General features: G+C 67.3%; 41 protein-coding genes and 1 pseudogene. 25 read left to right on the plus strand and 17 right to left on the minus strand.

Annotated features, from left to right (window positions below):
* A partial coding sequence (locus QZ753_RS07770) for an aldo/keto reductase (RefSeq protein ID WP_294642511.1) occupies positions 1-432 on the minus strand: 432 nt, incomplete at its 3' end.
* Positions 433-471: 39 nt separating this feature from the next.
* The gene (locus QZ753_RS07775; RefSeq protein WP_294642588.1) at positions 472-1416 is read right to left on the minus strand and encodes an MBL fold metallo-hydrolase; all 945 of its coding nucleotides are present in this window, start codon (positions 1414-1416) and stop codon (positions 472-474) included.
* A gap of 173 nt (positions 1417-1589) precedes the next feature.
* Here QZ753_RS07775 and QZ753_RS07780 point away from each other — a divergent pair, with 173 nt between their 5' ends.
* On the plus strand, positions 1590-2483 hold the full coding sequence (locus QZ753_RS07780) for a LysR family transcriptional regulator (protein WP_294642513.1): 894 nt from the start codon (positions 1590-1592) through the stop codon (positions 2481-2483).
* Between the two features lie 73 nt (positions 2484-2556).
* Here QZ753_RS07780 and QZ753_RS07785 read toward each other — a convergent pair whose 3' ends face one another.
* From QZ753_RS07785 to QZ753_RS07820, 8 genes are all read right to left on the minus strand, one after another.
* Entirely contained in the window at positions 2557-3402 is an 846-nt protein-coding gene (locus QZ753_RS07785) for an SDR family oxidoreductase (RefSeq protein ID WP_294642515.1), read from the minus strand.
* 144 nt (positions 3403-3546) lie between these two features.
* Positions 3547-5076, minus strand: coding sequence for a class I SAM-dependent methyltransferase (locus tag QZ753_RS07790; protein WP_294642518.1), 1530 nt, complete (start codon positions 5074-5076; stop codon positions 3547-3549).
* Positions 5073-5576 (minus strand): class I SAM-dependent methyltransferase, encoded by a 504-nt coding sequence (locus QZ753_RS07795; protein ID WP_367171499.1) that lies wholly within the window; start codon positions 5574-5576, stop codon positions 5073-5075. The genes QZ753_RS07790 and QZ753_RS07795 overlap by 4 nt, the downstream gene beginning before the upstream one ends.
* A gap of 212 nt (positions 5577-5788) precedes the next feature.
* Positions 5789-6418 (minus strand): VTT domain-containing protein, encoded by a 630-nt coding sequence (locus tag QZ753_RS07800; protein WP_294642520.1) that lies wholly within the window; start codon positions 6416-6418, stop codon positions 5789-5791.
* A gap of 2 nt (positions 6419-6420) precedes the next feature.
* A complete protein-coding gene (locus tag QZ753_RS07805) occupies positions 6421-7392 on the minus strand; it encodes an SDR family oxidoreductase (RefSeq protein ID WP_294642522.1) in 972 nt (323 codons plus the stop codon).
* A gap of 97 nt (positions 7393-7489) precedes the next feature.
* A complete protein-coding gene (locus QZ753_RS07810) occupies positions 7490-8965 on the minus strand; it encodes a molybdopterin cofactor-binding domain-containing protein (RefSeq protein ID WP_294642524.1) in 1476 nt (491 codons plus the stop codon).
* On the minus strand, positions 8962-9816 hold the full coding sequence (locus QZ753_RS07815) for a molybdopterin cofactor-binding domain-containing protein (protein ID WP_294642526.1): 855 nt from the start codon (positions 9814-9816) through the stop codon (positions 8962-8964). The genes QZ753_RS07810 and QZ753_RS07815 overlap by 4 nt, the downstream gene beginning before the upstream one ends.
* A gap of 11 nt (positions 9817-9827) precedes the next feature.
* The gene (locus QZ753_RS07820) at positions 9828-10292 is read right to left on the minus strand and encodes a (2Fe-2S)-binding protein (protein WP_294642528.1); all 465 of its coding nucleotides are present in this window, start codon (positions 10290-10292) and stop codon (positions 9828-9830) included.
* Between the two features lie 908 nt (positions 10293-11200).
* On the opposite strand from QZ753_RS07820, the gene QZ753_RS07825 reads away from it, so the two are divergent.
* The 4 genes from QZ753_RS07825 to QZ753_RS07840 are packed head-to-tail and all read left to right on the plus strand — an operon-like array spanning position 11201 to position 14425.
* Complete coding sequence (locus QZ753_RS07825) at positions 11201-11932, plus strand: response regulator (RefSeq protein WP_294642530.1); 732 nt, start codon at positions 11201-11203, stop codon at positions 11930-11932.
* The gene (locus QZ753_RS07830; protein WP_294642532.1) at positions 11929-13347 is read left to right on the plus strand and encodes an ATP-binding protein; all 1419 of its coding nucleotides are present in this window, start codon (positions 11929-11931) and stop codon (positions 13345-13347) included. Before QZ753_RS07825 ends, QZ753_RS07830 begins: the two co-directional genes overlap by 4 nt.
* Positions 13348-13363: 16 nt before the next feature.
* Positions 13364-13753: a LysR family transcriptional regulator gene (locus tag QZ753_RS07835; protein WP_294642534.1), complete on the plus strand. Its 390-nt coding sequence runs from the start codon at positions 13364-13366 to the stop codon at positions 13751-13753.
* A gap of 3 nt (positions 13754-13756) precedes the next feature.
* A complete protein-coding gene (locus QZ753_RS07840) occupies positions 13757-14425 on the plus strand; it encodes a substrate binding domain-containing protein (protein WP_294642536.1) in 669 nt (222 codons plus the stop codon).
* Between the two features lie 12 nt (positions 14426-14437).
* Here the strand turns inward: QZ753_RS07840 and QZ753_RS07845 are convergent, their stop codons facing one another.
* Positions 14438-14827 carry a hypothetical protein gene (locus tag QZ753_RS07845; protein WP_294642538.1) on the minus strand — a complete coding sequence of 130 codons (390 nt, stop codon included), beginning with the start codon at positions 14825-14827 and terminating at the stop codon, positions 14438-14440.
* A 160-nt stretch (positions 14828-14987) separates the two neighbouring features.
* On the minus strand, positions 14988-15878 hold the full coding sequence (locus tag QZ753_RS07850; RefSeq protein WP_294642540.1) for an AraC family transcriptional regulator: 891 nt from the start codon (positions 15876-15878) through the stop codon (positions 14988-14990).
* A 97-nt stretch (positions 15879-15975) separates the two neighbouring features.
* Here QZ753_RS07850 and QZ753_RS07855 point away from each other — a divergent pair, with 97 nt between their 5' ends.
* Positions 15976-16713: an SDR family oxidoreductase gene (locus tag QZ753_RS07855; protein WP_294642542.1), complete on the plus strand. Its 738-nt coding sequence runs from the start codon at positions 15976-15978 to the stop codon at positions 16711-16713.
* A 146-nt stretch (positions 16714-16859) separates the two neighbouring features.
* Here QZ753_RS07855 and QZ753_RS07860 read toward each other — a convergent pair whose 3' ends face one another.
* Complete coding sequence (locus tag QZ753_RS07860) at positions 16860-18185, minus strand: PLP-dependent aminotransferase family protein (protein ID WP_294642544.1); 1326 nt, start codon at positions 18183-18185, stop codon at positions 16860-16862.
* 100 nt (positions 18186-18285) lie between these two features.
* Here QZ753_RS07860 and QZ753_RS07865 point away from each other — a divergent pair, with 100 nt between their 5' ends.
* From QZ753_RS07865 to QZ753_RS07900, 8 genes are all read left to right on the plus strand, one after another.
* Complete coding sequence (locus QZ753_RS07865) at positions 18286-19269, plus strand: nitrate ABC transporter substrate-binding protein (RefSeq protein ID WP_294642546.1); 984 nt, start codon at positions 18286-18288, stop codon at positions 19267-19269.
* Positions 19270-19347: 78 nt separating this feature from the next.
* Positions 19348-20238: an ABC transporter substrate-binding protein gene (locus QZ753_RS07870; RefSeq protein WP_294642548.1), complete on the plus strand. Its 891-nt coding sequence runs from the start codon at positions 19348-19350 to the stop codon at positions 20236-20238.
* Complete coding sequence (locus QZ753_RS07875) at positions 20235-21176, plus strand: amino acid ABC transporter permease (protein WP_294642549.1); 942 nt, start codon at positions 20235-20237, stop codon at positions 21174-21176. The genes QZ753_RS07870 and QZ753_RS07875 overlap by 4 nt, the downstream gene beginning before the upstream one ends.
* Complete coding sequence (locus QZ753_RS07880; protein WP_294642552.1) at positions 21173-21958, plus strand: amino acid ABC transporter ATP-binding protein; 786 nt, start codon at positions 21173-21175, stop codon at positions 21956-21958. The genes QZ753_RS07875 and QZ753_RS07880 overlap by 4 nt, the downstream gene beginning before the upstream one ends.
* A 49-nt stretch (positions 21959-22007) precedes the next feature.
* Positions 22008-23186, plus strand: a complete 1179-nt coding sequence (locus QZ753_RS07885; RefSeq protein ID WP_294642554.1) for a M20 aminoacylase family protein — start codon at positions 22008-22010, stop codon at positions 23184-23186.
* Positions 23187-23626: 440 nt separating this feature from the next.
* Complete coding sequence (locus QZ753_RS07890) at positions 23627-24601, plus strand: DMT family transporter (protein WP_294642556.1); 975 nt, start codon at positions 23627-23629, stop codon at positions 24599-24601.
* Positions 24602-24776: 175 nt separating this feature from the next.
* Entirely contained in the window at positions 24777-25550 is a 774-nt protein-coding gene (locus tag QZ753_RS07895; protein ID WP_294642558.1) for an AraC family transcriptional regulator, read from the plus strand.
* 59 nt (positions 25551-25609) lie between these two features.
* Positions 25610-26503, plus strand: a complete 894-nt coding sequence (locus QZ753_RS07900; protein ID WP_294642561.1) for a DMT family transporter — start codon at positions 25610-25612, stop codon at positions 26501-26503.
* Positions 26504-26752: 249 nt separating this feature from the next.
* Here the strand turns inward: QZ753_RS07900 and QZ753_RS07905 are convergent, their stop codons facing one another.
* Both QZ753_RS07905 and QZ753_RS07910 read right to left on the minus strand, forming a co-directional pair.
* Positions 26753-27043 (minus strand): diguanylate cyclase, encoded by a 291-nt coding sequence (locus QZ753_RS07905; RefSeq protein WP_294642563.1) that lies wholly within the window; start codon positions 27041-27043, stop codon positions 26753-26755.
* Positions 27031-27531, minus strand: a complete 501-nt coding sequence (locus tag QZ753_RS07910; protein ID WP_294642566.1) for a diguanylate cyclase — start codon at positions 27529-27531, stop codon at positions 27031-27033. Before QZ753_RS07910 ends, QZ753_RS07905 begins: the two co-directional genes overlap by 13 nt.
* Positions 27532-27603: 72 nt before the next feature.
* Between QZ753_RS07910 and QZ753_RS07915 the strand changes: the two genes are divergently transcribed.
* From QZ753_RS07915 to QZ753_RS07950, 8 genes are all read left to right on the plus strand, one after another.
* Positions 27604-28119 (plus strand): hypothetical protein, encoded by a 516-nt coding sequence (locus QZ753_RS07915; RefSeq protein ID WP_294642568.1) that lies wholly within the window; start codon positions 27604-27606, stop codon positions 28117-28119.
* Between the two features lie 150 nt (positions 28120-28269).
* Complete coding sequence (locus QZ753_RS07920) at positions 28270-29067, plus strand: TIGR04255 family protein (RefSeq protein ID WP_294642570.1); 798 nt, start codon at positions 28270-28272, stop codon at positions 29065-29067.
* A gap of 2 nt (positions 29068-29069) precedes the next feature.
* On the plus strand, positions 29070-29825 hold the full coding sequence (locus QZ753_RS07925) for a helix-turn-helix domain-containing protein (RefSeq protein WP_294642572.1): 756 nt from the start codon (positions 29070-29072) through the stop codon (positions 29823-29825).
* Between the two features lie 5 nt (positions 29826-29830).
* Positions 29831-30652 (plus strand): hypothetical protein, encoded by an 822-nt coding sequence (locus QZ753_RS07930; protein WP_294642574.1) that lies wholly within the window; start codon positions 29831-29833, stop codon positions 30650-30652.
* Positions 30653-30864: 212 nt separating this feature from the next.
* Positions 30865-32385, plus strand: coding sequence for a Wadjet anti-phage system protein JetA family protein (locus QZ753_RS07935; RefSeq protein ID WP_294642575.1), 1521 nt, complete (start codon positions 30865-30867; stop codon positions 32383-32385).
* Between the two features lies 1 nt (position 32386).
* A complete protein-coding gene (locus QZ753_RS07940) occupies positions 32387-33064 on the plus strand; it encodes a DUF4194 domain-containing protein (protein WP_294642576.1) in 678 nt (225 codons plus the stop codon).
* Complete coding sequence (locus QZ753_RS07945) at positions 33064-36516, plus strand: SbcC/MukB-like Walker B domain-containing protein (protein ID WP_294642577.1); 3453 nt, start codon at positions 33064-33066, stop codon at positions 36514-36516. Before QZ753_RS07940 ends, QZ753_RS07945 begins: the two co-directional genes overlap by 1 nt.
* Before the next feature lie 3 nt (positions 36517-36519).
* Positions 36520-37692, plus strand: a complete 1173-nt coding sequence (locus tag QZ753_RS07950; RefSeq protein ID WP_294642578.1) for a Wadjet anti-phage system protein JetD domain-containing protein — start codon at positions 36520-36522, stop codon at positions 37690-37692.
* Between the two features lie 584 nt (positions 37693-38276).
* Here QZ753_RS07950 and QZ753_RS07955 read toward each other — a convergent pair.
* A complete protein-coding gene (locus tag QZ753_RS07955; RefSeq protein ID WP_294642580.1) occupies positions 38277-39347 on the minus strand; it encodes an ATP-binding protein in 1071 nt (356 codons plus the stop codon).
* A 249-nt stretch (positions 39348-39596) separates the two neighbouring features.
* Here QZ753_RS07955 and QZ753_RS07960 point away from each other — a divergent pair, with 249 nt between their 5' ends.
* Both QZ753_RS07960 and QZ753_RS07965 read left to right on the plus strand, forming a co-directional pair.
* The gene (locus QZ753_RS07960; RefSeq protein WP_294642582.1) at positions 39597-40037 is read left to right on the plus strand and encodes a MarR family transcriptional regulator; all 441 of its coding nucleotides are present in this window, start codon (positions 39597-39599) and stop codon (positions 40035-40037) included.
* A gap of 64 nt (positions 40038-40101) precedes the next feature.
* Complete coding sequence (locus tag QZ753_RS07965) at positions 40102-41787, plus strand: FAD-dependent monooxygenase (protein ID WP_294642584.1); 1686 nt, start codon at positions 40102-40104, stop codon at positions 41785-41787.
* A 104-nt stretch (positions 41788-41891) separates the two neighbouring features.
* Here the strand turns inward: QZ753_RS07965 and QZ753_RS07970 are convergent.
* Positions 41892-42622: pseudogene (locus QZ753_RS07970) on the minus strand (SDR family NAD(P)-dependent oxidoreductase).
* A gap of 82 nt (positions 42623-42704) precedes the next feature.
* Here QZ753_RS07970 and QZ753_RS07975 point away from each other — a divergent pair.
* Entirely contained in the window at positions 42705-43097 is a 393-nt protein-coding gene (locus QZ753_RS07975; protein WP_294642586.1) for a helix-turn-helix domain-containing protein, read from the plus strand.
* The last annotated feature ends 352 nt before the right edge of the window (positions 43098-43449 follow it).

Genomic DNA, 43449 nt, shown 5'->3' on the forward strand with positions numbered 1-43449 from the left:
CAACCGCGAGCGCTCAAGACTTTCACTCGCGTGTCCGGTATCACCGAGATAGTCGCCGGTCGCCCAAATCTTGTTGGCGAGGAAGACGTTCGAGGCATCGGGCATTTCCGACAGGATCGCGCCGACCGTGGTTTCGGCCGAGCCGTAGAGCGGCGAGGTGTCGACGACGCCGCCACCGCCCGCGACGAGGCGCGCTACCACGTCGCGCAGGCGGTCGCGCGGGTCTCCCGGCAGGAGATCGAAGGTCAGGAACGTGCCAAGCCCCAAGGCGGTGAGCTCACGACCCGTTCGCCCGATCCGCCGTGTGATCACGGGTTCGGAGGTTGCCGGCGCCGGTGCCGGTGCCTGCGCCCCGGCCTGCCCCGCACCCGCCAGCGTGGCGCCCGCGGCCGCGGCTCCCGCGGCGGCGCCGAGGAAGCGTCTCCTGTCCATTCGCATCGCATCCTTCGTCATCGCGCGTCGCTCCCATTTTTAGAACTGCCAGCCGGAGGGGACCCAGGCGTAGCCCGAGTCCGTCCGCAGGATCCGGCCGAGACCGGGGAAGGGGTAGTGGAAGCCGAGGACCAGCATGCGATCGGAGGCTGCCCGGTCGAAGATGCGGCGGCGCGCGGCGGCCGCGGTCTCGCCGTCGCGGTCGGGACCCGGCCGCCAGGGCCGGTCGATGTTGACTACGGGGTGGTAGGCGAGGTCGGCCGTCAGGAGGAGCTCATCGTTCCCGGACTGGACGAGGAAAGCCGCCATGCCCGGCGTGTGACCGGTTGCCTCGATCGTGGACAGTCCCGGCACGACTTCCGTTCCCGCCTCGTAGAACTCGACGTGGCGCGCCACCGGCTCGACGCTGCGCTTGATGTTGGCAGCAAAGCGCCGCCGGAACTCCGTCGGGACCGGCATGTAGGACAGGTCCGGCTCGCTCTCGACGAAGAAGGCCCAGTCCGCGCGCGGCACCATAACCGTGGCGTTCGGGAAGGCCCGCTCGCCCGACGCGGTGCGCAGGTTGCCGACGTGGTCCGGATGGGTGTGCGAGACGACGACGAGATCGATGTCTGCGGCCGAGACGCCGGCGGCGTGCAGGTTGTCGAACAGCCTGCCACCATTCGGCCCCATCGTCGTACCGGCGCCGGCCTCGAGAAGGATGCGACGACGACTCGTTTCCAAAAGAAGCGTGTTGAGGTTCAGCGTCAGGAAGTCGGTCGGCAGGAAGGCCTGCCGAAGAACGGCTTCGAGTTCTTCCTCCTGGGCATCGCCGGCATAAACCTTCGGCGGCCCACCGATCACGCCGTCGCTGACGACGGTGGCGGTGATCTCTCCGATCCGGAAGCGGTAGAGACCTGCGTTTCCGGCCGGTGGCCTCAGTTCCTGCGCGAGCGCGGCCGGCATGAGGGTTGCCCCGGTCAGGGCGCCAGCGGTGCCAACCATTGCGCCCAGCATGATCCTGCGTCTGTTCATCGTGAGCATTCGTCGCTCCTGTCTACGAGATGATCGCGCTGCACTGACCGCTTCGGTCGGCGCGGTTAAAGCGCAGGGTGACGGACCGCTTCCGGTCCGATAAGCCGACCAAATGCGAGCAAGCTGATCGCGTGAGGTGAGCAATGGTTCCCGTCCGCCTTGACCATCTGGAAGTCTTCGCCGCCATCGTGCGCGCAGGAGGGTTCCGCGCAGCGGCGACGGAGCGCGGCGTCTCCTCGTCCGTCATCAGCCAGACTATGAATGCGCTCGAAGCGTCGCTCGGTCTTCGGCTCTTGAACCGGACTACGCGCAGCATCGCGCCGACGGAAGCCGGGGAACGCCTCCTTCAGCGCCTCCAGCCCGCGCTGGCGGACGTCCGCCATGCGCTGGTCGAGCTCGGGCAGCTACGCGACGTGCCCTCGGGCCAGATCCGCATCAACGCCCCTGGGCCGGCGGTGGACCATGTTCTGTGTCCGCTCGCCTTCGCGTTCATGGACCAGTATCGCGAGGTCAGCATCGAACTCGTCAGCGACGCGGCGATCGTCGACATCGTGGCGCAGGGGTTCGACGCCGGTGTACGGTTCGGCCGGCAACTGGCGCAAGACATGATCGCAGTGCCGCTTGGACCGCCGTTGCGTTACGCGATCGTCACCTCTCCGGACTACGTGAACCGGCGCGGTCGCCCTGCTGTGCCGTCGGATCTCGTCCTCCACGACTGCATCCGACGCCGCTACCCTGGCGGGACGCTCTCGACTTGGGCCTTCGAGAAAGACGGCGAGTCCCTCGAAATCGAGCCGCAGGGCCGACTGACGTTGAGTTCGGCGCAGCAAGAACTTCAGGCCGCCCTCGCTGGTCGGGGTATCGCCCACGTCTTCGAGGACTACGCCCGAGATGCGCTGACGGACGGTCGGCTTGTCGAACTCCTCGCCGATTGGAGCCCACGCCTACCGAGCTGGTTCCTCTACTATCCCAACCGTCGGCACAGCAGTGCCGCCATGCGTGCGTTCGTCGACTTCGTGCGTGAGCGCTCCCGTTGAGGAGCGGCCACGCCGACGAGAGTCGCAGATGGGGGGTGCGATCGACCTATGCAGCATCCCTCCTTCAGGGCCTCTATTGCAGGCCACCGTTGGCGAAGACGACCTGCCCGTTGATCCACTCGCCGGAGCTGGAGCACAGGGAGGCGATCACCTCGGCAATGTCCTCGGGCAGGCCCAGGCGGCCGTAGGGCGTCATCGCTGCAGCGGCCTGAAGCTGTTCCGGCGATCCCTTGCCTCGCAGAAGATCCGTATCGACCGCCCCCGGGGCGACGGCGTTCACCGAGATGCGGCGCCCCGCCAGTTCCTTCGCGAGCGCCGAGGCGAACATCTCCTGGGCCGACTTGCTTGCGGCGTAGGGGCCGCAAGCGGCGGGACATTGAAGAACGATGGTCGAGCCGAGGGTAACGATGCGGCCGCCGTCTCTCACCCGACGCGCGGCCTCGCGCAGCACGTTGAACGTGCCCTTCACGTTGGTCGCCATCATCCGGTCGAACGCCGCTTCGCTCATCGTGGCGAAGGGATCGGTATTCATGATGCCGGCGTTGCTGACGACGACATCCACGCCTCCGAACGCCTCGGCATTGACATCGAACAGGGCGCTGACCGCGGCCGGGTCGGCCACGTCCGCCTGATGGTGGATGGCGCGCCCCCCGGCGGCCTCGATGTCCCGAACCACCTGTGCCGCCAGATCGCGGTTGGTCAGGAAGTTCACCGTCACGCCGTAGCCGTCGCGAGCCAGGCGACGCGCAGTGGCCGCGCCGATGCCACGCGACGATCCCGTGATGATGGCGGCTCGTCCGGCGCCCGGAAGAGGGGCGGAACCGGACGGGGCGCTCTGCGCCCCTGCCGCGCCGGCCAGCAAAGTGGGTGTGGCCGCGACTGCGAGCGCGAGAAGGGTGCGTCGGGTCGTGTCTGTCATGGTCGAACTCCTGAAGTCGTTGGCAAGGATTGTTGGTTGGCTGGAGGTGCCGGCACGCCGGGATCGGAGGGCGGACCGGCGCGAGGGATATCCGATGAGGTGCGGAGAGGCTGCCGGGAGGTGATCGGCCCCGCCGCGCCGTCTTCAGATGACCCGCAAGCCCCTCAGGTGCGGCTGGTCGAATTTGAGGAACCGTTCGGCCGACGGCATCAGGGCCCGAAGGTTGTCGTCCTTGGCTTCGAGGCGGTTGCCGTCCTTGGTCAGCCGCTCGCCGACGCTTTCGAGAAAGCGCCAGACGTATTGCGCCAGGGCCTCGGCTCTGTCTTCGCCCTCGCCGTGGGCGAGCGCGAAGAGCTGGCCGACATGGGTTGCTCTCACGCCGCCCCCGGTCGCGGGCGAGGCCAGATGCTGTAGGTCCATGCTGACGCGCGCCCGGCCCAGGATGTAGGCGTTCAAGGCCGAGCATCTCGCCTCCTTCTCGACGGATAGGGGCCGGGCCGGAGAGACGAGACCGGCGCCCGCAAGGATCGTCAGGGCCTCCGCCACGTCCTCGGACCGTCGGTCGCTTAGCCCGGGCGTCGCCAAGAGTTCGTCGATGGTCTTGGCGCGGTAGCCGCCCCCCGCCAGCGCTTCTATCAGCGGGTCGTAACGCTGCGCATCCAGCTCGGCCTCACCCCTGGCGCAAGGTATGCGCTTGGGGACGTCGATGGCAGGGACCATGAGCACGAAGGCAAGTTCGTGCCAGGCTTCGCGCAGCTCGGGACCGGTGAGCCTGCGAGGGCCCTTGGCGAAGATGTCGGCGCGAAAGCGCCGGTTCACCAAATGGTCGCGCAACGTCTCGCGCATGACGGCGTCGTCGAAGCGTGCGATCAGCTTACGACCATCGACCCCGAGCTGGATGGCATCAACCGCGTCCAGAAGGCGGGCCGGACCGAGGAATGTGAGCTTGGCGTCCCGGAGGTCGCGGACGAGGGCCGAGACGTTCTCCAGGCGCCAGTCCGCATTCAGGTACTCGTGCGCGAGATAGGCGGGATCCTGCCGCCTCAGCGTTTCCAGGTGATGCAGCGCGAGGGGGTTGTCGCGGAAGCAGTCGGCCCCGGCACGGACGAGTTCGTTCAACAGCGCCCTCGCTTCCAGGATCGTCCCGTTCGCGCCCGATCGGCTCCGGTCCCGGCAGATCGCCATCATCTCCCGGATCGGGGCGATCGGCGCCCAGCCCGGCAGGCAGTTGTAGCTGACGTAGACGATGCCGCCGGGGCGTAGCCTTTGCCGGACGATGTCCTTCACGCTTGCTCGGCCGGCATCCGTGATCCAGCTCCAGACGCCGTGGAGCACGATCGCGTCGAAGTCGGGAAGGTCGGTCCGGGTGGCGAACTCCTCGAACGAGTCTTCCAGGAGGCGGATATCGGCGCCGGACACGCGTGCGAGCGTCCTTGCGCCTGCCACGTGCGCCGAGTTGAAGTCGGTCCCCCAGTACGAGCCGTCAGACCCTGCGGCGTGAAGGTTAATCGAGACGCCTTGGCCGAATCCCAGTTCGAGGTATCGCGGCTTGTCGCCCAACGGCGGCGCCACCCCGTGACACAAGCAGGCGAGGTCCAGCATGGCGGGGTTGAGTTCGGGGTAGTAACCGAACGTATAATCCACGTCGGTGACGTAGCCCTGCGACCAGGTCATTGCGGGCGCCCCGGTAGCGGCGCTGTCTCGAGCGCGTGCCGGCCCTCGAGGATGGATGCCGGCGCATCCTTTCTCATGATCCGGTAGACCGCGGCGGGCGGGACGTTGGCGAGCGTCCGGCCGGTGCGCTGGGCCCTGAGGCCGAGACGCTCGAGGATCTCCGGGCGGACCGGGCAGCACGGTCCGTAGGTGAACTGGTGGAACGCCCCGCCCGGTGCCATGCGACCGAACGATCCCTTCAGGATCGAGAGCACCTGGCGAGGCGGCATGGAGAGAACGGGCAGGCCGCTGACCACCGCGCCGACGGGGCGCTCGCCGAACGGCGCGTGCGTTCGCAGGCGCGCGGCGTCCATGCAGAGCGTGCGGGCGCCCGGGAAGCGAAGGCGCAGCGCTTCGGCGAAGTCCGCTCCCGCCTCCACCAGCACGAGGTCCTCCGGTCTGACGCCGCGTGCGAGGAGCGCTCGCGTGAAGGCACCCGTGCCCGGCCCCAGTTCGATCACGGCACCCGTCCGTTCGTTGATCCCCGCCGTGATGAGGCGAGCCAAAGCCTTGCCCGAGGGTGTGATCGCGGCTACCCGCAGCGGATCCCGGATCCATGCCCGGAAGAAGCCGACCGCATCCAAAAATGGGTGAGCCTGTGTTGAGCGCTCGCCGCTGGGTTCCGCAAGGAAGGGGTCGGTGGGTGCGGCATCGGACCGTCCGTTTGCGGGGTTCACCATGAGGCACCGTACGGTCTGCGCCGTCCAAGGGTCTTTCGAGCATGCAGGAACAACACGGCCTGCGCCGCCAGGAGACAGCCGAGAGCCGAAAGCGCCAGGAGCGTCGTGTTCGCGTCCTTGACGGAGTGGGACGCGAGGTATCCGGCGCCGATAAACAGGGCGTTCCAGACCGCGATGCCCGCGGCCGATGCCGCAAGGAACCCGAGCGGGCGGCCGGGAAGGAGACCGGCGAACGTCGGGGCCAGCAGACGGACGGTGGGCAGGAGCTGGAACGAGAAGGCCAGCGCCGTCCTGTTCCGGCGGTAGTCGGCGATACGACGCTCGACGCGCTCGCCGGGCATCCCGATGAACCGTCCCGCTCGCTCCAGGAAGCGGCGGGACCGCGCCTCGCCGACGACTCTCACGGCGTAGAAGCACGCGGCGCAGCCGAGGGCGCTGCCCAATGTCGTCGCGGCGAGGGCGATCGGTACCGTCCAGGCGCCTTCCTCGGAAGCAACGCCGACGGCCAGCAGCATGCCGTAGGACGGCAGGATCGGAACGAAGCGCTCGGCGAGGCCGACCGCGAAGAGACCGAACGCTCCGTAGAGCGTGACCCAGGCCATGAGGTTTGCGATCGGGTCCATCCTCAGCCCCCGTGCTGTGGGGCCGTGTGGAAACCAACGAAGGTTGCGACATCCGCCCCCCCGAAATGCAGCCCCGCGAGGTCTTCGGAAACGTCCCAGAGCCGCCGCGCCACATGCGCGGCGAGCGCCGCCTCGGGTGGCTTGGCCTCGCTTGGGTATCCGCGCGTTTCGGACAGCCGGTGCGGTCCGTAGTATCCACCCTTGCGGGCTTCGATCGCGGTGGCGGCGAAGAGGATCGGCAAGGCCCCCTGCTCGGCCGGCTGGAACAGGAAGGGCAGCAGCGAGCGCACGAGTCCCTGCGGACTGAAACGACCGGGCGCGTTGTGCAGGAGGTCGGTGCGCGACACGCCGGGATGGGCGGCGATGCTCGTGATGCCCCATCCGGCGTCGTCGCTGCGACGCTGGAGCTCGAAGGCGAACATCAGGCAGGCGAGCTTCGACTGCGCGTAGACGGGCATCGGCTTGTAGCCGCGCTCGGCCTGAAGGTCGGAGAAGTCGATGCGACCGCCGCGCGCGCCGACGCTCGACACGGATACGACGCGAGGATCGTTTCCTCTTCGCAGCAGCGGCAGGAGGTGTGCCGTCAGGGCGAAGTGTCCGAGATAGTTCGTCCCGAACTGAAGCTCGAAGCCGTCGCTCGTGGTCTGCCGGTGTGGCGGCGTCATGACGCCGGCGTTGTTGATCAGGATGTCGAGACTGCCGCGACTGTCGGAGAGGCGACGTACGAATCGCGCGACGGAGGCAAGGTCGCCGAGATCCACAGGCTCGAAGCTCACGCGCGCGTCGGGTGCGATCCGCAAGATGCGCGTGACGGCATCCGCCCCCTTCGTGGGATTGCGGCCTGCGACGATCACGTCCGCGCCGGCCCGCGCGAGCGCCAGTGCCGTTTCGAAGCCGAGCCCCCCGGTGCCGGTTACGACGGCGGTGGCGCCGCGCTGGGAGGGCATGTTTCGGGCGGTCCAATGTTCGGTCATCGGGTTTTTCCTTGAGTTGAGACTGTTTGAGGAGGCGCAAGGGGTCGACGGCCGACCGCGGCGGACCGCTTCCGGTGGACGAGGACGCATCGGGCGGTCAGGTCGCCGGGGCGGTGCCGGATAGGACGGAGCGGGTTCGCCGCACGCCAACCGTGTCTGTTCGGGCAAACGGCAGCGTGCGCAGGCGGCGGCCCGTCGCCGCGAAGATGGCGTTTCCGATCGCCGCGGCGACGGGAACCACACCGGGTTCGCCCGCCCCGCCGGGCGCAAGCGGGCTGTCGATGATCGCGACCGTCACCCGGGGCGCGTTCGCGATACGCTGGACCGGAAAGTCGTGGAAGTTCGACTCCACCACCGCCCCATCCTCGACGGTGATCGCGCTCATCAGGGCGGTCGTGGCGCCGAACACGATGCCGCCCTCCATCTGCGCGACCACGGCGTCGGGGTTGATCACCGTTCCGACGTCGACCGCGCAGTAGACATGGTCGATCCGCACCTCGCCGTCCGGTGCCACCGTGACCTCGGCGACCTGCGCCACGACGCTTTGGTAGCAGTCCTCGATCGCGATGCCCCGACCGCGCCTGGGAGCCATCGGGGTGCCCCAGCCAGCAAGCGTGGCGGCCCGCTCGAGAACGGCGAGGTGCCGGGGCCGGTCGCGCAGGAGCATGCGGCGGTAGCCGAGCGGATCAGCGCCGGCCGCCGCGGCGCATTCGTCGACGAAGCACTCGCTGAAGAAGGTGTTGAAGGCGTAGCCGTTCGAGCGCCAAAGCCCGATCGGCATGTGGCTCGCGACGTTTCGGCTGCGCACCCGGCGCGCGGGGATGGCGTAATGAGCCTTCTCCAACCCTTCGGTCGTCAGGCGGTCGCCGTCGGCACCGGGGTTCAGGGGCAGGTTCCGGGCGGCGACCGACTGGATCACCGATTGGGCGGCGACGCGCGCGTCGTAGGCAACCGGCAACCCGTCGGCATCGAGCGCTGCGCGCAGCCTGGCCGCCGCGTGGCTGCGGAAAAGACCCCTTGCGACGTCCTCCTCGCGCGACCAGATCAGCTTCACGGGCCGCCCGGGATGGCGAGCCGCAAGATACGCCGCCTCGGTCACGACGTCCTGATCGCTGCGGCGTCCGAACGCCCCGCCGTTCATGGTGACGTTGCAGGTGATGGCGCTCGGTTCGACACCGGCCCAGCCCATGCCCGTCCCGACGCCGACGCGGATGTTGATCGATCCCTGGGACGGGACCCAAGCCTCCGCCGTTCCGTCGTCGCGAAGGAGAACCGTGGCGTTGAGCGGCTCCATGCAGGCATGCGCCACGAACGGGACCTGGTATGCCGCCTCGACGATGGAGGCGGCGGGGTCGTCGAGGGCGGCATCCACGTCGCCCTCGACGAGGTGCTCGTAGGGATCGTCCGCCACCAGCGCGTCGAGAAGGCGCGTCGACAGCGCGGCGCTTGACGCCGCGTCGGCCTCGGTTCGCATCCATTTGACATCGAGTTGCCAGGCGGCTTGTTCTGCGCGCCACCAGGAGTCGGCGACGATGGCGACGTGTCGGCCGTTCAGGATCGCCAAGTCGATCACGCCGACTTGGTCCCGGACGGCCGCCTCGTTACGGATGCGCTCGACTTCGGCACCGAAGACCGGCGCGCGTGCCGGATCGCGGCGAAGAGCATCCCGGGCAGCCTCACGTCCATCCCGAAGACGGGCTCGCCGCGAACCTTGGCCGGCAGGTCGACGCGGGGCTGCGATCGACCGATCACCCGCCACTGGTCGGAAGGCTTGAGCATGATGTCGTCGGGCGGCGTCAGCACGGCGGCGTCACGCGCGAGCTCGCCATAGGACAGGCTGCGACCGGAAGAGGCCTGGCGCACGAAGCCGTCGCCGGTCGTCAGTTCGCCGATCGGAACCGCCAGACGGGTCGCGCCCGCCTGCATCAGCATGTGCCGCGCCGAGGCGCCGGCGACGCGCATCGGGTGCCACATCGCCATGGTCGAGCCCGAGGCGCCGGTGTTGATGAAGCCGAGCCGCCCGAGCACGCGTCGCGCCATCCAGACCACCGGACCGCTCGCCTCCTCGGGGCGCACCTGAAGGACGTTCGTCCAGGTCGAGTAGGCCGGGTGCGGTTCGGTCGGGAAGACCACGCTCACCCTGTTGTCCAGGGGAACGTCGAGTTCCTCCGCCACCAGCATGGCCAGTCCCGTGTGGATGCCCTGGCCCATCTCGGCACGCGGCACCTGCACCACGATCCGGCCGTCGTCGTGGATCACCAGGAAGGCGTTGAGGACGGCATGCTCACCATCCGCCCGTCCCGTCAGCCCGCCGACATCGACGGTGGAAAGGTAGCCGATGCCGCCGACGGCGGCGACAAGAGCGGTGCCGCCGACGGCAGCGCCGGTCAGAAGGAAGCTGCGGCGGGACAGAAGGTTTGGCATCTCGGGGGTCCTCACGCCTGCGCCCGCGCCGCGGCGGCGCGATGGATGGCGCGCCGGATGCGCGGGTAGGTTCCGCATCGGCAGATGTTGGTGATGGCCTCGTCGATCTCGGCGTCGGTCGGGTTCGGCACGCGGTCCAGAAGCGCGGTGACGGCGATCAGGAAGCCGGGCTGGCAGAAGCCGCACTGCGGTACCTGCTCGTCGATCCAAGCCTGTTGCACGGGCGAAAGGGGGCCATCGGGGCGGGACAGCCCCTCGACCGTGACCACGGACGCTGCCCCGACCTCGCCCAGCGTGATCGCGCAGGAGGGCGTCGACTCGCCATCGATCAGGACGCGGCAGGCCCCGCATTGCGACGCCCCGCAACCATATTTGGCGCCGGGAAGATCGAGATCCTCATGCAGCACCCACAGAAGGGGTTTCTCCGCCGAGGCGGTGACGTTTCGGAGCGTGCCGTTGACGGTGATCGAGGGCATGGGATCTCCAATGTGTATGAACATCACCTCCGCGTGCCGGCTGCACGGCCGGCGTTGCTCGAGGCATTGGGACCGTCGAATGCAGATCCCTCCGGCGGTCGCCTGCGGCGGACCAGTCGGGTAGACGCTTTGACGGGTTCGGGATCGGGATGCAAAAGAGCGGGTACCGCGGCTCGGCCAAGTGCGAACCGGATCCTGGCTCCGGTGGTGGCATGAGATCCCGGCCCCCATGGGGGGGCGTTGAACCCAAGCGAAGGCCGGGGGGAGCCGCCGCGGAAATCCGAGCTACTGACGAGAAGCCTATTTTAGCTATCTGCGGAGTTGGTCGGGCAGCGGGAGCGGATGCATGGGGAACGTGATCCGGTAGGGCAGAAGCTGGGCCGGCAACGCTCGCATCCTCAACTCAACAGTTGAAGCCGGTTGGCTGTTGTTCTTGCTCGGGGCAGATGCCTCGGCCACTTGCATTGCGGACCGGCCCTTCCGGGCCAGCGGAAATAGGAGAAGCAATGCCGCGCTGATCGGCAGGTCATCGATCGCGAAGGGGGCGTTCCGTGGTTTTTTCGAGCGTGTCATGGCGCGTTCGTCTCCGTGTCGATACGTGATGGGAAGCTCGAAGCCTCTCGGGCTGCGGCTTCGGATCGCTTTGCTTGACCTGCGGCAGGAGCCAAAGAATTGGCGATCCTGCGAAGGTGGCGGCGAGTTGCCTCGTCGCTTCGAGAGGCAAGTTAACCGTCGCTTGTCGTCTGGCTGTGTCGGCAACGTCCGCGATTGTCGCGGATTGTATCGCTTGGGCGTCGCAAAGCCCGCTGCCACCGTCCGGCTTGACACAGAACGCGACAGTTTTCTTCGGGCCTTCCTGCATAACCTCCAGTATGCATGGCCTCGGAAATCAGCAGTCGGGGCAGTCCATGGAGTCCGTTCCACACATAGCGGTCGTCGACGACCACCGGGAAATCCGCGACCTCGTCGGCAAATACCTGCAGCAGCAGGGCTATCGCGTCAGTCTCGCGGAAAGCGGCCCTTCCCTTCGCCGCCTGCTCAATCGCGGTGCCATCGATCTCATCGTGCTCGACATCATGATGCCGGGAGAGGACGGCCTGTCCGTCTGCCGCGAGCTGAGGGGCGGGTCGCGCACCGGTGTCGGCATCCCCATCATCTTCTTGACCGCGCGCCGCGACGAGACCGACCGCATCGTCGGACTGGAACTCGGGGCGGACGACTACCTCGTGAAGCCATTCTCTCCGCGCGAGCTTCTGGCGCGCATCAAGGCGGTCCTTCGCCGTGTGAGGGAGCTGCCGCCGCAACCGGCCGCCCGCAGCGCCGGGACGATGCGGTTCGACCGCTGGATCCTCAATCTGGCCCGGCGCGAACTGCAGGGCGAAGACGGGATCGGGGTTCCCCTCTCGACGGCGGAGTTCCGCCTGCTCAAGGTCCTGATCGAGCGCCCGGGCGTCGTCCTCAGCCGCGAGCAACTCCTCGATCTGACGGTCGGCCGCGAGGCCGACCCGTTCGACCGCGCGATCGACAACCAGATCAGCCGCCTCCGCCGCAAGGTGGAGTCCGACCCGAAGAACCCGGTGATCATCCAGACCCACCGCGGTGGCGGCTACAGCTTCATGCCGGAGGTCTCCGCGCCATGAACCGCGCCCTCCACTGGTGGCGCAGGAGCCTGAGCGTCCAGCTTCTCGGCTCGATGCTGATCGCGCTGTTCGCATCGCAGTCGATCGGGATCTGGATCTCGTGGGACAAGTTCCAGGCCGACATGCAGGCGGCGGCGCGCACCGAACTCGCCAGTCGCGCCGCCGCGGTCGCTCGGCTGATCGAGTCCTCCCCCGACCCGGTTCAGGCCAGCATCGCCAGGGTCAACGGGACCGAGTACACCCGCTTCTGGATCTCGCGCGAGCCCATCCCCGATCTTCAGAGCTGGGTGCACGAGGCGGCCGAGCGGTTCCAGATCCCGTTGCGCGTGCTCCTGAACGGCGCCCAATCCGAAGGCGCCGACGCGGTGGTGTCTCGACCGGCCGGGTGGGATGCGGAGCTCGCGACGATCGATGCCGTCTGGACCAAGGCATCCCCTCAGCAGACCGATCTACCGCCCCGGGCCGTGTATCTCGACTATGCCGAGCGCAACGGGGCGGGAGTCATCGTTCCACTCGGTGGTGGCAAGGCCCTGAACGCGGCCTTCTACAAGGAGTTCTTGCCCTCCATCTGGAAGACCCACCTTCCGCTCGCCCTGGCGCTGACGGCCATCCTCGTTTCGATGGTTGCCATGGTCATCCTGCATGGCGTCGCAGGTCCCCTGCGCCAGCTCACCAAGGCCGCCGACACCTTGGGGCGCGGCGAGGCGGTCCCGCCGCTGAAAGCCTGCGGAACGGACGACGTGCGACGGACCGCCGAAGCCTTCAACCGCATGCAGGAGCGCCTGCACCGTTTCGTCGAGGACAGGACCCGCATGCTGGCGGCGATCGGCCACGACTTGCGCACGCCAATCACGACGCTGCGCCTTCGTACCGAGTTCATCGAGGATGCCGAGTTGAAGGACCGGATGCTGTCGAGCATCGGAGAACTCGAGGAGATGACGGAAGCCACGCTCTCGCTCGCCCGCCAGGATACGACCAACGAGGCGACCCGGACGATCGACCTCTCGGCGCTGGTCGAGAGCGTGTGCGAGGACCTCGCCGAACTCGGCCAGTCCGTCCATTTCTCGCATGACGGGCGCGTGGCCTATCGCTGCCGCCCCGAGAACCTGAAGCGGATGGTTCGCAACATCGTGGAGAACGCGGTGCGCTACGCCGGGCATGCCGAGGTGCGCCTCGTCGCGACAGCGTCGGGCGTCGAGATCCTTGTTGAGGACGACGGGCCCGGCATTCCGATCGATCGGATCGAGGACGTCTTCACTCCCTTCGTCCGGCTGGAGGATTCGCGCTCGCGCGACACGGGCGGCGCAGGACTCGGGCTTGCGATCGCACGGGCGATCGCACGTCAGCATGGCGGCGACATCGTGCTGACGGCCCGCAGCCCCGGATTGCGGGCGACTGCCATGCTGCCGGCATGATGCGGAACGGGAGGGCATGCCGACTGCGGCGCGTCCGTTGTTCCCGCTGATGAACGGGCAGCTGCCCGCCATGGCAGGAACGCTGCAAGTCACGAGCCGGCGGTTGATGCCCGAGGCCGGACCCCAACGCGCTGAAATCGATCGAGAGATGCACCGACCTCCAGCCGATCCCTCGCTTCTCCAGTTGCGGTGCTTCCTGGCGATCGTCGAGGCGGGAAGCTTCGCCGAGGCGGGTCGGCGGCTGGGGCTTTCCGCGTCCGTGGTGTCCAAAACCATGGCGCGCCTCGAAGCCGCTCACGGCGTCAAGCTCCTGCACCGATCCACCCATGCGGTGTCCCCGACCGACGAGGGGCTGGCCTTGATCGAGCCTGCGCGTACGGCCGAGCGTGCGCTCGCCGAGGTCTAGCTGGTGCTTGAGCATTCGGGAGGGCGGACCGGCGGCACGGTGCGCCTGACCGCTCCCGTCGCCTTCATGCGCCACTGTCTGATTCCGTTGCTGCCGACGCTGCGCGGCCTGCACCCGGACATCCGCTTCGACCTGCGCGCGAGCAACGAACTGCTCGACCTTGCCGAGCACGGTGTCGACCTGGCCATCCGCACTGGGCCGCTCGCCAGCGTGCCGGGTCACGTCCAGACCCTTTGGTTCACCTGTCCCTGGGTGGTCTGCGCAGCGCCGACCTATCTGGAAGGCCGCGCCATGCTACGCGAACCGGCGGGCCTTGCGGAACACGACCTCATCGGCTTTCGTGCGAGCGAGGATGGCCTGGTGAGAGCCTGGACCTTTCGCGACCCCGAGAGGGCGGCCCGCGTTCGTACGGTGCCCGATCCGACCGCGGTCTTCGACGACGGCGAGACAGGCTGGCGAGCCGCGCTCGACGGGCTCGGGATCGCGCGTGCCCCCTTGTTCCTCGCGGCCGAAGCGTTGCGCGAGGGGCGCATGGTGGAACTCCTTCGACCCTGGCGTGACGACGACATGTCTGTCTCGATCCTGCGGCGGGAGACGCGGTTGACGCCTGCGCGGGTGGACAGCCTGATCGCCTTCCTCCGACGCCATCCGCCTCCGATGCGGATCGACTGACGCACGTGCTCCTCAGTCGGTCCGCGGCATTTCGGTCTGCGCGATCAGCCGCCACTCCTCGACCGCCGACAGGCGGTGCGGGAGCGCCTCGTCGCGATAGCGGTCGCTCTCCACGATGGCGCGGAAGGCCGCGAGCGACGGATAGCGCACGATCAGCACTGCGTCCCAGGCCTCGGCCTCGGGCGCCGCCACGAACCCCGCGACATCTCCCATCCAGATCGGGCGGATCCCCTCGATGCGCATGTCCGAAAGGATCGCGCGGAAGGCGCCGACATAGTCTTCGAAATAGGGTATCCGGCCGCCGGGCCGAAAGCGGAGCAGGTTGAGCATGGAAACCGGCATGTCTGCCGGAATGCGTTCGGCGAGCGCGTCGAGCGTGGCGGATCGGATCGGGTGGTTCATGGTCGGCCTCCGTTGATCCGGGAACCGTGCGCGAACGCGGCGGCCGACGGTAGGCGTTCGCGCGGCATCACAGAGTTTTCGGATCGACCGCATCGACGGCGGGAAAGGGTGCGGCCCGGGACGAGGGGCGCGCGCCGGCGTCGCCGATCGCACCCGCTCCTCAGTCGGCCTCGCGCGGCGTGCGTCCCATGGTTCGCTTGTAGGCCTGCGTGAAGGCGCTCTGGGACTCGTAACCGACGGCTGCCGCAACGGTGGCGACGCTCGACCCCGATGACAGCTTGCGCCGGGCGAGGACCATCCGCCAGAGCGTGAGGTAGTCCATCGGCGGTCGACCGACGCGCTGCGTGAAGCGCTGGGTGAAGGCGGAGCGGGACATGCCGATCTCGCGCGCCAGCATCGGTGCCGTCCAGCGGCGGGAGACATCGCCATGCATGAGGCCGATCGCCTTGGCCAGGCGTGGGTCGGAGAGCGCCGAGATCCAGCCGACGGCATTTCCGGCACCTGCCGCGACAAAGGCGCGAACGGCCTCGACGACGAGGATTTCCGCCAGCCGCTCCGCGACGAGCGAGCTGCCGACATCTGCGGTCCGGATCTCGGCCTGAAGCGACGTCAGGGTCCTTGCGATGGCCGCGGCGGCCGGCGCCGTCGGGTCGATGCGGAGAAACCGGGGCAGGGCGTCGAGAACGAAGGGGGCGCAGCCGCTCGCGAAGGCGCTGCCGCCTCCCACCATGGCCGTGTCGCGGCCATCGCCGAGACGAACGGCATCGTGACCGGGAGCCGCGTAGAGCTCCATGCCGTCGATCGGCTCGATGTGGGGATCGCTCGCCACCGAATACCGCGTGTCGCTGAGGAGGATGACGTCGCCTTCGACCATCGGTTCCGGCGCGCTGTCCGGGAGGACGAGCCAGCATCGTCCCCTCGTCACCGCGACGAACTTCAGTCGCGCCCGACCGTCGAAGGACAGCGCCCAGTCGCCGGAGGCTTCGAGGCTCGTGCCCCGGACGCTTCGTGTGCCCAGAAGCGAGACGATATCGGAGAAGGGATCGAGCATCGGTTCGGCGGATCGCGACAAGAATTTAGTCAATTGAACATAGAGACGCCTGCCACGTGGGCCTAGTCTGCAACCCTGACAATCTAGGAACCCCTGCATGACCATCGAAAACAAGATCATCGCCCTTACCGGAGCGGGACGCGGTATCGGTCGCGCCACGGCGCTGCATCTCGCTGCGCGCGGAGCCCACTTGGTTCTCGGGGCCCGCAGCGAGGCCGAGATCGCCGCTGTCGCCGGCGAGATCGAGGATGCCGGCGGGAACGCCGTCTATCGGACCGTCGACGTCGCTCGCCGCGCGGAACTCGAAGCTCTCGTCGCGCTCGCCCAGGATCGGTTCGGCCGCCTGGATGTGATCGTCAACAATGCCGGGATCGGCCCCATCTCGCGTTTCGATGCGCTGCGCGTCGCGGACTGGGACGCGATGATCGACGTGAACCTGAAGGGCGCGCTCTACGGCGTCGCGGCGGCATTGCCCTTGTTCGTCGCGCAGCGAAACGGACATCTGGTGAACGTCGTATCCACCGCTGGTCTCAAGATCGTCCCCACTATGGGCGTCTATGCTGCGACCAAGAACGCCCTACGCACGGCGACCGAGGCGCTGCGCCAGGAGTGCGTGCCCGGTCTGCGGGTGACCGAGGTCTCTCCCGGCTTCATCGACACCACGTTCGTCGACGCGTCGATCACGGACGCCGGCGTCCGGGAGGAGGTCGGCAGGCGGAAGCGGCAGCTCGCCATCTCGCCGGACGCGATCGCGCGTGCGATCGCCTTCGCGATCGATCAACCGGACGACGTCGAGATCGGCAGCATCGTGGTGCGTCCGACGGCCCAGGACTGACCGACCAGACACGGCGGCGAAGCGGCTCTCGGCCGCGACGGGAAAGGCCTCGAGCGAACGGGTTGGATCGCGAACAAGAGGGCGGGCCTCCCGTTCGGTCTCCTTCGACGATCAGCGGTCTTGGCCCTGCTCGTGGTTATGCCGCGTCATGGTCGAGCCGCAGCTGTCAGCGCCTCGATTACGTCGGCGTGCCGATCCGTGAGACATGCCGTCGAGACACGAACGTACGGCATCGGTCCGACCGAGAACTTCGAACCCGGGTGCACGGCAATCCCGTGGGCGGCCATGGTCACGAGGGCGAAGGCTTCGGACGCGACGGGGACCCAGGCGCACAGGCCGCTGCCGGGCTCGATCTGGAACCCGTTCCGCTTAAGACCGCCGACCAGCGCTTCGCGTCGCTCGCCGTAGATCGCCCGCGCCCGACGGATGAGCGGTGCGGTCTCCTGATCCCGCAGAAGCCACGCAACGGCGCCCTGAAGCAGCCGGCTCGTCCAGCCCGAGCTGAAGGAGCGATAGGACTGGATCTGCTCAACGATCGAGGCCGAGCTCGACAGGACAGCTAGCCGGAGATCGGGACCCAGCGTCTTGGAATAGGAGTGGATGTGGATCACCCGATCGGGAAACCGCGTTCCGAGCGTCCGCGGAGCGGAACTCGAAACGTCGCCGAGGCCGTCGTCCTCGATGATCAACGCGGCGCTTCCTTCCAGCACGTCAGCCAACGCCGAAAGCCTTGTGTCGCCAACCGTCCGTCCGGTGACCGAGTGGAGGCTGGGTTGGAACAGAAAGGCGGCGGGCTTGTGAGCCATGGCCTTCGCTAGCGAGGCCGGAACTGGTCCTTCCGCGTCGCAGTCAACCGGCAGGATGTCGACGCCCAGATCCTCGAGGATGTCGAGCAGGCGCATGGCGGTCGGATCCTCGATCGCGACGCTCGACCCCGGCCGCACCAGCGCATGCAACAGCGTGTAGACCGCGTTGTAGCCACCGTTCGTGACGAGGAAGGCGCCGGGATCGTAGGGCCAGGTCCGGCGAACGGCATCCTCGAGTTCGGGAAGGATACGGCTGCGCTCGTAACTGTTGAGATTCTGTGCCCGGGCTCCGTGCTCGAGCGCCGGTCCGAGCGGCGGGAGAAGGGCGACGTCAGGGCTGGCCAGGGAAAGATCGAGAACGTCGCGGCCGTAATGGCCGACGCTCGCGAGGCGCTCCGGCTTGGCGACGAAGCTGTTGCCGCTGACGAAGGTCCCGTTGCGACCGCGGCCGGTGATGACCTTCTGGCGGCGCAGATCGCTCCACGCTTCGGAGATTGTGGCGGGACTGACGCCGAGGACGAAAGCGAGTTCGCGGATTGGGGGAAGCTTCGTTCCAATTGGCAGCGTGCCGACGCGAATGAGCGACCGGGTCTCCTGCGCGATACCTTTGGTCGTTCGGTTGCCGATCTTTTCGGCAAACCAAGAGGCAGATGCCAAGTCGCTCATCAATCCGCCTTGTATTAATGTTCAGGTACTAAATTCGGTTTGAACGCCGTTATCTGAACATTTAGCGTCCGAAGCAAGATCAATTCGGAGCGAGCCGAACATGCCCGTTACCCTTCGTCTGGCCGTCCGAGACTGGGACTACCTGACGCCTCTCGCCCTCGGAGACGTGCGCTCCAGCCGCCTCGACCTGCATGTCGAGCGCGTGGGAACGCTGGTCTCGCATCTCGGACGCGCGCCGGACTACGACGCGGCCGAGATCTCGTTCAGCCGCTATGCGCAGCTGCGTTTCGAGGGCGACGACAGCGTCGTCGGATTGCCGAACTTCGTGATGCGCGGCTTCCGCCACCGCTGCGTCATCACGACCGCGGACAGTCCGCTGCATTCGTTGGCGGATCTCGCTGGACGGCGGATCGGCGTCACGGGCTGGCGCGACTCCGGCAACACATGGACGAGAGCGGCGTTGCGCCGCGAGGGGGTGGGCGTTGAGGACGCGCGGTGGTTCGCCGGGCGCCTGACCGAGGCCCATCCCGTGGTGGACCGGCTCGACGGCTTCGGTCGTCCCGGCCGCATCGAAGCGGCGCCGGGCGAGCGGCCGATGATGGAGCTCCTAGCCGAAGGCGAACTCGACGCCGTGTTCACCCCCTTCATGCCCGACGGCTTTTTCTCTCGCGACTCCGGCTTTCGGCAGGTGGTGACCGATTTCCGGGAGGCGGAACGGCGCTATTTCAAGGATGTCGGATACGTCCCCGGCATGCATCTCCTCGGCGTCAAGGCCGAGGTTCTGGCCGAGCATCCCTGGATCGCGGAGGAGCTCAGCGATCTGGTCGACGAGTCCCAGCGCGTCTGGCTTGCCAAGCGCCGGAAGTACGCGGACACGACGCCCTGGATCATCGATGAGCTTGGCCGCGTATCGCGCGACCTTCCGGCGGACTGGAACCGCAGCGGGCTTGCCGCCAACGAGACGATGATCGCCGATTTCGCCGCCGAGCTTCATGCTCAGGGCATCCTGCCCCGGCTTCTGTCGCCGTCCGAGCTGTTTCCGCTCGGCGATCGCCCCGCCGCGCACGGCATCCAGGCGGCGTAACCGCTGCCCGACGTCCATCACACCCGACGGCTCGCGGCCCTCAGCGCCATACCCGTCCCGCCAGAAGGAATTTCACGCATGACATGCAAGCTCGCCGCTTCGGCCGCCCTGTTGTCCGTCCTCTGGACCGGACACGCCGTCGCCGAAGGCACCGCCATTCCCAAGCCGGCGGTCAACGAGGAGCTACGGGCGCGCCTCCCGGAAGAGATCCGGCAGGCAGGCCGTATGATCTCCGTCAACAACGGCTCCTTCCCGCCTTACGAGATCGTCACCGGAACCGAGATGACCGGCGCCAGCGCCGATCTGACCGACGCGCTGGGCGCGCTGCTCGGCATCGAGATTGAGCACGCGACGGTGGGCGGACTTCCGGCGCTCCTCGCCGGCGTCAACTCCGGCCGCTACCAGTTCGCCTTCGGTCCGGTCGGCGACTACAAGACCCGCCAGGGCGCCAACGACTTCGTCGATTGGGTTCAGGAATACGTCGTCTTCGGGGTGCAGAAGGGCAATCCCAAGGGCATCGTCTCGCTCGACACCGCCTGCGGACAGCGTATCGCGGTCATGGCGGGCGGCTCGGCGGAACGCGTGATCCAGGCGCAGAGCCGGATCTGCGAAGAGGGCGGCAAGCCCGCGGTCGAGGTGCAGTCCTTCACGGACCAGCCCTCCTCGATCCTTGCGGTCCGCTCGAAGCGTTCGGATGCCTTCTTCTCGTCGCAGGCGCCGCTGACCTACTTCGTGGAACAGGCGAACGGCCAGTTGGAACTGGCTGGCGTCGGCGCTGCCAACGGGTTCGAGGACATCTACCAGGGCGCCGTGGTGCCGAAAGGATCGCCGCTGGGGCCCGTGCTGCTCGACGGCATCAAGGCGCTGATGGCCGACGGGACCTACAAGGCGATCATGACGAAGTGGGGCCTCCAGAACAACATGATCCGCGAGCCCGGGATCAACCTCGGAGGAGACCTGCCCAAATGAGCGTCTCCCCAGCCAAGCCGCCAAGCGATGCCGAACGGGACGTCGCCCGTGCGCATCGCCCGTTTCCCCTGAACCGTGTCGTGCTGTGGGGCGTCGTCGTCGCGATCGGCATCAACGCGCTCTGGGTCGTCGCGCGCAACGAGAACTTCGGCTGGCCCGTGGTCGCGCAGTGGTTCTTCGATCCGACGGTGATGCAGGGCCTCAGCGTCACGCTGTGGCTGACCGTCGTCGCCATGTCGCTCGGCGTGGCGCTCGGACTGGTGCTGGCCGTGATGCGCATGTCGGGCGATCGGCTCGCCTCGGGCCTCGCCGGGCTCTTCATCTGGTTCTTCCGCGGCACGCCGCTGCTCGTCCAGCTCATCTTCTGGTACAATCTGTCGACCCTCTTCCCGACCATCTCGATCGGCATCCCGTTCGGACCGACCTTCGCGAGCTGGGACACGAACGATGTGATCACGCCGATCACGGCCGCGATCGTGGGTCTGGCGCTGAACGAGGCGGCCTACATGGCCGAGATCATCCGCGGCGGCCTCCTGTCGGTGGACAAGGGGCAGGCCGAGACAGCCGCAGCATTCGGCATGACCAAGGGCCGGGCATTGCGCCGGATCATCATCCCCCAGGCCATGCGCTCCATCGTGCCGCCCACCGGCAACCAGCTCATCAGCATGATCAAGGCGACCTCGCTCGTCAGCGTGATCGCGATGGCCGATCTCCTGTATTCCGTGCAGTCGATCTACAACCGTACCTTCGAGATTGTGCCGATGCTGATGGTCGCGGTGATCTGGTACCTTTTCATCACCTCGATCCTCAATGTCGGCCAAGGCTACATTGAGCGCTACTACGCTCGTGGCGTACGGCGCTCGGCTCCTGCCGCCGCTGCACCCACTGCGGTGGCCTCGGTCGATCCCACATTCGCCACCGCGGAGGCCGGCCGATGAGCGCGCTGCTGCAGACGTCCCACGAGCCGGTGGTGCGGACCCGCAATGTTCACAAGGCCTTCGACCGGCTCGAAGTGCTGCGCGGCATCGACCTCGACATCGCGCCCGGCGAGACGGTCGTCATCCTTGGCCCCTCCGGATCGGGCAAGTCGACCTTCCTGCGCTGCATCAACCATCTGGAAGCCATTGACCGGGGATCGATCGAGGTCGACGGCGAGCAGATCGGCTACGCCTTTCGCAACGGGCGGCTCGACAAGCTGTCCGAACGCGCCACCACGATCCAGCGCCGCAAGATCGGCATGGTGTTCCAGCAGTTCAATTTGTACCCGCACATGACGGCGATCGAGAACATCGTCGAGGCGCCGATCGGCGTCCATGGCGAGAAGCGGTCCGTCGCTCTGGAGCATGCCCGGCAGCTCTTGGAACGGGTGGGCCTGTCGGCGAAGGCCGACAGCTATCCCGCCCAGCTCTCCGGCGGTCAGCAGCAGCGCGTCGCCATCGCGCGGGCGCTGGCGATCCGGCCACGCCTGATGCTGTTCGACGAACCGACGTCCGCGCTGGACCCCGAACTCGTCGGCGAGGTTCTCGCCACGATGAAGGATCTGGCGGGGCAGGGGATGACGATGATCGTGGTGACTCACGAGATCGGCTTTGCCCGCGAGGCCGCCGACCGGGTCGTGTTCATGGACGGGGGCCATATCGTCGAGGAGGGGCGCCCCGACGACGTTCTCGGCAACCCGCATCATCCCCGCACGCGCGCCTTCCTAAGCCGCTTCATCTGATCGACGCGGCCCGGCCGGCTGCCGGGCGCGCAACTTCTGAAAGCCAGCCATGTCCCGAACCAGCGACTACGCACGCCTTGAGGATTTCGAGGCCGCCCGCGAGACTCTGACGGCGACGCGTCGTCACCTGCACGCCCATCCCGAGCTGTCGCAGGAAGAGGCGCAGACCGCGGCCTTCGTGGCCGACAAGCTCGAGGGCTGGGGTTACGAGGTGACGCGGGGTGTCGGGGGGCACGGCGTCGTCGCACGGCTCGTCAACGGATCGGGAGGCCGAAGCGTCGCGATCCGGGCCGACATGGACGCGCTGCCGATCACGGAGGCGACCGGTCTCTCCTATGCGAGCCTGTCCCCGGGAAAGATGCATGCCTGTGGCCATGACGGGCACACCACGATGCTCCTTGGGGCCGCCGAACATCTCGCTCGCACCCGGCGCTTCTCGGGAACGCTCAACCTCGTGTTCCAGCCGGCCGAGGAAGGCGGCGCGCCGAGCGGCGCACAGGCGATGATCGCCGACGGATTGTTCGAGCGCTTCCCCTGCGACGCGATCTTTGGTCTGCACAACCATCCCGGCGCGCCCGAAGGCCACATCCTCCTGCGCTCCGGCCCGATCATGGCAGCGGGCGATACCGTGGCGATCACCGTCCATGGCAAGGGCGGACACGCTTCGCGACCGCATCTGGCGATCGATCCCGTGATGGTGGCCTGCTCGCTCGTGATGGCGCTCCAGACCGTGGTGTCGCGCAGCATCGACCCAACGCAGACCGCCGTGGTGACGGTCGGTGCCATCCATGCCGGCGAGGCGAGCAACGTCATTCCCGACAGCGCGCGCATGCTGTTAAGCGTCCGCTCCTTCGATCCCGCCATTCGCGCCCTTCTCGAAGCCCGGATCCGGCAACTCGCGACTTCCCACGTCGCGGGCTATGGCGCGAGCGTCGAGATCGACTATCAGCACGGCTACCCGGTGGTCGTGAACTCGGAGGCCGAGACGGCGTTCGCCCGCGAGGTCGCCGAGGAACTGGTGGGCGTCGAAGCGGTCTCGACCTGTGCGCTCATTCCAGGAAGCGAGGATTTCGCCTACTTCCTCGAAAAGAAGCCGGGTTCCTTTCTTCGCCTTGGTAACGGTTTGAAATCGGCGATGCTGCACAACGCAAAGTACGATTTCGCCGACGCCTCGCTGCCCGTCGGAGCGGCCCTGTGGGCACGTCTGGCAGAACGCTATCTTCAGTAGCCCTCAATTAAGCACGGAAGCGAGGCTGCGCGTTCGTCGAATCCAGCGAACGTAAGGTCCCGTACGACTTTTCACTTGAGCTCTACGGCGACGTCCGCTTTCTGAGACAGCTCAAGACAGACTGCAACGAAGGCGACGGGGCGGTCTGCGGATCGTCCGCTTTCAGACGTTCGCGTCTCTGTCACTGATGGCTGGCTCAGGTCGATAGCGGATGAACCGCTCTCGGATGTCCGCTTGCTAGGTGCCGATTAGCTCGACGGGTGGATAGGCGACGGTCCGGTTTAGATCCGCAAAGGGTGGCAACCGGACAGGCAGGTTTCCGGCGTCGATCGAGGCAAAGCGGACAAACTTGATCGCGGTCGCGTCGTCGAGTTAACGTCCTTGCATCGACCGAGTGGCAACTAGGGTTCCGGACGGCTCCGCCGTCGCTGGACCGAGCGTTGCAGAGACCGCGGGTGTTCTGCGGCTGCACCCAAGGGGCAAAAACCCAGGGGAGGAGACGTCGAGATCAACCGGCGCATGGTGCGCTCAAGGGGGTCTCAGTGACGCTTGCCTCTCTGCTTCTCGTTATCCTTGCATCCTTCATCCACGCGAGCTGGAACCTGCTCGCCAAACGGGCCGCATCGGTCGGCCCGATCTTCGTCTTCGCCTATAATCTCGTCGCCTGCGTCGCATATGCGCCGTGGGTCCTTTACCTGCTCGCGCAGGGCATGATCGTCTGGACCGCGGAAGGCGTCGGCTTCGTCCTTCTCAGCGGCATCATCCATCTCGCTTACAGCCTGTGCCTTCAGCGCGGCTATCAGGTGGCGGATCTGTCTGTGATCTATCCGGTCGCGCGAGGCACCGGACCGATGCTGTCAATGATCGGGGCGATCCTGATCCTTGGCGAAATGCCTACAGGTCTCGGCCTCGCGGGTCTGGTCCTCGTTGTCGCTGGAATCGGCCTGATCGCTACACAGGGCAATTTCGCTGCATTTCAGCGACCGGGCGGTCAGGCTGGCGTGCGATGGGGGACAGCGACCGGGGGCCTCATCGCTTCCTATACGGTGGTCGACGCCTACGCGGTCAAGGCGCTTGGGATCGCTCCCGTCGTCCTCGACTGGTTCTCCAACCTCTTGCGCTTCTTTATGCTCCTGCCGCTGGTCCTAGCGAACCCGAACCGCGCCCTTGAGCGGATGCGCGGCTTCTGGTGGATCGCGATCGGCGTCGGCCTCCTGTCTCCACTCTCCTACATTCTCGTTCTCGCTGCTCTCACGACGGGCGCTCCGCTCAGCCTCGTCGCGCCAATGCGCGAGATGTCGATGATGGTGGGTGCGCTCATGGGAATGTTGATCCTGCGCGAGACTGTCGGTCCTTGGCGTCTCATGGGATGCGCAGTCCTCATCGGAGGCGTTGTCCTGCTATCCGCCAGTTGAATATCAGCTTTCAGACAAAGGGCGGCCTTACCGGATCGTCTGGAAAGGGTGGAAAGGGGACGGTCCAGTTCCGAACAAAAGAGGCTGGAAGAAGTCATCGTTTCTCCGAGTTAGAGCTTTGCTTCACGGCACGTTGCCTATGGCAACGATGCGCAAGCGCATGGTATAAAGGGTGATGTCGGTCACCATCTCCCTTGAACTTAGGCGCTATGAGAGCGAGGTGATTAAGCATAGCCACGCTTTTCATCAGATCGTCTTGCCGTATAAGGGGCGGCTCGACATGGAGCTAAACGGCCAAGCGGGATTGATAACCGGCAGCGTCGGCTCGTTCATCGCCGCTGGATGTGACCACAGCTTCGCGGGCCGGAACGGCAGTGCCTGTATCGTCCTCGATATATCGACGACGTGGACAAGCGACTCGTTTGGCATGGAGACGCTGCCGGCCTTCTTTGTGATCGGTCCGGACATCCGCGGGTTGGTTGACTACGCGGCATTTCAAAATCTTGGCGACACGACGCAGCGGCTTCGAACCGCGTGGTCGGAACTGCTCCTTGCGCGCCTCGCGCAGCAGCGCGTCGTCGTGCCCGGCCCAGCCCAGCAGATGGTCGACCGTGCCGTTGCGTTCATGCGGGATCGATTGGCCCAATCCATCAGAGTCCGCGACGTCGCGCGCGCCGCCGGCACCAGTCCAAGCCGCTTGCACGATGCCTTCGTTCAGCAACTCGGAACGACGCCGCACGCCTATCTGATAGCCCTTAGGCTCGATGCGGCAGAGCGACTGCTCGCCGACCCAAGCCTGTCTATCGCCGAGGTCGCCGTTCGGAGCGGCCACGCCGACCAGAGCGCGCTCGGTAGGGTCATGCGACGCGAGCGCGACGTCACACCTGCCATGCTCCGCTGCCTTCTTCGCAACAGCGCGGGAGAATCGGCACAAACTTCGGGAGAGTGATCCTAGATGCCATCCGACCGGACATGCTGCTGATCCCTAGCTTGAAGAGGGTTCGGTGAATGAGTGTCTGGACAAAGCATGGAGCGACGGCGATCGGGCTGGTCGCGATCGGGTTCTGGGCTGGGCTTGCCTTGGCGACCGTAGCGGCGAACGGGATTCCACCGTTCGAGCTGTTGGCCCTATCGTTCGGTGTCGCCTTCGCCAGCGGCATGGGCGTGCTCGGACTGCGAGGACGAGAGGCGTTGGCTCGGTTGCGGCAACCGATCGCGCCCTGGGCGACCGCCTTCGTCGCGATCTTCCTCTACCACGCTCTTTACTTCTTCGCGTTGGCAACGGTGCCCGCAGCCCGGGCGAGTCTGATTGCCTATCTCTGGCCGTTGTTGATTGTGCTGTTTGCAGCATGGATGCCTGGAGGCCAGCGACTGAGGCTGCATCATCTGAGCGGCGCGGCCTTGGGTTTTCTTGGTGTGGCGGTCCTCTTCGTCGGACGGCAGGACACCGCCGCAACAGCTACGAGCCAGTTGGGCTATCTCGCCGCTCTCGGCTGTGCGGGAATCTGGGCGGGCTATTCGGTGGCTAACCGACGGTTCGCAGATATACCGAGCGACATGTTGATCGGCATCTGCGGTGCAGTCATGCTTGCCGGAACGACGGTGCACCTGATGACGGAAACGACCGTCATGCCGGGCGGGCAGCAGTGGTTGGCGATTCTGTTCCTTGGCATAGGCCCAACCGGTCTTGCCTTTCTCGCTTGGGACCATGCGACGAAGCACGGCGACATCTCGCTTCTGGCGCCGATGTCCTACCTAGCCCCGCTCGTATCGACGCTCCTGCTCGTCCTCACCGGACAGGCGCCAGCCACCTTGGCCATGGGCCTTTCCGCAGTCCTGATCGTTGGAGGCGCGGTTCTGGCAGGACGCGGCGGACAACACCGAACACGTAAAGCGCAGTGACGGCTTAAGCTTCGAAGCAGAAAACAAGGGAATGCGGCTCTGGCGCATCTTCGATCAGGAACTTCGACGTGAAGGACAACGTCAGATCGCACACGAACCTAAGGCCGCCACATTGGGCTTCAGGCGTTCTGCTACATTCCCTGTGCCGACACGAGCCCAATTCGAACTGGCGGCAGAGATCGACCCGCGTTGACTGAACGTCCGCTTCCGGATGCAAATTGAAGCGAAGTGAACGCCCTAGAAGGGTCGTCAAGCGACGTCCTGTATCCGGGACGCCGAACGAAATGTTGTGATGTTGGTCAGCTTATGGAGTGTCTTGACGGCGTACATCTCGGCATCTGCGGCTGCCAAGATCTGGTAGGCATCGTCCCCTGGGCGCCAGATAGCACCGCCGGCGCTGAGGCCAAGCGGCTTGTCGAGATTGGAAACGTAAAGACCGTTCTCGACGAGTACGCGAAGCCGGTCCAGCCGACGATCAAGGTCGATGCGCGTCGGTTCCAGAAGGAGAATGTAGAACTCGTCGCCTCCTACTCGGGCCACATCCTCGCCATTCCGCAGGAAGCTCGTCGCGTCTGACCGACAGATCGGATGGCCTCATCGCCTGCCCGGTGGCCGAACGCATCGTTGATGCCCTTGAGGTCATCAAGATCCACCACCACCATCGAGAACGCTTCGCCACTGTAGACCGCCCGATCGCAGTTCGTTGTCACGGCCCGGTCGAAGCGGCGACGGTTCAGAAGACCCGTCAGGGGATTCTCGAACGCGGCCTGCTGCATCTCGACCTGCAGCCGCTTGGCGGCGGTGATGTTCTGCGAGATCGACATGATGCGCCACACGGCACCGGTGACGGGGTCGAGACAGGGTGACAGCGTTGTCCGAAACCACTGCCGACCATTCGCCAGGTCGGCGAACTCCTCGAATTGATGGGCTCGGCGCGTACGAAGACAGGTGGCGTAGCGATCCTGTAGAACGCCTGCCATGCGCTCGCTGATCCGAGGGTCGAGCCGCTGGTCGAGATCGTCCTTCACAACGCCCGCTCGCACGGGCTGGCGCAGCGCTTTCCCGTCTACCTCGGAGAGGCCCAGGAGGTTGTCCGGCCTGTGAGGGCGCAATGTCTGTCGATCGACGCCCTGTGTGCTGCCGAGCGCCTGCCCGCCGTCGACGCGGTGATCCTGCTCAGGGCCCTCGGGGTGATCGCTGAATCGGTGCCGGCAGGCGAGGTATGCATCCCTCCGGGACCGGCGGACGGCATCATGCGGAAGGTCCTGACGTCCTTCCTCGTCCCCGGCGGCGAATCGTCATGGGCACCATCCGACCTGGTCGCGTTGCGCGACGCCATCCTGCTGACACCCAGCCTTCGCGGGCCGCGACAGGCTCCGTCGGTCGGAGTATGCGACGTCGACACGGCCGCGCTCGACGCCGTGGAGGACCTGCGTGGCTTGGTGCCGGTGCCCGAGCCTGGCCGCATCACCCTGCCGTTGCGGCGTGTTCCGACGCGCATCCGGTGCGCCGTGATCCGAAGTGTTCTTGAGGGGCATCTGAAGCCCGTTAGGATGGGGCCGCGTCCGAACGGCAACTTGCTGGACCTATGCGTGGCGTTCGACGGATTACCTTGAGATTCAGTTGGTGACGACGATACGGGCGCGGGCGGTGAAGGACCGAACCTGTCCGGCCCCCGCTCACGCCGCATAAACCCTATCGACATAAGCTGCTTCACACCCTACTTCACAGGATGCTAGGCTTGTCGCGAAGTTGGGGAGCCGACGATGGAAGATCGCAAGGAGCCGTTTTACGGAAAGGTGCCGTCGGAGGTGCCGTTGAAGGACGCACCGCTGGTGCGTGTCATCTCGCAGCTCGGCTTCGAGGAGATCCTGTCCGTCGCCGACCGGAACTTCATCGCCCCCTTCCAAGAACGCATCCGTTCGACATACCGCAGCCTGCGCCCGGAGCAGGTCGCCGTCGTTACCCTCGGGCTGGCCGGCCAGACCATGCGGCAGGAGACTGTCTGGCGGTTCTACGACGCCGAAGAGGTCTGGCGCGTCAGCCTCGCGACGAACTTCGTCTCGCTGGAGACGCGCGTCTACACGAACCGCAAGGACTTCGTGCGCCGCATCGGCGAGATCGCCGAGGCCGCCGACGAGTGCCTGAAGGTCGGCGGTTTCGACAGGGTCGGTGTCCGGTACGTCGATCTCGTGCGCGGCGAGCACCTGCCCCGCCTGGGCGAGCTGGTCGATCCCGCCTTCCTGGGCGTGTACGGCAAGGGCGGCGACATGGCCGCGGTCCAGCACCAGTTCAGTGAGATGGTCGCGTCCGTGGAGGAGGGGCAGATGTCCGCCCGCTGGGGCATGCTCCCGGCCAACGCCACGTACGACGTCAACGTGCTCGCCCCGATCGGCGAACCTTCGTGGTTCCTCGACGTCGACGTCTACGCCGACAATGCCACGTTGCCGAAGCCGGTGCCGGGGAACGAAGTGTCCGACCTGGCGTATGCTCTTGCGACTCGCGCCTACAGCGTCTTCAAGTGGGCGACGACCGAGCATTTCGCCAAAGCCTACGGAGGTTGACCGTGTTCGCCCCAAACATCGAGATCATGCCGCCGACGGACGTTGCCGCGCATGTCTGGACGGCGGACAAGGAGAACTCCCTTCCGCTCGACGGCTGGCTGAGGCTGGACGGTGCCGCACGCGCGTTGATCGTCGGCCGCTACGGAATGGGCACGTCCACGTCGCCGGCACCTTTGCCCGACGGCATCGTGCTCGTCAGCTACACGTCCTCGCGCGGGCTGCCCGTCTCCCCGGGGCACGTCGCGCGGACTGCGGACTCGGCGGGCGAGAACGCCGTCGCCGTCGCGGAACCCGCCTTCGGCGAGATCGGCGAGATACGCACGCTGTCAGGCCTGACCTTCGACCAGCTCGCCACGGTCATGGGCGTCCAGCGGCGCTCGATCCACAACTGGATGGCCGGCGGCAACGTCAGGCCGTCACACCGCGAGCGGCTCGGCCGCGTGCTCGCCGTCCTCCGGCACGTCGATCGCGGTTCGGCGCGCGAGAACGCGAACCTCCTGCTGGCGCCCGTCGCCGCCGGCGCGACGGGCCTCGACATGCTCCGCGACGGACGCTTCGAGGAGCTGGCGCAGGCGGCCGGCAAGGGGGCAGGCCGGTCCGAGCCGCTGCGCATCGACCGCTCCCGAACGCCGCTTCGTGGCGAGGAGCCGGGTGGTTGGCTCGAAGCCGTCGTGCGTGCCTCTTCCAGTGAACCTGCCGGCGACGCTACCCTCGTCCGCGGGCGCGAGACGAGGCGGGTGCCCTTCCCGAAGAGGTGACGGGCATGGCAGACGGCATGGTCGAGGTAGCGGAGGCGGAAGACGACCGCGACCCGCTCGAGAGCTGGCGGCAGGGCGACTACACGCTTGGGGTCCGCGACTTCCCGACCATCGTCCTTGCGGCGGACGGAAGCCCCGACCTCCTGTTCCGCGAGGTCGTCGGCGTCGCCGTCGTCACCCAGACGTGCGACATCGTCAACGCCGGGGAGGGCAAGGATAGCGTCATCGCCGCTCCCCTCGTGCAGGCGTCGGAGAAGTTGCTGAAGGAGGCGGCGGCCGGACGGTCGCCCGTTTGCGCCGTCCTCGACAACCCGCCCACGCCGGACGTGGTCGTTGACCTCGGTCGGATGATGGCGGTCGAGAAGGCCGTCGTCCGGACCTGGGAGCGGCTAGAGGGGTTTGGGACCGACGAGGGGAGGGCCGGGTTCGGAAGCGCTCTCGAGCGCAAGCACGGCCGCTTCGCGTACCCCGACCCCTTCGTGCGCGCAATCTCGAAGTGGCGGAGTCGGATCCTGTCGAAGCACGACAAGGATTCGGAGACCGGGCGCGTCTACCGCTCGGTCAGGATGCTCCGCGTCGCCGCGTACCCGCATTGGGAGGCGGAAGCAGTCCGGGTGCTGCTTTACGTCGTCCTGGAGGACGGCGACCTCCCGGCCAACGACAAGGAGATGGGCGCAGAGCTGAAGGCGCAGCTCGACGCGATCGTCTTACCGGAGAGGTACTCTTGGGCCGAGGGGCGGTTCAGGATCGGCACACTCGACCAGCTCACGGCGCGGGACCTTCATGAGAGCCAAGTGCTCGACGTGAACTTCCTCAGCGGGATCTGACCCGGCCGCGTCCCCTGAGGCGTCCGACCTCCGCCGCTAGGCCGTCCGGGCGTCGCTCGGAACCCACAGGTTTCGGCCACCCGTAAGGATTGCGTTCCTTCCCGGCAGGAAGAACAATAACGTAAAGCATCCTTTCGGGGGAACAGGGTGAAGGATTCGATAGGACAGGGGCGGCGTGCCGCGGCCGTCGGCGCACCGCCGGGCGGGCGTCAGTGACCCTGTTCCGCTACCTCTCCGACGACGCGTTCCTGATCTTCTCGCGCAAGCATCGGTTCCTCTACGAGGCCGCCCTGCTCGAGGTCCACGAGCGCTTCTTCTCCTCCGGCACCTCCTTCCCGACGCCGCAGGAGATCACGCACGCGGTCTACGACCTCCTCGCCAAGCGGCCGGAGCTGCTCGCCGACGGCGACGACCCCGTGGAGGGATTGCCGGAGGTCGTCTCCAAAGGGCGCAGGCGGCTCCGGTTCGCCGGCCCGGCCAGGGAGACGGGCGACAGGGCGCTGAAGGCTGCGGCGCAGGTATACCAAGGACTCGTGCGCACCGGCTGGCTCGAGGAGGAGGAGTACGGCATCCGCGTCACCGTGGACATGCCGATGGGCGCGCTCCTCGTCGTCCAGCGCCTGTCGAGCCTCAAGTCCGACGTGTCGCAGCGCTTCGGCGGCCTCGTCGTGCACATCAAGACCAGCCTTGAGCTCGTGGAGCGCCTGTCGGCCTCCGACGGCGAGCGCGCGCGATCGTCGGCCGTCCATGCGCTCCGGGAGGCGCGGGTCAACGCGGACGGCTTCGTGCGCACGCTGAGGGCGATCCTGTCCGACCTCAGGCGCATCAGGAAGACGCTCCTCGAGTCCGACAGCCTGCGCAGCAAGATGGAGACCTACTTCGAGGAGTTCATCGGCGAGCTGGTCCTGAAGGACTTCCAGGCCATCCTGACCTTCAACCATCCCTACCGCTTCCGTGACCAGATCGTGTCGACCGCCCGGCGGATCTCCTACACGGAGGAACTCCTCGGGGCGATCGCCGCCGGTTACGTGGACATCGGGGTCGCCAACTCCGTCGACGCCGCGCGGATCGAGGCCGAGGGCGACCTCCTCTCCATCGAGGCGACATTCGAGACGATCGGCGAGATGTTCGAGCGCATCGCCCAGTTCCGCCGGGCGCTGGAGCAGCGACTCCGGAACACGGTGAAGTACGCCGAACAGGGGGAGCGGGGACTCGCCTCGCGGGCGCGCGTCCTCGTGGCGCGCCTCGAGCCGCTTCTGGCCGCCGATCCCGGGCGCTACGCGACGGCGACGGTCCCGTTCGGGGTCGAGGACCGTACCGTGCCCTGGTCCGACAAGCTCCTCGCGCCCGTCAAGGTCGCCCGCCAGTCCGTAGAGGCAAAGGCGATTGCCGATCGGCCCCGCGACCCCCTGCACGAGTTCCGCAAGCGCATGCGCGCGGACTATCTCGATCGCATCCAGCCCTCGCCGGAACGGGTAGGCGCCTTCCTCGAGCGCCACCTCGCGCCCGACCACGCGACCGAGTCCCGGTTCCTGGAGATCGCCGACGTCGACGAGTTCCTCGCGTTCGACGCGGCCCGCCGATACGCGATGACCGGCAACGTGCCGGATGAGCTAGCCCGGTCCTTCGAGTTCGCAAGCCTCGCTGACGGCGCGCCGCACGACAGCGACTGGCTGACGTGCGGCAACTTCGCGATCCGCCGGCGGCGCGATCGAATCCTTGGGGGCAACTGAGATGCTGGGCGAATTCGAGGATATCGAAGCGCGGTACGGCGCGGAGAAGGGGGCGGACCTCAGGAAGGCGTGCCGCTACCTGATCCGCAACCAGTTCGCCTATTCCGGCGACCGGGGCGTCGCGACGGTCTACAACACACTGGTCGACAACCGCTTCCGCCGCGTTGCCGACGGCCTGTTCGACAGCCTTGGCTACCGGGTCCTGCGCAATGCGGAGGAGCAGTGGGTCGGGATCGTCCTCGATGACGACGATTCCGGTTCGGTCCCCAAGCTGAAGCTGGACGAGACCGTCGTGGTGCTGGTGCTCGGCAGCCACTGGCAGGAGGACGCCGACGTCGGCAACCTCCTCGACCGGGCAACCTCCCTGACCACGGCCAACGCCCTCTACGAGCGGTACCGCGACATCGTGCAGGGAGCCGGCAAGGCGGCAATCACGCCCGTCAGGTTCACCGAGATCCTTCGCGAGCTGGCGCAGCGCAACGTCGTGTCGCTCGGCGAACTCGACCGCGACCAGCAGGACCGCGAGGTCGAAATCCGCCCGATGGTGAAGCTCCTCACAGGGGCCGACGCCCTGCTGCGCCTGGAGGGCTACGTCAGGTCGGAGGAGGCATCCGTCCGGCCGGGACGGCCCGCGGAGCCGTCAGGCTCGGGCGGCATGGAAGACACGGGAGAGGCGTGATGGAACTTCGGCACCTCACCATGGTGAACTGGCACCTCTTCGACGCGGAGGACGTCGAGGTGGCGGGCAACTTCGGCATCCTCGGCGAGAACCGCTCAGGCAAATCGACCATCCTCGACATGGTCCAAGCGGTTCTGACGGGCGCCAGCCGCACCTACATGCGCCTGAACGCGGTGGCGGGCGAATCCGGGCGCGGGCGCTCCTCGTCGAAGCGCTCGGTGTTCGGCTACTGCCTTGGTACCCTCGGGGACGGCGAGACGCGCCGACAGGACTCCCTCACCTACGTGTCGCTCGGGTTCGTGGATCCCGACGGCATCCGCCGGCCCGTCACGATCGGGCTCGCGCTCGAGGCGCGGGGCACGGACACGACCGAAACGGTGCTCGGCCGCTTCGTCGTGACGGGGAAGGTGCTCACGACGGCGGACTTCACGGAGCGGCGGGACGGTAGCCGCTACGTGTCTCAGTGGGACGAGGTGAAGGCCAGGATCGTTTCGGAACTCGGCGCCGCCTCCATCGTGAACCATCGCGACCGCGCGACCGACTTCGTGCGCGAGTACATGCGCCGCCTCGTGCCCGGCTTGCCCAGCGCCGAGCAGAGCGTGGCGGCGATGCTCAAGGCCGTCGTGAACGCCATGTCCCTCAACCAGGGATACTCGGCGACCGAGTTCGTCCGCCGCTTCATCCTCGAGGAGAACCCGATCCGCATCGGAGACCTGCGCCAGTCCATCGAGACGTACCGAGGGGTGAACGCGACGATCGAGACCATGCGCCGGAAGCTCGATGCCCTGAAGGACCTGCGCACCTACATCGACGCCTATCTGGACGCCCGCGACCGGGCGGCTCTCGGCAACTGGACCGCCCGGCGCGGTCGATGGCTCTCCGCACGCGCCGCCAACCGGGGGCTGCTCCACGAACTGGCGGATGCCCGCAGGCAGGCGGATGCCGAGAGCGAGGACCGTGGGTACGCGCTGGAGACGGTCGGCGAGGCCAGGGCGGAGATCGAGCGTCTCAGGGCAGCGATCGCCACAAGGGAGGCCAAGACCGGACGCGCGCAGTGGACGCAGGCCCTGAGGCAGGTCGGGGAGCGCAAGGCGGGACTTGCTGCCGCCATTCAGCGGCTTCGCGCAGCCGCGGCGGTGATCGCGCCGGGAGCGGTCGCGATGGGGCCGGGCGTGCAGGAGTTCTGCGGCTTGGCCGCGACCGATCCCGCCGTGGTGGACGTGGACGCGCTGCGCGGTGCGGAGGCGCCGTTCGCCGCCGTCGCAGCCGTCGCGACGGCTCGGCTGGAGGGACGGCGGCGTGAGTTGTCCGCGCTCGTCGTGGGTCTGGAGGCCGAGATCCGTCGGCTCCGGACGGCCTTGGAGGATGCGGGAGGCGCGCGGCCCGGCGGGCACCTGGCCCAGCCGACCAAAGACCTCCTCCGACGGCTGGAGGCGGCCGGCATGGAGGCGTGGCCCCTTTGCGACCTCGTGGAGGTGTCGGACCCGCAATGGCTCCCCGCCGTCGAGGCATTGCTCGGGCGTGACCGGGAGGCCGTGTTCGTCGCGAGGAACAGGATCGGTGAGGCGACGGCCCTGTTCCGCGAGGGCCGCCGCGAGTTCAGGGGCGCCTCTCTCGTGAGCCTGAACAAGCTGGAGGACCATCGGGAACGACCCAGGCCCGGCACGTTTCCGAGCGTCTTTGCGACCGATCATCCGGACGCGCTCGCCTTCCTGCAACGGCGTCACGGGAATGTCCGCTTGGCCCTGACCATGGCGGCGTTCGAGATGCCGGGGCGCGCGTTGATGCCCGACGGCCTGTACGACGACGGTCTCGTCCGGAGCCACCGAACCGTTCCCGCGACGGACCACAAGCTGGGACGCGGCGCGCGTGCGGAGGCGGCGGAGCGCATGCGGGACGAACTGGCGGACGGCGCCGTCCGCCTGAACGATGCCCGCCATGAGGAACAGGGGATCGATCGCGTCCTCCGTGCGCTTCTGGTGCTCTCCGAGGACGGCGGTGCACGGCTGTCCACCCTCGTGGACGACCTTCGGACCGCTGACGGGGAGCGACGCGAAATTGAGGCGAGCATTGAGGCGATCGATCGCCAGGGCGACGAGGGCTTGGGCGGAAGGCTCGAGGCGCAACGCGACCTCCTCCGCCGCAAGCAGGAAGAAGTTGAGAGCATCGACAAGAGGGCCCAGAGGCACCGCATCGCCGCCGAGGTTGCCCAGCGCGCGCTCGCCGGCGGCGAGGGTCAGGAAGGCTCGTCGATGGCACTCAAGATCGCCAGGCGCGCGTACCTGCCCGAGCGGGCGCAGTTCCCGTATCTCAAGGGCCGCCAGAGCTACAGGGACCGCCTCGATCCCTCGGGCAGCCTCAGGCCGGCTGCATCCGCTGCCACTGCGGAGGCGGGCAAGGCAGGGGCGGAGCTCCACGCCCGCATGGAAAAGCTCGGCGCGGACGCGGCGAAGGCTGCCGGTGAGCGCCGCCACAGGGCAGAGCTCGACGCGCGCGGGGCGCTGCGCGGCTACTTCGCGGACTTCGGACCCAGCTCGCAGGTCGGGCCGGAGAGCGACCTCGTCGGCGACGTCCGGCCGTGGATGGACGTCCTCATCGAGGACATCGAGGGGAACGAGCTCCGAAGGTACGAGGCGCAGGCGCGCGAGGCGGCCGAACGGGCATCCGTCCTCTTCCGTGGCGAGTTCGTGAACGCGCTCACCGCACGCGTCTCGAAGATGGAACGCGACATCGAGGCGTTGAACCGGAGCCTGCGAGACCATCCGTTCCACAACGAGATCTACTCCTTCCACAGGACGGCGGAAGCGGAGTTCCAGCCCATCCTGAAGATCATCGAGATCGGAAAACTTTCCGACGATGCCCTGGACATGCTGTTCCGCGCCGACGTGCCAGACGACTATCCGCACATCGAGTCCATCAGGGCCGTCGAGCGGCTGCTGGAGGATCCCGACAAGGACTTCACGGCCTTCGAGGACTACCGCAACTTCCATTCGTTCGAGATCCAGATGCAGGATCTCGATACCAAGGCGCGGACCCGATGGGAGACGCGCCGGGCCACGGGTTCGGGAGCAGAGCAGCAGGTGCCCCTGTACGTCGCGATCGGCGCGTCCCTGGCTTCGGTCTACGGGAGCGGCGGGGAGGCGCGCGGTCAGCCGAAGGGCATGGCACCCGCGCTCTTCGACGAGGCGTTCTCGAAGATGGACGGCAAGAATCAGCGGGCGATGATGGCCTTCTATGGTCGTCTTGGGCTCCAGGTGGTGATCGCGGCGCCACTGGAGAAGAAGGCCGCCTTGATGGGCTACATGGAGACCCTCGTCGAGGTCGATCGCATCGGCGAGCAGTCGACGACGGACGTCGTGCGGATCAAGCCGAAGGCTCGCGACGCGCTCTTGGCGATCAACCCGGAGAACCTCAGCGACCGAGAGGTCGCGGCTCTGATAGCGGCGGAATAGGACGTGGCGAGGCGGTTCGTCGACGCGGCGGTCCTGCTCCACGACCTGCTCGACCGGAGCGAGCGCGGCGTCGCGTCCCCCGTGGCCTATCCGGACCGCGGCGCGTTCTCCGACGTCACCGCCAAGGATTCGTTCGAGCGCCGGCTGCACGTGGCCGAGGCGGCGGGGGCCGTGGCGCTGGTGAGGGGGACGGGGCGGTGGAGGGACGAGCTGAAGCTGGTCCGGCTCGCGGACGCCGACGCGCTCGCACGTCACTTGGGCCGGGAGCAATCGATCGGGGTCGCCGAAAGGACCCACCGCGACATGATCGCGGGATTGGAACTGCACCCGGCGCTTCGGGATGCCTGCCTGTCCGCCGCCGCGTCATGGTCGAAGGGACGCTCCTGGCACGGCGTGTCGGCCGGGGACGCGCTCTCCATGCGCGTCGCGCTCCGTCTCGCCCAGGCCGTCGTCGAGGACAGGCATGTCGGGCTCGACTACCGGACGTTCTCCAAGCGCGTCGCCGGACACAGCAAGTCACTGGAGGAGTCGGAGGCGCTGGTCCTCAGGCTGCTCCGGACGGTTGTCGATCTGCCATCCGGCATTCCTCCGCGAGTCGCGCTGGCGCTCCTCGGGGTCGAGCGGTTCGGTCCGCCCCTCCTGATCGCCGGCACCTTCCAGGTCGGGGGCGGGGACATCGGTGGCGGGTTGCCCTACATCGGCATCCCGCCGGAGACCGCTGCGCGGATCGACTTCAAGCGTCCGCCCGAGTACGTCCTGACCATTGAGAACTTCGCCAGCTTCAACAGGCACGTGCTCGAGGCCGATCCCGGTCGCAGTGGCGTCACGCTCTATGTCGGCGGCTACCCGTCGCGCTCGACGCAGGCCGCGCTGACCTCCCTCGGTTCTGCGCTTCCGCCGGAGGTGCCGTTCTTCCATTGGTCCGACATCGATGTCGACGGGACCTGGATCTTCCGCACGATCGAACGGGCCGTGCGTCGCGCCCTGCTTCCCCATTTGATGTCGCGGGAGCTTGCGGAACGCCTCGGGGTTCCCGGCAAACCCAACGGGAGGCTCGAGATCGGTGCCGCTCTCGGATCCGGCATCGCCGACCTGGTGGACTACCTGGCAGGAGCAGACCACCGCACCCTGGAGCAGGAGGAGATCGATCCCGTGCTGCCAAGCGGCACCGATTGAACTTCTAACTGTCCCATGGGCCGGGGCTGCGTCCCCACGCCGTGCCTTTGTCTTCAGCGAATGATCGGGTCCGCGATGCGACTTCGTTCGCCCTCGACTGTTCGAGGACATCCACGAACGGCAGAGTCAGACTTCTTCGCATCCGGCAGCGCTAGAGTCGGACTTCTCCGCCACGAGAGTCGGTAACCATGTCGCATTGGGCAGCCGAACACTATGTTTTACAGGGGGGTCGTCGATCGCCCGAGTCGGGGAAGTGGGTGCCGCTACAATGGGTGTAGCGAGGCTCAGAACACCGACTCCAACGGGGTCGGTGTCTCAATCGGATCCCGCGAAATGCCGACTCTTGGGTTCTGAACGGAGAAGGTGCCCCACGACGCGCTGCGATCCGGCCGTGGACGCGGCCGTCCCGACATTCGCGCCGTCGGCACGGCCGCGAGGACGCCCGAGCGTTTCCGCGGTATGGCCGACGGTCGCTCCGAAGCCGGTGAGCCACCGGAACGTTACGGGTTGGACCTGAACTCGAGAACCAGCCGCGATCACACGTGTCGCGAGCCTGAAAGCGGATCGACCTCGGTCGGAAGGGGTCAGGCGGCCCATGCCGACCAGGCCGGCTGTCGGGGGATCGTCACCAGGGTGCGGCATCCTTCCGCGTAGGTGGTATCGAACCCGATGGATCCCGCGTGCAGCCCGACGACCCGACGGCAGAGCGCAAGGCCCAGACCCGTGCCGTCCCCGGCTTCGGAACCTCTCTCGAACGCCTCGAACACCCGGATCGCGTCGGCGGCCGATATGCCGATTCCGTTGTCCTCGACGACGATGACGTCCGCGTCCTCCGCCGGGAGGTGGCGGACCGTGACGCGCGGGGACCGCTCGTCGGAGCGGTGACGGACCGCGTTCTCGACGAGGTTCTGCAACAACTGCCGGAACAGGTTGCGCTCGACCTGAAGACTTGGCAACCGGGCCCAAGTGATGGTGGCCCCATGCCTGTCGATCAGGGACGACAGGTTGAACCGGACCTCCTCCAGCAGGAGGTTGAGGTCCGTTGCCCTGAGTTCCAGTTCGCCGACGTCGCTGGCCAGCGCGGATGCGAGCAGCGTCGTGACCTGCTGGGAGAGACCGGACGCACTCTCTCGAGCAAGCCCCAGCACCTGCTTCGCCCTTGCTCCGAGTGACGTGTCGGCGTCGCACATGACCGTGTCTATGGCGGTGGCGATGCTTGCGAGCGGCGAGCGCAGGTCATGCGCGGCGAACGCCGCGAACTGGGAGAGACTGTCGTTTGCCTCGACCAGCGACCTCTCGCGCCCCTTGAGCGTCGTGACGTCGGTGCTGATGCCAAGGAGCCGCGGCTCGCCGTCGGCGGTATGGAACGCGATCTTCCGCGTCAGGAGGACGCGACGTCTTCCGAGATAGTCGAAGATCTCCTCCACCGCTTCCGACGAGCCCGTGGCCATGGCCCGGCGGTCCCCGGCGAGCCAGACGGCCGCCTCCTCGGGACTGAACGCCTCCACCGTCGTGGTTCCGAGGATCGAGGCCCGGGCCTCGGGCGCATAGAGCTCGAGGAACGCCCGGTTGGCGTAGACGATGTGGCCCTGCTCGTCCTTGACGAACACGAGGTTGGGGTCGTGGTCCATGACCAGGTAGAAGAGGCTGAGCATGTTTCGCATTCGTAGCCCCCGAACGCCGCAGCAAGCCATCATCATTACTTCAGATTGTAATTGTCAATAACCGGAGGTGTCCCGAGCATCCCGCCGGCGCGACGACGGGGGTGGTGGCTCCACGAACCCAGGTGCTGGAAGAGTACAGGTCCCGGCACGCCGCGACCGGGCTGACGATCACGGACGACGGAACCAATGACCATGCAACTGGTTTGACAGCTTGTTGCCGTATTGACCGCAGGCTGCGTCGTGACAGAAGCTGAAGATCACCATCTCGTCCGCACATTGTCGATCGCCGTCTTCGAGGCCAACGGACGTCTCGTCGACACGGGCAACGCCCTTGTCGGCCCGATCGGGCTCAGCACATCCTGGTGGCAGGTGCTGGGCGCGCTGGGCTATGCGCCGACGCCGCTTCCGGTCGCCCACATCGCCCGCAACATGGGCCTGACCCGCCAGGGCGTTCAGCGGGTGGTCGACCTTCTCGCGAAGCGTGGGCTCGTCAACTTCCAGCCCAACCCGCACCACCAGCGCGCCAAGCTCGTCGTCCTCACCGAAGCCGGACGCCGGGCTCTGTCGGCCGCCGAGGAGGCGGTCGCTCCGCTCGACCGGACGATCCTCGATCGCATCGGCGCCGAACGGCTCGCCGTCGCCATCTCGGTCCTGCGCGAGATGAGCGACATGCTTCCGTAGGTCGCCCCGTCCGCCTCAACCCAACGAACTCACCCTGCCAGACGCGTCCAGCGAAGGATTTTCCATGCCCTCGATCCAGTCCGACCGTTTCGACACCGATGTCATCGTCATGGGCGGTGGCCCGATCGGCCTCACCACGGCCTGCGCGCTCGCCCACCATGGCGTCGCCTTCCGGATCTTCGAGAGCCGGACCGAGCCGAAACCCTATTCGCGCGCCAACAACCTCTGGGCCCGGCCGCAGGAACTCCTCGCCAGCATCGGCATCCGCGATGCCCTCGCGCAGAAGGCCTACGCGATCACCAAGGTGAACACGCTCCTGAACGGTCGGCCCGTCGATCCGATCGCCATCGCCGACGTCGCCAGTCCCTTCGGTCCTGTTCTCTACAGCGGCCAGGACGTGATCGAGACGACGCTGAGCGAACGGATCGAGGCCGGGGGCGGCAGGCTGGAGCGCGGACGCAAGGTCGTTGGCTTCCGGCAGGACGACGAGGGCGTGACGGTCGAGATCGTCGCCGTCGGCGAGGACGGGAGCGCCACGGGCGAGCCCGAGAGCCTGCGCTGCCGCTATCTCGTCGGGGCCGACGGCGGCGCGGGCTTCGTGCGGCGCGAACTCGGCCTCGACTTCGAGCCGGAGAAGCTGCCGGACTGCATGAACCGCCAGCTCGACGCCAAGCTCTCCTGGCGACGCTCGACCGACCACGACCACCTCTGGTTCTTCTACTATCCCCGCGGCTTCTGCGGCGTGCTGCCCGTCTGGGGCGGCTACCACCGGCTGTTCTTCCTGTCGGACGACACGGGGCTTCCCGACCGCGACCCGACGCTGGACGAGATGCAGGCGATCGCCCGCGAGGTGACCGAGGACGAGACCCTGACGCTGACGGATCCCATCTGGCTGACGCACAGCCGCTTCCAGCACGGCGTCTCGCCGCACTATCGCAAGGACCGCGTGTTCCTTGTCGGCGACGCCGGGCACCTGACGCTCCCGGCTGGCGGCCAGGGCATGAACGCAGGGTTCCACGATGCGGTGGGTCTCGCCTGGCGGCTGGCCACGGTGCTCCATGGGCGAGCCGAGCCCGTCCTTCTCGACTCCTACGACACCGAGCGCGGCGGCGAGCACCGGCGCCTCGACAGGCAGCAGGTGCAAGGGTTCCAGAACAGCGTCTACCGCGGGAAACTCAAGGATGCGGCGGTGAGCGTCGCCGCCGCCGTCCGGCCCGACATCGGTTCGCTTCTTCAGGGCACGGACGATCTTCAGCAGCTCTCCGTCGCCTATCCCACGAGCCCGCTCAACGAGGATGGCTTCGGCCTGGCGCACGGCCTCTGGCATCGCGACGCGCCCAAGCCCGGCGAGCGCGCGCCCGACGCGCCGGTGATCGCGGCCGACGGCACGTCGACGACCCTGTTCCAGCACATCTACAACCCGGACTGCCGCACCTTCGGTTGGGCACTCCTCCTATTCGACGGACGGCAGCGCGATGCGCTTCCCGATCTCCGACGGGCTGCCGGGGAGTTCGGGGCATGGGATTGGGTCCGCCCGAGGCTCGTGCTCGGCGCAGCCGTCGCCACGTCGGGGGATGGGCTCGCCCTGTCAGATCTCGACGGGGAGGCCCACGCCGCCTACGGCATCGGGTCTTCCCCCGCGATGGTGCTGGTGCGACCGGACGGGCACATCGCCTTCCGGGGGCCGGCCGATCGGATCGAGGCGCTCGGTGCGTATTGCTCGAAGGTCTTCGGATTGGCGGGCGGCTGACAAGGCGACCCGTCGGCCGCTCATCTCACCGCGCCTGCCCGCCAAGTCCCCAAGATGCGGACACTGCCCGGACCCGTTGGGGGCCAAGCGACATGCGGGCGGCGTCAGACCTGCGCCATGCCGCCGTCGACGCAAAGTTCCGCCCCGGTGACGAAGCTCGCCTCGTCGCTGAGGAGGAACAGCGTCGCGGAGGCGACCTCGTCCGGGCGCGCCATGCGGCCCAGCGGGATCGGCGCGATCAGCGCCGCGCGCCCCTCGTCCGGCACGGCCGCCATCATCTCCGTGTCGGTGGGCCCGGGCGCGACGACGTTGACGCGGATGCCGCGCGGCGCAAGCTCCGCGGCCCAGGACCGGGCATAGGATCGAACCGCCGCCTTCGTGGCGGCATAGGTGCTGTAGGGGGGAAGGCCCTTGGCGTCGGCGATCGATCCCATCAGGACCACCGATGCGCCCTCGCCCATCGCGGGCAGGGCCGCCTTCAGCCCGAACATCATGCCGCGCACGTTCACCGCGAAGTGCCGGTCGAAGTGCTCGGTCGTCTCCTCCGCGATCATGGCCGGCTCCGACAGCCCGGCATTCAGGACGAGGAGATCGATCCGTCCCAGGGTCTTGGTCACGTCCGCGACGACGCGCGCCAGGTCCTCCGGCGCACCGGCGTCGGCCACCACGCCGCGGGCGTTCCCGCCCACCCGCCTGGCGACGCCTCCACCTCGTCGGCCCGTCTCCCGGTCAGGAAGACGGTCGCCCCTTCGATCGCCAGGCGCTCGGCGATCGCCAGTCCGATACCCTTGGCGCCCCCGATCACGAGCGCGGTCTTGTTCTCGACTCTTGCCATCTCGCATGCTCCTTGCTCAGCGATGGCATCCAGATATACGACGGCTATCTAGTCGCAAGAACGCACTTTGGTGAGCCTAGATATGCGTGACGATACCGAACTCGAGCGTCTGTCGGAGGAGGCGCGGGCCGACATGGCCCGTATCCGGCCCGTCCTCGACCGGATCGCCGACAAGTGGACGATCATGATCCTCACCGTGCTCTGCCCGAAACCCGCGCGGTTCAACGAGATCAAGCGCCGGCTCGACGGCATCACGCACAAGGCGCTGGCGGATGCCTTGAAGCGGCTGGAGCGCAACGGGCTGGTGACGCGGACCGTCCTGCCGACCGCGCCGATCGGCGTGGAGTACGCGATCACGCCGCTGGGCCATTCGCTGCGGCAGCCCTTCGAAGCCCTCTGCACGTGGGCTCTGGCTTACGGTCCGGAAATCGAGCGGGCCGGGTCCTGCTACGACGAGGCAAGGGGCGGTCGGTAGCAACCGCCGACGCAGACCTCAGCGCGCCCGCACGGATCCGATCGACCGCGCCTCGACGAAATGGCCGCGCCGGCATGTGGAGCGTCCCGGATCCAACCGGGTCGGAGGCCCGGATCGCAAGACGCGTCCGCGAGCCGATCCTGGGAGGAGCCGGGCGTTCGAGCCGGTGTGTCCATCAGCATCGCCCGGGCCCGCAAGGGCGAGCGTCCGGCAGAGCTATGTCACCGCATTGATGTGGCTCTCTACCGAGTGACGAACGCCGGCCGGAACGCCGATCGGGCTTGCGGTCTCGCCTGACACGGTGAGCACCAAGGAGCCGGGCGGCGGCGGACGGTCGCCTGAGAGAGCGTGA

Source organism: uncultured Aureimonas sp. (genome assembly GCF_913775355.1).
GTDB lineage: Bacteria > Pseudomonadota > Alphaproteobacteria > Rhizobiales > Rhizobiaceae > Aureimonas.

Excerpts from the sequence above, each read along its gene's own strand:
- QZ753_RS07775 (WP_294642588.1), bottom strand. The coding sequence starts at position 1,416 with ATGGTTGGCACCGCTGGCGCCCTGACCGGGGCAACCCTCATGCCGGCC.
- QZ753_RS07780 (WP_294642513.1), top strand. The coding sequence starts at position 1,590 with ATGGTTCCCGTCCGCCTTGACCATCTGGAAGTCTTCGCCGCCATCGTG.
- QZ753_RS07785 (WP_294642515.1), bottom strand. The coding sequence starts at position 3,402 with ATGACAGACACGACCCGACGCACCCTTCTCGCGCTCGCAGTCGCGGCC.
- QZ753_RS07790 (WP_294642518.1), bottom strand. The coding sequence starts at position 5,076 with ATGACCTGGTCGCAGGGCTACGTCACCGACGTGGATTATACGTTCGGT.
- QZ753_RS07800 (WP_294642520.1), bottom strand. The coding sequence starts at position 6,418 with ATGGACCCGATCGCAAACCTCATGGCCTGGGTCACGCTCTACGGAGCG.
- QZ753_RS07805 (WP_294642522.1), bottom strand. The coding sequence starts at position 7,392 with ATGACCGAACATTGGACCGCCCGAAACATGCCCTCCCAGCGCGGCGCC.
- QZ753_RS07815 (WP_294642526.1), bottom strand. The coding sequence starts at position 9,816 with ATGCCAAACCTTCTGTCCCGCCGCAGCTTCCTTCTGACCGGCGCTGCC.
- QZ753_RS07820 (WP_294642528.1), bottom strand. The coding sequence starts at position 10,292 with ATGCCCTCGATCACCGTCAACGGCACGCTCCGAAACGTCACCGCCTCG.
- QZ753_RS07825 (WP_294642530.1), top strand. The coding sequence starts at position 11,201 with ATGGAGTCCGTTCCACACATAGCGGTCGTCGACGACCACCGGGAAATC.
- QZ753_RS07830 (WP_294642532.1), top strand. The coding sequence starts at position 11,929 with ATGAACCGCGCCCTCCACTGGTGGCGCAGGAGCCTGAGCGTCCAGCTT.
- QZ753_RS07835 (WP_294642534.1), top strand. The coding sequence starts at position 13,364 with ATGCCGACTGCGGCGCGTCCGTTGTTCCCGCTGATGAACGGGCAGCTG.
- QZ753_RS07845 (WP_294642538.1), bottom strand. The coding sequence starts at position 14,827 with ATGAACCACCCGATCCGATCCGCCACGCTCGACGCGCTCGCCGAACGC.
- QZ753_RS07850 (WP_294642540.1), bottom strand. The coding sequence starts at position 15,878 with ATGCTCGATCCCTTCTCCGATATCGTCTCGCTTCTGGGCACACGAAGC.
- QZ753_RS07855 (WP_294642542.1), top strand. The coding sequence starts at position 15,976 with ATGACCATCGAAAACAAGATCATCGCCCTTACCGGAGCGGGACGCGGT.
- QZ753_RS07860 (WP_294642544.1), bottom strand. The coding sequence starts at position 18,185 with ATGAGCGACTTGGCATCTGCCTCTTGGTTTGCCGAAAAGATCGGCAAC.
- QZ753_RS07865 (WP_294642546.1), top strand. The coding sequence starts at position 18,286 with ATGCCCGTTACCCTTCGTCTGGCCGTCCGAGACTGGGACTACCTGACG.
- QZ753_RS07870 (WP_294642548.1), top strand. The coding sequence starts at position 19,348 with ATGACATGCAAGCTCGCCGCTTCGGCCGCCCTGTTGTCCGTCCTCTGG.
- QZ753_RS07875 (WP_294642549.1), top strand. The coding sequence starts at position 20,235 with ATGAGCGTCTCCCCAGCCAAGCCGCCAAGCGATGCCGAACGGGACGTC.
- QZ753_RS07880 (WP_294642552.1), top strand. The coding sequence starts at position 21,173 with ATGAGCGCGCTGCTGCAGACGTCCCACGAGCCGGTGGTGCGGACCCGC.
- QZ753_RS07885 (WP_294642554.1), top strand. The coding sequence starts at position 22,008 with ATGTCCCGAACCAGCGACTACGCACGCCTTGAGGATTTCGAGGCCGCC.
- QZ753_RS07895 (WP_294642558.1), top strand. The coding sequence starts at position 24,777 with ATGTCGGTCACCATCTCCCTTGAACTTAGGCGCTATGAGAGCGAGGTG.
- QZ753_RS07900 (WP_294642561.1), top strand. The coding sequence starts at position 25,610 with ATGAGTGTCTGGACAAAGCATGGAGCGACGGCGATCGGGCTGGTCGCG.
- QZ753_RS07920 (WP_294642570.1), top strand. The coding sequence starts at position 28,270 with ATGGAAGATCGCAAGGAGCCGTTTTACGGAAAGGTGCCGTCGGAGGTG.
- QZ753_RS07930 (WP_294642574.1), top strand. The coding sequence starts at position 29,831 with ATGGCAGACGGCATGGTCGAGGTAGCGGAGGCGGAAGACGACCGCGAC.
- QZ753_RS07940 (WP_294642576.1), top strand. The coding sequence starts at position 32,387 with ATGCTGGGCGAATTCGAGGATATCGAAGCGCGGTACGGCGCGGAGAAG.
- QZ753_RS07945 (WP_294642577.1), top strand. The coding sequence starts at position 33,064 with ATGGAACTTCGGCACCTCACCATGGTGAACTGGCACCTCTTCGACGCG.
- QZ753_RS07955 (WP_294642580.1), bottom strand. The coding sequence starts at position 39,347 with ATGCTCAGCCTCTTCTACCTGGTCATGGACCACGACCCCAACCTCGTG.
- QZ753_RS07965 (WP_294642584.1), top strand. The coding sequence starts at position 40,102 with ATGCCCTCGATCCAGTCCGACCGTTTCGACACCGATGTCATCGTCATG.
- QZ753_RS07975 (WP_294642586.1), top strand. The coding sequence starts at position 42,705 with ATGCGTGACGATACCGAACTCGAGCGTCTGTCGGAGGAGGCGCGGGCC.